This is a genomic window from Myxococcus sp. MISCRS1 (assembly GCF_026626605.1).
GTDB lineage: Bacteria > Myxococcota > Myxococcia > Myxococcales > Myxococcaceae > Myxococcus > Myxococcus fulvus.
The window spans coordinates 10,732,967-10,790,239 of the sequence record NZ_JAPNKB010000001.1; the positions used below are offsets into that span (position 1 = coordinate 10,732,967).

36 protein-coding genes are annotated in these 57,273 nt (G+C 70.4%); 20 read left to right on the forward strand and 16 right to left on the reverse strand.

Annotation, left to right across the window (positions count from 1 at the left end):
* Positions 1-54 precede the first annotated feature (54 nt).
* Together nhaA and OWM54_RS42655 are read left to right on the forward strand one after the other, a co-directional pair.
* Positions 55-1,410 carry a Na+/H+ antiporter NhaA gene (gene nhaA / locus OWM54_RS42650; RefSeq protein WP_267701222.1) on the forward strand — a complete coding sequence of 452 codons (1,356 nt, stop codon included), beginning with the start codon at positions 55-57 and terminating at the stop codon, positions 1,408-1,410.
* A gap of 26 nt (positions 1,411-1,436) precedes the next feature.
* Positions 1,437-3,128, forward strand: a complete 1,692-nt coding sequence (locus tag OWM54_RS42655) for an ABC1 kinase family protein (RefSeq protein WP_141324077.1) — start codon at positions 1,437-1,439, stop codon at positions 3,126-3,128.
* Here OWM54_RS42655 and OWM54_RS42660 read toward each other — a convergent pair.
* The 4 genes from OWM54_RS42660 to OWM54_RS42675 form a co-directional block, all read right to left on the reverse strand.
* Positions 3,009-8,201: an AAA domain-containing protein gene (locus OWM54_RS42660; RefSeq protein WP_267701049.1), complete on the reverse strand. Its 5,193-nt coding sequence runs from the start codon at positions 8,199-8,201 to the stop codon at positions 3,009-3,011. The two genes, OWM54_RS42655 and OWM54_RS42660, sit on opposite strands and share 120 nt — an antisense overlap.
* Positions 8,202-8,616: 415 nt before the next feature.
* The gene (locus OWM54_RS42665) at positions 8,617-9,159 is read right to left on the reverse strand and encodes a GNAT family N-acetyltransferase (protein WP_267701050.1); all 543 of its coding nucleotides are present in this window, start codon (positions 9,157-9,159) and stop codon (positions 8,617-8,619) included.
* A gap of 18 nt (positions 9,160-9,177) precedes the next feature.
* On the reverse strand, positions 9,178-10,557 hold the full coding sequence (locus OWM54_RS42670; RefSeq protein ID WP_267701051.1) for a metal-dependent hydrolase family protein: 1,380 nt from the start codon (positions 10,555-10,557) through the stop codon (positions 9,178-9,180).
* 351 nt (positions 10,558-10,908) lie between these two features.
* Positions 10,909-12,315 (reverse strand): PQQ-dependent sugar dehydrogenase, encoded by a 1,407-nt coding sequence (locus OWM54_RS42675; RefSeq protein ID WP_267701052.1) that lies wholly within the window; start codon positions 12,313-12,315, stop codon positions 10,909-10,911.
* A 337-nt stretch (positions 12,316-12,652) separates the two neighbouring features.
* On the opposite strand from OWM54_RS42675, the gene OWM54_RS42680 reads away from it, so the two are divergent.
* The 4 genes from OWM54_RS42680 (at position 12,653) to OWM54_RS42695 (ending at position 18,847) form a co-directional block, all read left to right on the forward strand.
* Positions 12,653-13,201 (forward strand): glutathione peroxidase, encoded by a 549-nt coding sequence (locus OWM54_RS42680; RefSeq protein ID WP_223748668.1) that lies wholly within the window; start codon positions 12,653-12,655, stop codon positions 13,199-13,201.
* A 165-nt stretch (positions 13,202-13,366) separates the two neighbouring features.
* Complete coding sequence (locus tag OWM54_RS42685) at positions 13,367-15,019, forward strand: LVIVD repeat-containing protein (protein ID WP_267701053.1); 1,653 nt, start codon at positions 13,367-13,369, stop codon at positions 15,017-15,019.
* Between the two features lie 151 nt (positions 15,020-15,170).
* Entirely contained in the window at positions 15,171-16,919 is a 1,749-nt protein-coding gene (locus OWM54_RS42690; protein WP_267701054.1) for an LVIVD repeat-containing protein, read from the forward strand.
* Between the two features lie 188 nt (positions 16,920-17,107).
* Positions 17,108-18,847, forward strand: a complete 1,740-nt coding sequence (locus OWM54_RS42695) for an LVIVD repeat-containing protein (protein ID WP_267701055.1) — start codon at positions 17,108-17,110, stop codon at positions 18,845-18,847.
* Between the two features lie 59 nt (positions 18,848-18,906).
* On the opposite strand, the gene OWM54_RS42700 is transcribed toward OWM54_RS42695, so the two are convergent.
* From OWM54_RS42700 to OWM54_RS42715, 4 genes are all read right to left on the reverse strand, one after another.
* Positions 18,907-19,431 (reverse strand): DUF2267 domain-containing protein, encoded by a 525-nt coding sequence (locus OWM54_RS42700; RefSeq protein WP_267701056.1) that lies wholly within the window; start codon positions 19,429-19,431, stop codon positions 18,907-18,909.
* A 600-nt stretch (positions 19,432-20,031) separates the two neighbouring features.
* Positions 20,032-23,160 carry an efflux RND transporter permease subunit gene (locus OWM54_RS42705; RefSeq protein ID WP_267701057.1) on the reverse strand — a complete coding sequence of 1,043 codons (3,129 nt, stop codon included), beginning with the start codon at positions 23,158-23,160 and terminating at the stop codon, positions 20,032-20,034.
* A complete protein-coding gene (locus OWM54_RS42710; RefSeq protein WP_267701058.1) occupies positions 23,157-24,356 on the reverse strand; it encodes an efflux RND transporter periplasmic adaptor subunit in 1,200 nt (399 codons plus the stop codon). The genes OWM54_RS42705 and OWM54_RS42710 overlap by 4 nt, the downstream gene beginning before the upstream one ends.
* Positions 24,357-24,361: 5 nt before the next feature.
* Positions 24,362-25,795, reverse strand: a complete 1,434-nt coding sequence (locus OWM54_RS42715; protein WP_223748675.1) for a TolC family protein — start codon at positions 25,793-25,795, stop codon at positions 24,362-24,364.
* 195 nt (positions 25,796-25,990) lie between these two features.
* Between OWM54_RS42715 and OWM54_RS42720 the strand changes: the two genes are divergently transcribed.
* From OWM54_RS42720 to OWM54_RS42765, 10 genes are all read left to right on the forward strand, one after another.
* Positions 25,991-27,961 (forward strand): putative metal-binding motif-containing protein, encoded by a 1,971-nt coding sequence (locus tag OWM54_RS42720; protein WP_267701059.1) that lies wholly within the window; start codon positions 25,991-25,993, stop codon positions 27,959-27,961.
* 22 nt (positions 27,962-27,983) lie between these two features.
* The gene (locus OWM54_RS42725; protein WP_267701060.1) at positions 27,984-28,682 is read left to right on the forward strand and encodes an ABC transporter ATP-binding protein; all 699 of its coding nucleotides are present in this window, start codon (positions 27,984-27,986) and stop codon (positions 28,680-28,682) included.
* Positions 28,679-29,485, forward strand: a complete 807-nt coding sequence (locus OWM54_RS42730) for an MlaE family ABC transporter permease (protein WP_223748678.1) — start codon at positions 28,679-28,681, stop codon at positions 29,483-29,485. The genes OWM54_RS42725 and OWM54_RS42730 overlap by 4 nt, the downstream gene beginning before the upstream one ends.
* Positions 29,482-30,228 (forward strand): MlaE family ABC transporter permease, encoded by a 747-nt coding sequence (locus OWM54_RS42735; RefSeq protein WP_141324091.1) that lies wholly within the window; start codon positions 29,482-29,484, stop codon positions 30,226-30,228. The genes OWM54_RS42730 and OWM54_RS42735 overlap by 4 nt, the downstream gene beginning before the upstream one ends.
* Positions 30,228-30,974, forward strand: coding sequence for an ABC transporter ATP-binding protein (locus tag OWM54_RS42740; protein ID WP_324289197.1), 747 nt, complete (start codon positions 30,228-30,230; stop codon positions 30,972-30,974). Before OWM54_RS42735 ends, OWM54_RS42740 begins: the two co-directional genes overlap by 1 nt.
* Positions 30,967-31,977 (forward strand): MlaD family protein, encoded by a 1,011-nt coding sequence (locus OWM54_RS42745; protein WP_267701062.1) that lies wholly within the window; start codon positions 30,967-30,969, stop codon positions 31,975-31,977. The genes OWM54_RS42740 and OWM54_RS42745 overlap by 8 nt, the downstream gene beginning before the upstream one ends.
* A gap of 51 nt (positions 31,978-32,028) precedes the next feature.
* A complete protein-coding gene (locus OWM54_RS42750) occupies positions 32,029-32,790 on the forward strand; it encodes a class I SAM-dependent methyltransferase (protein ID WP_223748682.1) in 762 nt (253 codons plus the stop codon).
* A 436-nt stretch (positions 32,791-33,226) separates the two neighbouring features.
* Entirely contained in the window at positions 33,227-35,983 is a 2,757-nt protein-coding gene (locus tag OWM54_RS42755) for a phospholipase D-like domain-containing protein (RefSeq protein ID WP_267701063.1), read from the forward strand.
* An 83-nt stretch (positions 35,984-36,066) separates the two neighbouring features.
* Positions 36,067-36,915, forward strand: a complete 849-nt coding sequence (locus OWM54_RS42760; protein WP_223783243.1) for a metallophosphoesterase — start codon at positions 36,067-36,069, stop codon at positions 36,913-36,915.
* A gap of 88 nt (positions 36,916-37,003) precedes the next feature.
* Complete coding sequence (locus tag OWM54_RS42765; protein WP_223748685.1) at positions 37,004-38,725, forward strand: DEAD/DEAH box helicase; 1,722 nt, start codon at positions 37,004-37,006, stop codon at positions 38,723-38,725.
* 9 nt (positions 38,726-38,734) lie between these two features.
* Here OWM54_RS42765 and OWM54_RS42770 read toward each other — a convergent pair whose 3' ends face one another.
* The 5 genes from OWM54_RS42770 to OWM54_RS42790 form a co-directional block, all read right to left on the reverse strand.
* Entirely contained in the window at positions 38,735-39,415 is a 681-nt protein-coding gene (locus OWM54_RS42770) for a Fe2+-dependent dioxygenase (protein ID WP_223783242.1), read from the reverse strand.
* A gap of 18 nt (positions 39,416-39,433) precedes the next feature.
* Positions 39,434-41,734: a TonB-dependent receptor gene (locus OWM54_RS42775; protein WP_267701064.1), complete on the reverse strand. Its 2,301-nt coding sequence runs from the start codon at positions 41,732-41,734 to the stop codon at positions 39,434-39,436.
* Positions 41,735-41,863: 129 nt separating this feature from the next.
* Positions 41,864-43,186, reverse strand: a complete 1,323-nt coding sequence (locus tag OWM54_RS42780) for a PepSY-associated TM helix domain-containing protein (protein WP_267701065.1) — start codon at positions 43,184-43,186, stop codon at positions 41,864-41,866.
* Positions 43,187-43,194: 8 nt separating this feature from the next.
* Positions 43,195-44,064, reverse strand: a complete 870-nt coding sequence (locus OWM54_RS42785; protein WP_267701066.1) for an energy transducer TonB — start codon at positions 44,062-44,064, stop codon at positions 43,195-43,197.
* Between the two features lie 133 nt (positions 44,065-44,197).
* Entirely contained in the window at positions 44,198-44,686 is a 489-nt protein-coding gene (locus OWM54_RS42790; protein WP_223748690.1) for an NUDIX hydrolase, read from the reverse strand.
* Positions 44,687-44,924: 238 nt separating this feature from the next.
* Here OWM54_RS42790 and gltB point away from each other — a divergent pair, with 238 nt between their 5' ends.
* On the forward strand, positions 44,925-49,481 hold the full coding sequence (gene gltB, locus OWM54_RS42795) for a glutamate synthase large subunit (protein ID WP_267701067.1): 4,557 nt from the start codon (positions 44,925-44,927) through the stop codon (positions 49,479-49,481).
* A gap of 3 nt (positions 49,482-49,484) precedes the next feature.
* Positions 49,485-50,942, forward strand: coding sequence for a glutamate synthase subunit beta (locus OWM54_RS42800; protein WP_267701068.1), 1,458 nt, complete (start codon positions 49,485-49,487; stop codon positions 50,940-50,942).
* A 30-nt stretch (positions 50,943-50,972) separates the two neighbouring features.
* On the opposite strand, the gene OWM54_RS42805 is transcribed toward OWM54_RS42800, so the two are convergent.
* Together OWM54_RS42805 and OWM54_RS42810 are read right to left on the reverse strand one after the other, a co-directional pair.
* Positions 50,973-51,584, reverse strand: a complete 612-nt coding sequence (locus tag OWM54_RS42805; RefSeq protein ID WP_248542739.1) for a hypothetical protein — start codon at positions 51,582-51,584, stop codon at positions 50,973-50,975.
* Between the two features lie 36 nt (positions 51,585-51,620).
* The gene (locus OWM54_RS42810) at positions 51,621-52,724 is read right to left on the reverse strand and encodes a carboxypeptidase-like regulatory domain-containing protein (protein WP_267701069.1); all 1,104 of its coding nucleotides are present in this window, start codon (positions 52,722-52,724) and stop codon (positions 51,621-51,623) included.
* A gap of 208 nt (positions 52,725-52,932) precedes the next feature.
* Between OWM54_RS42810 and OWM54_RS42815 the strand changes: the two genes are divergently transcribed.
* Positions 52,933-55,746, forward strand: a complete 2,814-nt coding sequence (locus tag OWM54_RS42815) for an ELWxxDGT repeat protein (RefSeq protein WP_267701070.1) — start codon at positions 52,933-52,935, stop codon at positions 55,744-55,746.
* 108 nt (positions 55,747-55,854) lie between these two features.
* Positions 55,855-56,271 carry a nucleoside diphosphate kinase regulator gene (rnk, locus tag OWM54_RS42820; protein ID WP_223748696.1) on the forward strand — a complete coding sequence of 139 codons (417 nt, stop codon included), beginning with the start codon at positions 55,855-55,857 and terminating at the stop codon, positions 56,269-56,271.
* Positions 56,272-56,326: 55 nt separating this feature from the next.
* Here rnk and OWM54_RS42825 read toward each other — a convergent pair whose 3' ends face one another.
* The gene (locus OWM54_RS42825; protein ID WP_223748697.1) at positions 56,327-57,091 is read right to left on the reverse strand and encodes a ParA family protein; all 765 of its coding nucleotides are present in this window, start codon (positions 57,089-57,091) and stop codon (positions 56,327-56,329) included.
* Between the last annotated feature and the right edge of the window lie 182 nt (positions 57,092-57,273).

The window sequence follows — 57,273 nt, forward strand, 5'->3', positions numbered from 1 at the left end:
CCGTCGCGAAAACGGATGCGGCCATCCAGGGGCGAGTGCATCTTCCGCGCCGCCATGGAGTCGCCTCCCCCCTCGACCGCCCCCAGGACACGCAGCCCGACGCCCGTGCCCGCGCTCTTCCGGGTGGCGATCGCTCCCCTCCGCGCCTTCTTCCAGCTCCAGACGAGCAGCGGAATCCTCCTGGCCCTCTCTGCCGTCCTCGCCATGGCCTGGGCCAACTCCCCATGGGCCACGTCCTATGAGCAGCTCTTCGACGCCCGGCTATCCTTCGGGGTGGCGAGCACCCACGCGACCTTCACCGTCCGCCAGCTCATCAACGACGGGCTGATGACGCTGTTCTTCTTCCTCGTCGGCATGGAGGTCAAGCGCGAGCTGAGCGCCGGAGAGCTGCGCACGCCGGCCAAAGCCGTGCTCCCGCTCATCGCGGCCCTGGGCGGCATGGTGGTGCCAGGCATGCTCTACGCCGTCATCAACGCGGGCTCGCCCGCGCAGGCGGGCTGGGCCATCCCCATGGCCACCGACATCGCGTTCTCCATCGGCTGTCTGTCGCTCGTCGGCTCACGCGTGAGCCACGGGCTGGTGGTGTTCCTCACGGCGCTCGCCATCTTCGATGACATCGGCGGCATCCTGGTCATCGCGCTGTTCTACGGCACGGGCGTGCACGGGGGCTGGCTCCTGGCCGCGGGCGCGGTGGTGGCGGTGCTGGTCGCGCTCAACCGCTTCTATGTCCGCAATGGCATCCCCTGGCTGCTGGCCGGCGCGGCGCTCTGGTTCACGATGCACCACGGCGGCATCCACGCGACGCTGGCGGGCGTGGTGATAGGGCTGTGCATCCCCTCGCGGCCCACGAGGCCCGGGCGCGAGGTGCTCGACGACCTGTCCGTCTACATCCGGGACTGCACCGGGCGCGCCGAGGACGAGTCCATGCGGGGCGCGCAGCTGCTCTACATCGAGGAGCGCCTGGAGGAGCTCGAGCCGCCGCTCAACCGCTTCGAGCACCTGTGGAAGGGCTGGGTGGCGTACGGAATCGTCCCCCTGTTCGCGCTGGCGAACTCGGGCATCCCGCTGGCGGGCCTGGGCTGGGGAGACCTGCTGTCGCCCGTGCCGCTGGGCATCATCGTCGGCCTCTTCGTGGGCAAGCAGGTGGGCATCCTCGCCTTCACGTGGGGGGCTGTGCGGCTGGGCGTGTCGTCGATGCCGGGCGGCGGGAGCCTCGCGCAGCTGCACGGGGTGGCGGTGGTGGCGGGCATCGGCTTCACGGTGGCGCTGTTCGTGGCGGGGCTGGCCTTCGGGGACCAGCCCGCGGTGCTGAACGAAGCGAAGCTGGGCATCGTGGTGGGCTCGCTGCTGTCGGCGCTGGTGGGGTATGTCCTCCTGCGCTTCGTGGCGAAGCCGGCGGTCGCGGTCTAACGTCGTCGCGAGGAGAAAGCGTTTCCGTGAACCTCCAGGACCTGAACCGTGTGCGGCAGATTACGGTCATCGCGGCCCGGCATGGCTTCGGCGAGGTGCTGGAGCGCGCGGGGCTGTGGCGCATCCTCGGGCGGCAGGAGAAGGTCGAGGTCTCGCCGGAGGCCCAGCGAGCCTCCACGGCCCGGCGCTTCCGGATGCTGCTCAACGACCTGGGCCCCACCTTCGTGAAGCTGGGCCAGGTGCTCTCCACGCGGGCGGACCTGTTGCCCGCGGAGTTCGTGGACGAGCTGGCGCTGCTGCAGGACAACGTGGAGCCGATTCCACTCGAGCAGGTGCACGCGCAGATTCGCGAGTCGCTGGGCAAGGATGCGCGCGAGCTGTTCAAGCACATCGACGAGGCGCCGCTGGCGGCGGCGTCGATCGCCCAGGTGCACCGGGCGGTGACGCTGGAGGGCGACGAGGTGGTGGTGAAGGTGCAGCGGCCGGGCATCGCCGCGAGCATCGACTCGGACCTGGTGGTGCTGCGCAACCTGGCGCGCCTCTTGGAGGCCGTGGTGGAGGAGACGGGCATCTACACGCCCACGGGCATCGTCGACGAGTTCGACCGGGCCATCCACGAGGAGCTCGACTTCATCAACGAGGCCGCCAACGTCCGCGCGTTCCTGGAGAACCACCGGGAGCGCGCGTACATGAAGATTCCGCGCGTCTACGCGGCGCTGTCGAGCCGGACGGTGCTGACGCTGGAGTTCATCCGGGGGGTGAAGATCAGCCAGGCGGAGCTGTCGGACGAGGACCGGAAGACCATCGCCAACCACATCCTGGAGGCGAGCTTCCGGCAGCTCTTCGACGACGGGCTCTTCCACGGCGACCCGCATCCGGGGAACGTGTTGCTGCTGGAGGGCAACAGGCTGGCGCTGCTGGACTTCGGCGTGGTGGGACGGCTGACGCGGCCGATGCAGGAGACGCTGGTGATGCTGTGCCTGGCGGTGGCGCTGAAGGACAGCGACTCGGTGGCGCGCATCCTCTACCGGGTGGGCGTGCCGGACGCGCGGGCGAACCTGGTGGGCTTCCGCAACGACATCGAGAGCATCCTGGGGCAGCACCTGCCCACGACGCTGGGTCAGGTGGACACGCGCTCGCTGCTGAGGGACTTGCTGGATCTGGCGGTGAAGTACCGCATCCGGATCCCGAAGGAGTACGCGCTGCTCAGCCGCGCGTCGGTGTCCACGGAGGGCATGCTGCGCAGCCTGTACCCGGAGATGAACATCGTCGAGGTGGTGCTGCCGTACGCGAAGGAGCTGCTCGCGGGGCGGTATGACCCGATGCAGCTGCAGGGCGGGCTGATGCGCACGCTGCTGCGCATCCAGTCGATGGCGGCGGACCTGCCCACGCAGCTGTCGCAGATCTTGTTGGACATGGAGTCGGGCAAGTTCACGGTGACGGTGCGGGCGGACCAGTTCGAGAAGCTGAACGAGAACCTGCGCAGCGCGTCGGTCATCATGTTCATGGGGTTGTGCGCCTGCGGCCTCATCGTGGGGGCGTTCATCTCCTTCGCGCCCAAGCCGTGGATGTACGGGAACATCCCGGTGCTCGGGGCCCTAGGCATCGCCCTGGCCGCGGCGCTCTTTGGCGCGGCCATCACCTGGTATCTGTTCGGTGGTCGTGGGCTCGGCAAGGTCCGGCTGAGCAAGTACTTGAAGGGGCCGAAGCGGAAGTAGCACTGGCGCGGGCTCATCCATCTTGCGGCCCCGAAGTTGATCGCGGAACTGCCGCCATGGCCAGCGCTTGGAGCACCCCGCCCCGGTGCATTCCAGTCGTGGTGCGCCTCCCACTCCTCGGGCGACGTGGAGGAACGCACCACACGAGCATCGCGCCCGCAGCTCCAGCGCGAGCACCAGGACTTCGAACCTCACGCTCTCCGTCTTCAAGCACTTCTGGGCCGCGCACTTGAGGAAGGGCCCCCGCTCTCCGATCCAGAGCCGTCGCTCTCCCCGACACGACTGGCACAGGAAGTCTTGAGGCGTCAGCAGGCGCCGTAAAGCGGCGGGGAGCGGATCCTTCTCGGCGAGGGGCTTGTCCTGTTCTCGCGGTACCGCCCTCAAGCTCCCCACCCTGGGCCGCCGGGGAGTGACGACTTGCGCCGCGGGGAGTGGTACCTCGAGCGGCAGGAGCGTCGGAATCTGGTCGGGCACCTCTTCTTCTGGAGTGGCCTCGCTCCTCTTCTTGATCGGCGCACCACCGCGAGGCGGGCGTCCGACACGGGAGGCGCGCGCCTCTTTCGGAGCCCGGAAGCGCTCGGGTGAGGCCTCCCACTCCCGTGCAATGGCCTCGGCGCGGCGCACGAGCTCCGCGCGCAGGGCGTCCTCGACCGGAGCGGCCTCCTCCGGTGGAGCTCCCTCTGGAGGAATCTCCAGTTCCTTCAGCCTCGCGAAGACCGGTCGCATCGCGGCCTCGGGGTCCCGGAAGAACGCGCTGCCTCGAATCCTCACGAACCGCCACCCGAGCCGCTCGAGCAGCGCCTGACGTGCCATGTCATCCGGGAGCTTCTCGAGGGGATGGTAGCGATCTCCATCACACTCCACCGCCAGCCGGCGCCCTCCCCCCTCGACCACCAGGTCGATGCGGTAGTGTCCCACGCGCCACTGCGGCGTCACCCGATAGCCCGCGCGGACCAGGAGCGCGAGCACCTCCTTCTCGAAGGGAGACTCCGTCTTGGGCTCGGCGCGGAGGAGCGCCCGCTCGACGCCCTGCGGCTGCGCGCAATGCTCCAACAGCCTGCGCCTCAAATCCCCGGGCTGCAGGTCGATGGAGGGATTGAGCGAGTGCACGACCCAGAGCTGGTCCCGGGCCCGGCTCACCGCGACGTTGAAGCGCTGCTTGAAGTCCTGCGTCTCCCGTCGACTCAGGGGGCCGTCCCCATCGGGGCTGTCCACCATGGACAGGAACATCACGTCCCGCTCGTCCCCCTGGAACTGGGCGGCGCTCCCGCACAATACGCGCCGTCGTTCGTACTCGGCCGGAGACAGGTGCGCCTGAAGCAACGAATCCACCTTCAACGCCTGTTCCTCTCCGACGAGCGAGATGACGCCGAAGGTGCGCCCCGCATAGGCGGGGTGCTCCACGGCGGCGGCGATGAGGGAGGCCACCGCGATGGCCTCCCGCTCGTTGACCTTCGCCTGGGCATGCCCCTCGACCCGATGGATGTTCAGGGGAGCAAGTCCCTTGGCGCTCGCCGCCTCCCGAAGCGGCTTGATGCGCCCCTCGTAGGACAGCTGATTGCTGAACTCGATGATGTCCGGGACGCAGCGGAAGTGCTCCAGCAGGCACACCATGCCGCTGAAGGATTGCCGGGCGAGGTCGTAGACCGACATCTTCCCGTCATAGAGCACGGCGTTGGGGATTCCGGCGAGGTGCTCGGCGATGAGCTGCTCGACCATGCCCACGTTCTGCCCCACCGCAGAGGGGCTCACCTGCTCGTGGTCTCCCACGACCACCGCGCGGTCCGCCAGGTACAGGGAGATGAGCCCCATCGCATCGCACTGGCTCGCCTCGTCGATGATGACGACATCGAACCGGGTCGCCGCCGTGAAGTTCTCCACCACCTGCGTGAGCGGCATGATCCACACCGGCACGGCTCGCTGACACTCGCTCATCAACTGCGCCGCCTGCGCACGCAAGCGAGGCGCCCGGACTCCCGTCCCCTTCCCGATGCGCCGCTGGATGTCCAACCAGCCCACCAGCGCCTGCTGTTGCCCCAACGTCGTCCGATGGGCCTGGGAGGCCCAGGCACGACGCTCGATGAGCTTCGCGGTGCACTTGCGCAGCTCCTCCGACAGCACCTCGATGCGCGACTGGAGGCTGGCCAGTTGCACGCCGCCGCGGCGCTCGAGCTCGTCGTGAAGCTGCCGCCAGCACCACGCGGCCTGGGGGGCTCCCGGGGGCCGCTCCCGCGCGTGGACGCCCCGACGCTCGCGAATGGCGGAGGCCCAACCCGGGGCGGCCGCCTTCAGCCTCGTGAGCAGTTCCTGTCGTCGCGTGAGTGCCCGCCGCTTCTCCAGGATCTCCGTGAGCCCCACGAACGCGCGGGCGTAGAGTTCGCCATCCCGCGCTTCCAGCGCCTTCGCGAGGCTCCGGACGATGACGGAACCCGCGGAGATTCCTCCCCACGCCTCGAGCCGGGCCCGAGCCTGTCGCAGCTTCTCGCGGACCCGTTCCCGTTCGATTTCACGTGCCCGCGCACGCAGGGCAGGCGCGATGCCTCGTACCAATGCGTCGCGCCGCCGCTGGAACATCCCATGGGGCGCTGGATTGATGGGCTCCGCGTCCAACCGCTCCTTCCAGCGCATCCCGCTCGTGCTCAGCGCCTTGTCCAACGGACGCCAGACGGACTCCGCCCAGTCCAGGCACCGGCCGAGTTCATCGCGAAACTCGAGCAGCCGCTCCTCCAGCGCTTCTCCCAGCTCGGACGAAAGCGGCGCGCCCAACGCGGCCATCTGACCATCCCAGCGCCGCGCCAGCACCTGCCGCTGCTTGCGGAGCGAGAGGCACGCGGAGAGCGCCGCGAAGTGGGCCAGCTCCCGAGGCGCTCCCGCCTCGACCCGGCAGCCCCGAATCACTCGCTTCCACGAGGAGCGCGTGAGCAGCGTGAACGCCCCCAGCGTCCCTCCCGCCTCGAGGTGCCGCTGGAGCTCCGCGAGCACGGAGAGCTGCTCGTCCATGGACAGATCCTGTGCTGGAACAGGGGCATGCTGGAACAAGGACTCCCGGGTCGCCAGCTCCATGGCACGCACGTCGGAGATGGCGTCGATGAGGGACCGCCAGGGAGCCGCCTCCCGGTCCCCCGCCAGACCCGCTGACACCGCCGCGAGCTTCCAGGGCAGACCGTCCTCGAATGGGTCGAAGGCGCGAAGGCAGCGTCTGGCCAGCTCCGTCAGGTCCACGGTGTCCTCCGCCCGGGCAGGCCCCTGCCAGAGATTGGGAAGAGCGCCCTCCGCCTCCACCCGGAGCGACTTCCGCTTCTCCAGCAATCCCCCAAGCTCCCCAGGGGACATGACCTCGTCGAGCCTCGGGAGTGGACACGCCAGCTCTGTCTCGTGTTGAGGCGTCAGAACGGCGTTGCCGCGATACAGCTCCCGGACCTCGTCCTCCGATAGGGGAAGCGCGGCACCGAGCATCACCGGCCCCGGCAGCCAGAGGTGCTGCGTCGGCTCGGCCGCGACCCGTCGGGCCGCCTCCGAGGGAGACCAGCTCTGCCCCGCCACCACCACGTCTCGATACTCGTCGGAGAGTGCCTGGAGCAGCTCCTGTCGGGCCTGCTGAAGCTCATCCTTCAGCCGCTCGCGATGCTCCGCGATGGAGGACGCCTCCCTGTCCAGCCGCGTGCCATTGCTCACGGACAATCGCTCCGCCATCGCGGAGACAGCGCCTTCGAGCTGGGCTCGGCTGTCGAGGTCGTTGTCGAGGACGCTCACACACAGCGGCTGGAGCTCCGGCACCACCTGGCCTCGAAGCACCCGCAGCGCCTTGGTGGTATGGCTGGTCACCAGGACGCTCTTGCCCTCGGCGAGCAGATGACCAATCAGGTTCGCGATGGTGTGGGTCTTCCCTGTCCCCGGAGGCCCCTGGACGAGGACACAGCCGTTCCGAGCAAGCCGGCTGGCAATCTCCTCCTGCTCCGCGTTGGCTTGTTTGCTCAGCAGGACATCCACGACCTCGCCAGCGTGGCCTCGGGTTCCCTTGGAGCCCGCCTCCTCGCGCGGGCTCGGCACGTCACAGCCCACCACCCGGGCCAGCGCGGACGGCAGGTCCGGGCGCTTCTCGAGGGATTCCAGGATGCCCTCGAGGGCTCTGGCGAAACCGAGGCTGCGGCTGCGGAGCAACAGCACGGGCTCTCGCCCCATGCGCGGCGGGTCGGCGTCTTCGCTCGGCCGGCCATGCTCGAGTAGCTCCCCGCGCGCGGACAGTTGGATGAGCAGACGTCGCAAGAAGCTCGAGGTCTGCTCACCGCCCAGGGGCTTCACCCCGCCGGCCTGGAGCTCCTCGCGACACCTCGCCAGAATCCTCCCGTCGAGTTCCTCCAGGTGGCTGAACAGCTCCGAGTAGAGGTCGACGCCACGCCCGCTGTCGGAGACCGTGAACTCGGGGACCCGGGAGTTGAACCGCAACTGGACGCGCTGGAGCAGCACGGGATGGAACAATCCACCCGTCGTCTGGCGCCAGCTCAGGATGCCATCGGCGACCAGCAACTCGAGCCGCTCTCCCTCTCGTTCGAGTCGGCCATGAAGCTCATAGAGCTGCTCGAAGATCCTCAGCGCCGCGCGCGCCTGCCGCTCCTCACTCGCCCAGGCCGCGTGACGGGGCATCCAGCTCGCAAGGGCCTCGACGCGCTCGGGACGCTCGTCGAACGACACCCTGCGCGTGGCGCCCTGGTCATCCACTTCGTCGCGAGACGCCGCCGTCCCGGGCTCCACAAGTGGGTCATCCCAGGGCGTGGTCAGCCACTCGGCGAGAGGAGGAGGCGGAGCTGGGGGAGGCACCAGCCGCGGGCGGCGCACCCGGAGGATGAGGTCCGCGTCGGAGCCCTCCGTCCCTTCAGCCCCCTCACTCGCGGCGCTCGCATCGCGCACGAACAGGATGGAGGGATGCGCGGGCAGCGTCGCGAGGCTCAGGCTCCACGGTTGATCCCGAAGCTGGCGCGGAGCGGGGTTTCGATGACGGTTCAGCGCCTGGAGATACCGAAAGACTCTCGTGGTCCGCTCATGCGCGACACGAAGAGATTCTGGATCCAGCATGTGCCCCCCTCGGTGAACCCATGGCCAACGCCGCATGGGCAGGCATGGACACCTCATTCATCCTGTCCCGCCGCGACCGACATGACAACGCCGGGCCCCCCGCGACACGATACCGAGTCTCTCGCGCCACCATGGGTGGACATCGACTGCCATTCACGGTCAGGCGCCAATACACAGGCGCCAGTCGGAGCGCTTCCCGCGCTTCCTTGATTTGCTGAAAGTAGTCGGTGGCGGGAGGGGCCGGAATACCACTCCAGAGGTATGGATGACCCGCGGCCGTTCGGCAGGGACCGGCAGCAAACGCCGTCGTCGGCCCCTCGCTTGACGCGCCGCGAGATCCTCAGCCACCTGCACGAGGGCGACCGCCTGCATCGCTCGCTGAGGCGAGTCGTGCGAGAGGTCCTGCGGACGCGGCTCAAAGCGAGAGGGCGAGCACCAGGTCGCGCTGCGGGTCTGTCCCGAGCACGAAGCGCATCTCCCCCACTTCGATGAAACCCCAGCGCGCGTAGAAGGCCCGCGCGCGCGTATTGCGTTCCCACACACCGAGCCACAACACGTCGTGCCCCCGCCTCCTCGCATCATCCAGGCAGCGGCGCATGAGCGCGGCGCCCACCTTCGCACCGAGGAAGGCGCGGTCGACATAGAGGCGCGACAGGTTCACCGGGCGCTCGGCCCGCACACTCGGCTCACGGGCGCCGTCGCAAAGGAGCGCGAAGCCCGCGGGGACTCCGTCGACCTCCGCGAGCAGGTACAGGTTGCGAGGCTCCCGCAGCTCCTCCTCCTGGAGCGCACGGCTGTAGTGCGAGGCCAGGAACGCCTCCACGTTCTCCGGCGTGTTCTCGGCGGCGAAGGTGTCCCTGAAGGTCCTCTCCCCGAGCTCCGTCAGCGTCGCGGCATCCGCCAGCGTCGCGGGACGGATGCTCACTCGCGGCGAGCGTGGTGCATCGGACGTCGTCATGGTCGCCCTCTATACAGCTCATGGGCCGAGCAAATCCTTGTAGATCTTCCCGTCCTTCATGATGACCAGGAAGTTCTTCTCGGGGTTGGCGATCAACTCGAAGTTCGCCACCGGGTCGCCGTCCACCAGCAACAGGTCCGCGAGCGCCCCCTCCTCCACGACACCGAGTCGACCCTTGTAGGGGCTGCGCTTGCCCGACAGCGCCAGCAGCTCCGCGTTGGTGCCCGTGGCCATCCGCAGGGCCTCCGCCGGCGTGTACCACCGCGTCATCTTCACCAGCTGCGCGCCCTGCCTCGCCGCCACCTTCGGGTCGAACAACGAGTCCGTCCCCCACGCCGTCTTCAGCTTGTACTTCTTCGCCAACGCATAGGCCTTGTCCGTGCCTTGCGTCATCTCCAGCTGCTTCTCCCGATTGTCCGAGCCCTCCGGAAAGGGCGTCGCGTCCTCGTCGTCGAGGAACGGCTGCAGGCTCAGCCAGACCCCCTTCTCCGCCATGAGCTTCGCGGTGGCGTCATCCATCAACTGCCCGTGGTCGATGACCTTCACCCCCGCCCGGATGGCCGTCTGGATGGCGCGCGGCGTGTACGCATGCACGGCCACGTACGTCCCCCAGTTCTCCGCGGCCTCCACGGCGGACCGGAGCTCGGCTTCCGTGTATTGCGACACATCCAGCGGATCGTGGTCCGAGGACACACCGCCCCCCGCCGCCAGCTTGATCTGCGAGGCCCCCAGCATCAGCTGCTCACGGACCCGGAGCAGGACCTCGTCCTGCCCGTCCGCGATGGCCGCCCCACCCACGCGCTCCGCGAACGTCAGCGAGGACATCGCCGTCCGCGGGAGCGCCTCCGCCCGGCGGTAGTCCCCATGGCCGCTGGTCTGCGAGATCATCGCGCCCGAGGGCCAGATGCGCGGGCCCTCGATGAGCCCGTCATCGATGCCCCGCTTGATGCTGAAGACCGGCCCGGCCATGTCGCGCACGCTGGTGAAGCCTCGCAGCAGCGTCGCCTTCGCCTCACGCGCGGCCACCAACGTGAGGTACCCCTCCGGCCCCGCCAGCGCCACGGTCAGCGGCACCGAGGCCATCATCATGTGGTAGTGCGCGTCGATGAGTCCAGGCATGAGCGTGCGCCCCTTGCCCTCGATGACTCGCACCTCGCCCGTGCGCGCGATGGGGCTGCTCGAGATGCGCGCGATCTTGTTGCCCTGAACCAGGACGTTGACGGGCCCGGACAGCCCCTTCGACTTGCCGTCGAACACGCGCACGCCCTGGAAGAGGACCGCGCGGGGAGGAGGCTCGCTCACGGGAGGCTGCGCCGACGCGAGGCTGGACAGGAGCAACAGCACCGCGCTCGACCCGGCGCGGATGCAGCGGACGACATGACCCAACCTCGAACGCATGGCGAGTCCTCGATGTGACGGGTGGAGGTGCATCGTGGAACGCCGAGCACGCGGAGGACTTCTCCTCGCCCGTCGACGCCTCACGGGAATCGCGCGGCACACTGACTTCGGGGGCCACCCCCGACAAGCGAGTGCTCCGCGCGGCGACGCCTCCTGAACGCACTCCTGTGCGCCGATGAACGACTCGGCGCGCCTCTGCGGGCTCGTGAGCATCGAGGGCGCCACCTGCGTCACGTCCGTGACGCACGGCCCCGCGAGACGCTCGACACGTCCACTCGCCATCAAAACGACCGCGCTCCCCGAGGCTTGCTTCGCCTGGGGAGCGCGGGGACTGCCGTGGATGATGAAGACTCAGCGCGGCGTGAGCTTGAGCACCTTGCCGTTGGTCGCATCGGTGAGCAGGTAGAGCGCGCCCTCGGGGCCCTGCACCACCTCGCGGATGCGCTCGTTGCGGTTCTTGAGCAGGTGCTCCTCGCCGATGACGCGGTCATTGCGAACCATCAGCCGCACCAGCGCCTGGGCCGCCAGCCCTCCCACGAAGATGTTGTCGCGCCACTCCGGGAACAGCGTCCCCGAGTAGATGGTCATCCCCGAGGGGGCAATCACCGGGTCCCAGTAGTACACCGGCTGCTCCATGCCTTCACCCACGGGGCTGTCGTGGATGGGCGCGCCCGAGTACTCCTCGCCGTACCCGATGGTGGGCCAGCCGTAGTCCTTGCCCGCCTCGGGCCGGTTCAGCTCGTCGCCCCCCTGCGGTCCCATCTCAACGATCCACAGGCGGTTCTGCCCATCGAGCGCCGCCGACAGGATGTTGCGGTGACCCACCGACCAGATCTCCGGCTTCGCCTCCGGCGTGTTCACGTAGGGGTTGTCCTGCGGCACGGAGCCATCCGGGTTGATGCGGACCACCTTGCCGAAGTGGCTCTTCACGTCCCGCGCCTGCTTGCGGCCGTCGAGGATGGAGCGCTCGCCGAGCGTGACGAACAGCTTGCCGTCGGGCGTGAACACCAGCCGTCCACCCGAGTGCAGCGTCGACTCGAGCGTGGGCATCATGCGGAAGATGACCTGGACGTTCTCCACCGCGGGCTGCGCGCCGTCCACCAGCTTCGCGCGCGCCACCGCCAGCCCGTTGCCGCCCTGCCGCGGCTCGGAATAGGTCCAGTAGATGAGCCGGCTCTCCGCGTAGTCGGGACCGACCTCCACGTCGAGCAGGCCTCCCTGGTTCCGGCCATCCACCGCGGGCAGGCCCGTGACGGCGGCCGACTTCTCGCCCTGCTGGGTGACGATGAAGAGCCGCCCCGTGGGCTTCTCCGTCACCAGCATGCGCTGGTCGGGCAGGAAGGCGAGGCCCCAGGGATTCCGGATGCCGGAGGCCACCTCGGTGACCTGGAACTGCGTCTGCGACTGGACCGCCGGAGCGCGCGTCTGGCCGGGGAAGGCCGGAGGGAACTCGGGCACGTTGGGCGGCCCCTGCGGAACGGGAGGCCCGCTGGGCAGGGGCCCCGCGTCGGGCTCCTGCGTGCCCCCGTCTTCCGGCGGATTGCCCGCGTCGGGCTCCTGCGTGCCCCCGTCTTCCGGCGGATTGCCCGCGTCAGGCTCCTGCGTGCCCGCGTCTTCCGGCGGATTGCCCGCGTCAGGCTGTGGCGTGCCCGAGTCCTGCTGTGGTGTGCCCGAGTCAGGTGTCGGCGTGGGATCTGGATCGTCACTGCAACCAACGAGGAGGGCGGCGACGATGAGGGGCATCGACAGGAAACGCATGCGTCTCTCTCCTGAGGGGGGATGGTGCGGAGGGGGAAGTTGCCGCCGTGCGCATGGAGGCGCAACCCTCGTTGCCGCCAGGACGCGATTCAATTCGCGGCCCATGCCCGCCCGGTCATCCCACGGTGGAAAGTCACCGTGTCACGGCTCCACTTCGACGGCACGAGCCTCGCCAGGGGTGAGCAGGAAGGCCGCGTCCACTGGTGGACCGGGCGTCTGAAAGCCACGTCCGGCTCCCGGGATGTTGCTTGCCGAGACCGGCGATTTCGTCCTGTATACCTCGCGGGTCGACCCACCCGGGAACCCCTCCCCACTTTCCTCCGGAAGCGAGCCGAACATGAGCAACCTCTTCGACATCCCCTTGAAGTCCATCGATGGCGCTCCCAGCACGCTGGGACAGTTCAAGGGCAAGGTCCTCTTGGTGGTGAACGTGGCCTCCAAGTGCGGCCTGACGCCGCAGTACGCGGGCCTGGAGAAGCTGTACGAGGAGAAGCGCGCGAAGGGGCTCGAGGTGCTGGGCTTCCCCGCGAACAACTTCATGGGCCAGGAGCCGGGCTCCGAGGAGGAGATCAAGCAGTTCTGCGACCTCAACTACGCGGTGAAGTTCCCGCTGTTCTCCAAGATCTCCGTCGTCGGCGAGGACAAGCACCCGCTCTACCAGGAGCTGACCCGCGCGTTCCCGGACGCCACCGGTGAGGGCCCGATGCGCGCGCGTCTCAAGGGCTACGGCATCGAGGCGAACCCCATCCCGGAGGTCCAGTGGAACTTCGAGAAGTTCGTCATCGGCCGTGATGGTCGTGTCGCCGCGCGCTTCGCTCCGGACGTCACCGCGGAGGACCCGCGCCTGGTGCAGGCCATCGACGCGGAGCTGGCCAAGGGCGCCTGACGCGGAGGACCGACGACGGGGAGGTTTGCAAGGGCAAGCCCCCGCGTCCTCGCGTTCTGCATCATCCGGCAAGCATCGGCGGAGCGCCGGGGAACATGGGGCCCCCGTGGCGTATCCAGGATGACCGCCCGCACCTGCGCGGGCGGATTCATCACCGAGGCTCCCATGACGACTCCCTCGCGCGGAGCACGGCGCTCTCTGTGCGCCCTGCTCCCCCTCCTCCTGATCGCCTGCGGTGACTCCCCCGCGGGCACTCCCGATGCGGGGCCGCCATGGGACGGCACCTACACGGAGCTGGAGGACCTGGGGTACTGGGTGGACACCGGCCGATATGACGCGTGCCAGTTCATCGACGCCGACAACCTGGACCCGCAGCTCTGCCAGCGCCCCACGAGCTTCGACCTGTCGAGCTGCTCCTCCGCGCAGCTCTCCACCGTGGAGAACCAGGGCATCTACCAGGTCGTGCTCCGCGCGGAGCGGCGCGTGCGCCCGGACAGACCCACCAGCACGTTCGTCTCCGGTGGGTCGATCAGCTTCCGCCTCAGCGCCGACGGCTCCAAGGATGCGCTGAGCTCCGGGCCCCTGCTCACGCGGGACACCGGGAACGGGTCCTTCTTCTTCTCAGGCCGTCGCACGCTCGCGCTCACCACCGGCAACCTCGTCACCACCGCCGCGTTCGCCGGCTGCCACGTCCCCTCACCCGGCGTCATCACCGGCTGCTACGTGTCCTGCGTCGAAAACCCCGTGACGGGTTACTCGAAGACGCTCGGCACCTTCGAGGCCACCCGGATGACGTGGGCCCCCGGTGAGGGCGAGTCCTCCGGCGGCCTCGCTCGCGTGGGCGAAGCCGCCACCACGATGATCCGCCCCGCGGACCTCTACATCGCCAAGGAGCACGCCTACGTCGTCTCGCTGGACCGCCCGCCCCTCTTGGGCGGCCTCTCCGTCTTCGACGTGAGGGACCGCACGGCCCCCAAGCTCGTCAAGCCGCTCAGCTTCCCGGGTGACACCTCGTGGAACGGCGTCTGGGCGAAGGACGACACGCTCTATGTCGCCAGCAACTCCTCGGGGCTCGTCATCCTCGACATCAGCGACCCGGCCAACCCCACGTTCGTGCGCCGCGCCGAGGGCCCAACCACCGTCCACACCGTGCTCGTCGACGGCGACCGGCTCTACGCCAACGCCCCCGGCACCGGAACCTACGTCTACGACGTCACGAACGCCGTGGACCCCACGCTGCTGCAGATCGTCCGGCCGACCGTGGAGGGCGGCTACGGCGATGGTCCCCACGATGTCTTCGTGTACGAGGACCGGCTCTATGTCAGCAACGGAAGCGATGGATTCCAGATCATGGACGTCGCCGACTTGAACGACGTCCGCCAGTTGGGCAGCTACTTCCTGCCTCGGCTCGCCACCTATGCGCACCACAGCGCGGTGGGCACCTTCGCGGGGAAGACCATCGCCTTCGAGGGCGGAGAGTTCCCGGGCTCCCACGTGCGCGTGCTCGACGTGACGAACCCGGCGGCCCACATCCCACTCATCGGCGCGTTCCGCATGCGCGCCGCCACGTCCATGCACAACCTGCTGCTCCGCGGGAACCTGCTCTACGTCGCCTGGTACCACGAGGGCCTGCGCGTGCTCGACGTCTCCAACCCCACGCAGCCCAGGCAGGTCGCGCACTACAACACCTTCCGGGAGGACGACCCGGGGCGCGAGCACTCCGTCTTCGAGGGCAACTACGGCGTGCGCATCCCCGGGGACGGCTACGTGTACCTGGTCGACGCGTCCCGCGGACTCATCATCCTCAACGAGCTGTAGGCGCCGCGCGCGACAGGTCCTCCAGGACCCGAGTCACGGTGGCCGCTGTCCGCTGTCCGAAAACAGCGGCAACCCACGATGGAACCAGGAGCCCGCACTCGCCTATCCGGGAAGGCCGCCCGCACTGTCGCGGGGGCTCCCGAGGCGCTCCATGAAGCCATCGCCGCATCCGTTGGGACCCTGGCGCTGCATCCCCCTCCTGCTCCTGCTGCTGTCCGCCTGTGACGACTCCCCTTCGGGAGACGATGCGGGCTCCCTCCCGGACTCGGGCTCCGACGCGGGCACCGCGGACAGCGGCCCGCCTCCCGAGGACGCGGGGACGCCCGACGCGGGGGTGCCCGATGCAGGCCGTCCTCCCTGGGACGGGACGTACACCGCGCTCGAGGACCGGGGTGATTGGATCGACACCGGTCGCCATGACACGTGCCAGTTCGTCACGCCCGAGGACCTGGACCCGCAGCGGTGTGAGCGCATCGCGGCCTTCGACCTGTCGAGCTGCTCCACCGATCAGCTCTCCGGCGTGGAGAACCAGGGCATCTTCCAGCTCAACCTCCGCGAGGAAGCGTCCTACTCTTCCACCCGGCCTCCATCGGACTCCGTCTACAACTCCTTCGCCGGCCTGCGGCTCAGCGCGGATGGCACCCAGGACGCGTACGGCCCCGCGCCGCTCATCGCCCGCGTCACGGAAGGCGGCACGTTCTTCCTCGCGGCGAGGAGGACCGCCCGAAGCCCCTGGGGAGACAGCGTCACCACCACCGCGTTCGCCGGCTGCCACGTCTTCTCTCCTGGCGTCATCACCGGCTGCTACGTGTCCTGCAACAGCCATCCGATGTACGGCTTCACCAAGTCGGTCGGCACCTTCAGGACCGAGCGGATGGCCTGGGCTCCCGGCGAGAACGAGGCCTCCGGCGGGCTGGCGCTCGTGGCAGAGGCCTCCACGACCGTCGGCATGCCCGTGGACGTCTACGTCGCCAAGGAGCACGCCTACGTCGTGTCGGTGAGCACTGGGCCCCTGCTCGGTGGCCTCTCCGTGTTCGACGTGAAGGACCGGACGAGCCCCACGCTCGTCAAGACGGTCACCATCGCCGGAGATGGCGCGTGGAACGGCGTCTGGGCGAAGGGTGGCGCGCTCTACGTCGCCAGCGACAGCTCGGGGCTCATCGTCTTCGACATCACGGACCCGGCCAATCCCGTCTTCGTCCGCCACGGCGAGGGCCCTGACACCGTGCACACCGTGCTCGTCGAGGGGGATCGGCTCTTCGCCAACTCACCCGGCACGGGCACCTTCGTCTACGACATCACCTCGCCTCTCGCTCCGACGCTGCTCCAGCTCATCACGTGGGCACCCGAGGGCTACACCGGCGGTCCGCATGACGTCTTCGTGCACGGCGACCGGCTCTACATCAGCAACGACACGACCGGCTTCCACGTCATGGACATCTCCGACCTGGACGACGTCCGGCACCTCGGTGACTACCTGCAGCCGGGATTCTTCGGCATCTTCTCCCACCACAACGCGGTGGGCACCTTCGCGGGGCGCACCCTCGCCTTCGTGGGCGGCGAGTTCTCGGCCAGCCACGTGCGCGTGCTCGACGTGACGGACCCGACGAACATCCCGCTCATCGGCACGTTCCGCATGCGCCCCCTCACGTCCATGCACAACCTGCTGCTCCGCGGGAACCTGCTCTATGTCGCGTGGTACCAGGAGGGCCTGCGCGTGCTGGACGTCTCCCACCCCACGCAGCCCCGGCAGATCGCCCACTTCAACACCTACCGGGAGACCGACCCGCGGCGAGGCAACGGCATCTTCGAGGGCGCCTTCGGTGTGCGCATCCCTGGGGACGGTTTCGTGTACCTCGTCGACTCGTCACGTGGCCTCATCATCGTCAACGAGCTGTAGCGCTGGCCCCGGGCCGTGTCGTTGCAAGGACACGGCCCGGCGGGTCCCGCGGGCGGCGTTCACGGCACGTGGCCGCGATTCCGTCGTCATCCGGCAAGCATCGGGAGCGCGCATTGGCGCAAGGAGCGCGCCTCGCCATTCCTGGAGGCACCATTCACTCCTTCCGGGTGGTCTTCCCGAGGCCTTTCATGACGACATCCCCGTGGCGCTTCCTCTGTGTCCTCCTCCCACTCCTCATCGCCTGCGGAGACTCTGACTCCGGCAAGGACGCGGGCACGCTTCCAGACTCGGGGTCACAGGACAGCGGCCCACCTCCCGAGGACGCGGGCACACCTGATGCCGGTCCTCCTCCCGAGGACGCGGGCACGCCCGACAGCGGACCGCCGCCGTGGGACGGCACGTACACCGTGCTGCAGGACCGGGGCGATTGGATCGACAAGGGCCGCTATGACACGTGCCAGTTCCTCGACGCCGAGAACCTGGACCCGCAGCTCTGCCAGAGCCTGTCGACCTTCGACGTGTCGAGCTGCTCCACCGAACAGCTCTCCGGAATCGAAGGCAAGGGCATCTATCAGCTCACCACCCGCTCGGAGCTGCGCGTCCGCCCGGGCCGCCCCAACTCCACCGCCGTCGGCAACGGGAGCAGCGCCTTCCAGCTCAGCCTGGATGGTTCCGCGGACTCGATGAGCAACGCGCCCCTGCTGGCCCGCGTGACGGAGGGCGGCACGTTCTTCGTCGCGGGCCGCCGCACCCTCCGGACCCCGTCGGGCGACAATGTCACCACCACGGCGTTCGCCGGCTGCCATGTCCCCGCGCCGGGCATCATCACCGGCTGCTACGTGTCGTGCACCGACAGCCCCATCTCCGGCTACACCAAGACGCTCGGCACCTTCGAGGCCCACCGGATGACCTGGGCCCCCGGCGAGGGCGAGTCCTCCGGCGGGCTCGCGCGCGTGGGCGAGGCCTCCACGCCCCTCGGGCTGCCCGTGGACGTCTACGTCACCAAGGAGCACGCCTACGTCGTCTCGCTGGAGCGGGCCCCTCGGCTGGGTGGGCTCTCCGTGTTCGACGTGAGGGACCGGACGAACCCCACGCTCGTCAAGACCGTCAACATCCCCGGGGATGGCGCGTGGAACGGCGTCTGGGCGAAGGGCGACGCGCTCTACATCGCCAGCGACTCGTCGGGGCTCGTCGTCTTCGACATCACGGACCCGGCCAATCCCGTCTTCGTCCGCCGCGCCGAGGGCCCGGCCCACGTCCACACCGTGCTCGTCGACGGCGACCGCCTCTACGCCAACAGCGCGGGCGTGGCCACCTACGTCTACGACGTCACCACGCCGCTCGCGCCCACCCTGCTCCAACTCGTCACGCCGACACCGGGAGGCTTCAGCGGCGGCCCGCATGATGTCTTCGTGTACGAGAACCGGCTCTACGTGAGCAACGCGGACTCGGGCTACTCCATCATGGACATCACGGACCTGGACAACGTCGCGCACCTCGGCAACTACACGCCGCCCGGGAGCTTCGTGTATGCGCACCACAGCGCGGTGGGGACGTTCGCGGGCAAGACCATCGCCTTCGAGGGCGGCGAGGGCCCTGGCACCCACGTGCGCGTGCTCGACGTGACGGACCCGACGAACATCCCGCTCATCGGCACGTTCCGGATGCGGCCGCCCACGTCCATCCACAACATGCTCCTGCGTGGCAACCGGCTCTATGTCGCCTGGTACCAGGAGGGCCTGCGCGTGCTGGATGTCTCCCACCCCACCCAACCCCGTCAGGTCGCCCACTTCAATACGTTCCGCGAGGACGACCCGGGTCGAAGGGCCGGCAGCCTCGAGGGCGCCTTCGGCGTGCGCATCCCCGGCGACGGCTACGTGTACGTCGTGGACGGGACGCGCGGGCTCATCATCCTCAACGAGCCGTAGCAACGGAGGGATGGCACCCGGCCCCGGGGAGGCTCTCCGGGGTCGGGTCCACGGCGGGGCTACACCGGCCGGCGGAAGCTGTCGGCCAGGTCCGCGGGGAGCTGCGAGGCCACCGCGGCCACCTCGTCCTCGGGGATGCGGTCCCTCACGGCGGTGAACACCACCGTCATCACGCGGAACGCCTGGTCCACCTGGATGCCCAGGTGGTCCGCCACGTCGGAGATGAACTCCTCGCGCTTCATGCGCTTCGCGTGCGAGGGGCCGCGCAGGATGGTGCACTCGCCGATGAGCTCGCCGATGTCGTCGCCGAGCGCGCGCATCAGCTTGACGTCCTCACCGTCCGACAGCCTGCGCGCCAGCGTGCACAGCACGGCGTGAGCGGCGGTCCGGCCGTCCAGCTTGTTGACGCGGACCTCCTGGCTGTTGCCGATTTCGTCCAGGAACGCCTGGAGGTCCAGCGACTCGTCGCGCTCCTTCACCGGGATGATGTTGGGAGGAAGCTCCGTCTCCTGCGCCATGGGGTCGTCTCCTTGCTCGCCGTGGACACACGCGCGCTTCACGGGCGTGCCAGTCACGGTGTCCACGGCGCCGGCGGCCTTCAGCGAGGGGCCACGGGCCTCCTCCTCGACCCGCCGGGCATCGCGACGGCGCGACGTCCGGCCTCTCGTCTGCCCGGGAAGGCTCAGTGTGCCGACGGCGACTCGGGCCGAAGGGGCATGCCCCCACAACTGGGGGAACCCTGGAGCCGTTCGCACACACAGAAGCTGTCGTACGACCACTCATGGCAGCAGGGCGTGATCCCAGGCTCGGGGCAGCCCATCTGTCGGACGTCCTCACAGCTGGGCAGCCCGGGGCTGCACTCCAGGACATTGGCCATCGCTCGCTCGTCGGCCACGTCGGTGGCTCCGCCTCCACAACCCAGGCTCAGACTGACAGCGAGCGCCATCAACCACGGCATCAAGCACTTCATGGTGGATCTCCATTCGTGTGGGTGTCCGAGCAAAGGATGACCGGGCTCCACACATCCTCCAGGAGTCGATGACCCAGCACAAATCAGACACCCTGGGTCAGGTGCACCCCTTGCGTCTTCGACGGAGGAGATGCTCGCGCCCCCTCCGCCTGAAAAGCGGAGGGCCGGCACCGGTGAGCTCCGGAGCCGGCCCGCGTCGTCATCTCAGCCGAGCTCAGCCGTGCGCCGCGGGGCGAGGCTCATCGCCGCTCGGACGACCGTGGGCGGCGGGGCTGCCCTCCTCGTCGTCCGGACGCTTGCCGCGCCAGTGGGCCAGCCGCGTCTTCATTCGGTCGGCGACCACGTAGAAGGCGGGCACCACCACCAGGCTCAGCACCGTGGAGACCGACAGCCCCCCCAGCACCGCGATGGACATGGGCGCGCGCGTCTCGCTGCCCGCGCCCAACGCCAGCGCCGCCGGCACCGCCGCCATCATCGTCGCCGTGGACGTCATCAGGATGGGACGCAGGCGCACCGGCCCCGCGCGCTGCATCGCCTCCACCGCGCCCAGCCCCAGCTCCCGCTGCTGGAGCGCGTAGTCCACCAGGATGATGGAGTTCTTCTTCACGATGCCCATCAACAGCAACAGACCGATCATGCTGAAGATGTTCAGCGTGCTGCCCGTGCCCAGCAACGCGAAGGCCGCGCCCGCCACCGACAGCGGGAGGATGGTCAGCACGGTGACCGGATGCAGGAACGAGTTGAACTGCGCCCCCAGCACCATGTACGCGACGCCAATCCCCAGGAAGAGCGCGAAGAACAGGCTGCCCATCGAGTCGCGGAACGCCACGCTCGCGCCGCCCGGCACCACGCGCACGCCGCCCGGCAGGTCCTTCGCCAGCTTCTCCACCGTGGCCAGCGCCTCCTCCTGATTGGAGCCCGGCGCCACGTTGGCGAAGATGCTGATGGCGCGCTCGCGGTCCCGGCGGGTGATGGCCTGCAGCGCCGGGCGCTCCTCCTGCGTCACCAGCGCCGACAGCGGCACCAGCGCGCCGCTGGCCGTGCGCACCTTGAGCAGCGCCAGGTCCTCCGGACGCGAGCGCTGCCCCGCGAGCAGGCGCAGGCGCACGTCGATGCGGCGCCCGCCCGTGCTGTACTTGCCCACGCGCACGCCGCCCACCAGCGCGTTGATGGTCGTCGCCACCGTCTGCATCGGCACACCCAGGTCCGCCGCGCGCGCCCGGTCCGGGGTGATGCGCAGCTCCGGCATGCCGAGCTGGTAGTCGGTGTCCACGTCCACCACCTTGCCGCTGGCCTGGATCTTCTCGCGCATCTCCTGGCTGGCCTTGACCAGCTCGTCCCAGTCCGAGCCGCGCACGCTGAACTCCACCGGGAAGCCACGCTGCGCGGAGAAGCCCTGCTGCGACAGGTCCTGCACCACCGCGCGCAGGCCCGGGTAGCCGTTGAGCTCCTTGCGCAGCACCTGCTGGAACTCTGACTGCGTCATGCGCTGGTCGGGCGGCTTGAGCGTGAGCATCATGAACCCCGAGTTCACCCCGCCACCACCACCGCCCACCAACGCGAAGACGCTCGTCACCTCCGGCCGCGAGGCGGCGAACGCCTCCGCCTTCTGGAAGAGCTGGTTGGTCTCCTCGATGCTGCTGCCCACCGCCGTCTGCATGCGGACCATCAGCCGGCTCTGGTCCTGCGACGGCACGAACTCACCGGGCAGCGCGCGGAAGGCGAACACGCTCGCCGCCAGGATGACCAGCGCCCCGGCCAGCACCCGCCACGGCCGCACCAGCGCCCACCCGAGCGCCCGGCCATAGGCGTGCTCCAGCTTCGTGAAGGCCTTGTCCACCCACACGCCGACCTTGCTGCGCCCCTCACGGGAGGTCTTCAGGAGCTGCGCGCAGCGGGCCGGCGCCAGCGTGATGGCCTCCACGTACGACAGCATCACCGCCACGCACAGCGTGACGCCGAACTGGAGGAAGAACTTGCCGATGACGCCCTTCATGAAGACGACGGGCAGGAAGATGGCGATGACGGCCGCGGTGGCCGCGAGCGCCGCGAAGGTGATCTCCGCGGTGCCCTCGCGCGCCGCGCTCACCCGGTCCTTCCCCTCCTCCGAGTGCCGGAAGATGTTCTCCAGCACCATGATGGCGTCGTCCACCACGATGCCCACCGCCAGCGCCAGGCCCAAGAGCGTGAAGGTGTTGAGCGTGAAGCCCAGGAAGTAGATGACCGCCACCGTCCCCAACAGCGACATGGGGATGGCCAGCACCACGTTCATCGTGCTCGACAGCGAGCCCAGGAAGAGCCAGCAGACGAAGGCCGTGAGGATGCAGGCCAGCATCAGCTCGAACTCGATCTCGTGGACGCTCTCCTCGATGTACTGCGTGGTGTCGAAGCGGATGGCCACGTCCATCCCCTCCGGGGCGTCCTTCTGGATGCGCGCCAGCTCCTCGCGCACGCCCTGCGCCACGGACACCGCGTTCGCGCCGCGCTGCTTGCGGATGCCCAGGCCCTGCGCGGGCGTGCCGTTGACGCGCGCCATGCGCCGCACGTCCTCGAAGCCGTCCTCCACCAGCGCCACGTCGCGCAGGTACACCGGCTGGCCGCCCTGCTCGCGCACGACGATGTCGCGCAGCGTCTCCAGGTCCAGCGCCTCGCCGAGCACGCGCACGTTGACCTCGCGCCCCTCGGCCTCGATGCGCCCCGCGGGCAGCTCCACGTGCTCACGCTGGAGCGCGGAGGTGAGGTCCGTCACCGTCAGCCCGAGCGCGTCCAGCTTCGCGGAGTCCACCCAGATGCGGACGTTGCGGTCCAGCGAGCCACCGACGGAGACCTCGCCCACGCCCGGCACCGTCTGCAGCTTCTCCTTCACGCGGTAGCGGGCGAAGTCGCTCACCACCTGCTGGGAGAAGGGCCCGGACACCCCCACCTGGATGATGGGCTGGTCCTCCGGGTTCGTCTTGGTGACGATGGGCGGGTCGATGTCCTCGGGCAGCTGGCGCTGCGCCTGGCTGATCTTCGTCTGGACCTCCTGCAGCGCCATGTCCACGTTGCGCGACAGGTCCAGCTCCACCGTGATGTTGGCGCCGCCCTGGCGCGCGCTGGAGGTGATGCTGGTGACGCCCTCCACCTGCGTCACCGCCTCCTCGATGGGCTCGATGACGTCCGTCTCGACGGCCTCGGGGTTGGCGCCCTCCCACGTCACGCTGATGTTGATGGTGGGGAAGTCGACGTCCGGGAACTGGCTGATGCCGATGCGCTGCGCCGCCACCAGTCCGAAGACGATGGTGGCCGCCATGATCATCCACGCCAGGACGGGCTTCTTGATGCACGCTTCCGTCAGGTTCATCGCCGCGCTCCCTGGCCGCCGTCCTCCGCGCGCGGCTCCGCCGTGAGGGTGGGCTTCTTCTGCTGCACCACCCTCACCGTCACGCCGTCACGCAGCGCCTCGCCGCCGCGGATGACCAGCGTCTCTCCCGCCTTGAGCCCCTCGCGGACCTCCACCCGTCCGTCCGCCGTGCGCATGCCCAGCTCCAGCACCCGCTCGCGCGCCTTCTCGCCGTCCACCACGAAGGCCAGGAAGCCCCGCTCGCTGGCGCGCACCGCCGTCTGCGGCACCACCGGGCTGCCGCCGCGCGTCTCCACCGGCACCGCCACCGACGCGAACGCGCCGGGCCTGAGCTTCACCGCGTCCTCGGCGGACACCTCGGCCGTCACCGGCACCAGGCGGTTGGCCTCGTCCGCGGCCTGCGCCACGTGGGTGATCTTCGCGGTGAACGAGCCGCTCTCCGAGCGCACCGTGAAGCGCGCCGGGAGCCCCGGCTTGATGCGCGCCACGTCCGCCTCCGGCACCGTGAAGCGCAACAGCAGCGGGTCCCGGCGCAGGAGCGTCGCCAGCACCAGGCCGGGCTGGACGTACTGCCCCGTCTGCACCGTGCGCGTCTGGAGCACGCCGTCCATGGGCGCGCGGACATAGGCGTCGCGCTGGTTGAGCTGCGCCTGGTCCAGCAGGGCCCGCGCGGAGGCCACGTCCGCCTCCGCGGTGCGCGCGCGCGCCGTGAAGGTCTCCAGCTGCTCGGCGGGCAACAGGCCGGGGCTGGCTTCATTGACGGCGGTGCGACGCTCGGCGCCGGCCTGGGCCTCCACCAGCGAGGCGCGGGCCTTGGCGAGCGACGCCTCGGCCGCGCGCACGGCGATGGCGTAGCGGGCGGGCTCGATTTCCGCGAGCACGTCCCCCTTCTTCACCGCCTGCCCCTCCATGAAGAGCACGCGCTCCACGGCGCCCGCCACGCGGGCGGTGATCTGCACCCGCTCGAAGGCCTCCACGGAGCCCACCGCGTTCACCACGTACTCGACGTCGCGGGCCTCCACGGGGGCGACCTCGACGGGGAACTGGATGGGGCCCCGGCCGCCACCAGCGCCGGGGCGACCGCCCGCCTTTCCGCCCACCGCGGGCGCTTCGCCCTTCGACGCCTCCGCGTCCTTCTTGCATGCCCCCATGGCGAGCATCGCCACGGCCAAGGTCAGCGTTCCTGCGCGTCGCATCACCTTCACGGTTCCTTCCCCAAAGGATCGAGTCCGACTGCCGCCCTCAAGCCCAGCAGGGCGACGCCCAGCGAGTACCGGCTCCGGGCCAGGGCCACCTCCGCCTCGAACAGCCGCAGCGAGGCGTCCGCCAGCGTCAACGCCGTGGACAACCCCTGGCGGTAGAGGATGCCCTGCTCCTCCGCGTTCTGCTTCGCCGCGCGCGTCGCCAGCTCGCTCTGCGTGAGCGCCGCCCGCGCGTTCTCCAGCGCCACCCGCGCCCGCTGGATGTCCACGTCCACGCGGCGCGTGCCCTGCTCCAGCTCCAGCCTGGCGGCGCGCGCCAGGGCCACCCGCTCGTGGCGCTCCGCGTACCGCTCGCCGCCGTCGAACAGGTTCCACGTGAGGTCCGCGGCCAGGAAGCCATCTCCCGTGCGGCCCGCGAGGCCCTGCTCGTTGGTGAGCCGGTACGTCGCGGACACGCCGAGCGCGGGCAACAGCCGCGCGAGCGGCTCCCACGCGTTGGCCTCCAGCGACTCCACGCGCAGCTGGCCGGCGAGGATGTCCGGGCGCCGCTCCACCGCGCCGGGGATGATGCCGTCGTGCGTGTCCAGCGGGCGGGCCGCGTCGTCGAGCAGCTGCTGGGGCGCCGCGAGCGCGCCCTCCACCGGGTCCACCAGCAGGAAGCCGAGCTCCAGGCGGCTCGTCTGCGCCAGGTTCCGGGCGCTGATGAGCTCCACCTCCGCGGTGGCCACCTCCACCTCGGCGCGGGTGACGTCGTTGGTGCTGGCGAGCCCTCCCTTGGCGCGGGCCTGCGCGTCCGCGAGCGACTGGCGGGCGAAGGCGATGCGCTGCTCGGCGGCCTGGAAGACCTGCTGCTCCTGCAGCGTGATGAGGAACGCGTTGGCGGCCTCGAACGAGACCTGCCGCCGGGCCTCCACCGACTCCATGCCCGCGGCCTCGCTCTCGCGCTTCGCGGCGCGGTACAGCGGGAAGCCGCGCGCGTCGAAGAGCGTCATCCGCGCGACGATGTTCGCGCCGAAGGCGTTGTAGCGCTGGATGACGACCTGCTGTCCGCCCACCTCGCGCGTCGTCTGGTTGGGGCGGCGCGTGTACGTGCCCGTGGCCGTCAGCTCCGGGAAGAAGAACGCGCGGGCCCGCGACACCCGGGCCTGGGCGGCATTGGCGCGCTGCTGGGCGGCGAGCGCGGACTCGTTGCGCTCGGCCGCCATCGCCACCGCCTGCTCGAACGTCAGCGCCGCGCCCGCGGGGGTGGCGTCCGCGGGTGCGGAATCCGCAGCGGCCGGTGCGGTTTTCGCAGCCCCGGGTGCGGAATCCGCAGCCTCGCGCGAGGGAGTGGGAGCCACGGGAGCGTCGCTCTGGAGCGCCTGGGACTGGGAGGGGGCGAGCACCATCCAGGCACACAGGGGCGCGACGAGGGCGGTTCGGACAGTGGACATGAGCGGGAAGTCGAGGCTCGGGCCGACGGAGTGCGGGGTGTGCGTGCTGGGGCCCGACGAGCGAAACGGCGAACCCGGCGGAGTGGGCTGCTGGACGATGCCAGCACGGCGGTCTAAGGGGGAGTTCCGGATGTCCTGGGGTTTACGACGGGGCGTCACGACAGTGGGCGCCTCGGCGCGCCGGAGAATGCATTGATGATGCGTTTATTCCTGGTGGGTGTAGGGCTGCTGACACTTTCGATGACGGGCTGCAAGAGCAAGACCTCGACCAACGAAGGGGGGCTCCGGGTCTTCATCACGTATGCGACCTTCCGGCCACAGTGCCTGACGCTCGCCGTGGAAGATCGCCGGGAGCCGACGCGCCGGGAGTCGGGCGTGGTGACGGTGAACGCGGAGGCCCGGAGCGACACGCGCGTCGGCGTCATCCTGAAGCAGGCGGGCTGGAGTCCGGACCTCCGGGTGATCGCCGAGGCACACGAGGGCTCGTGCGAGGGTCCCGTCATCGCCCGGCAGTCCGCGGAGGTGCAGTTTCCCGAGGAGAACCTGACGGACCTGAAGCTGGATCTGCGCGCCGAGGACCTGGACGACGACGGCTTCTTCGCCATGAAGGGCGACTACCCGGGCACCGACTGCGACGACGCGCGCCCGGACGTGCACCCCGGCGCCACCGAGGTGTGCGACGGCGTGGACAACAACTGTGTCGCGGGCGAGAGCGATGCGCCCGGAAGTGTCCAGTACTGGGTGGACGTGGATGGGGATGGCTACGGGGATGCGAGCGCCGCGCCCCAGACCGGCTGCGCGGCGCCGGTGGGCTTCGCGACGCGCGCGGGCGACTGCGACGACGAGGACATCCTCGTGCATCCGGGCCAGTCGGAGTTCCGCTGCGACGGCAAGGACGACAACTGCGATGGCACCCCGGACAACGACGCGTTCAACGTGGGCGCGAGCTGCGTCACGGCCCAGCGCTGCGCGGGAACACGGCAGTGTCAGTCCGCGGAGGTGGCGGACTGCGTCAGCGCGCTGGTGCCCGAGGAGTACTTCGCGGATGACGATGGCGACGGCCAGGGTGGCCCCACGCTGGGGTTGAGCTGCACTCCACCCGAGCCGGGCGCGGTGACGGAGTCCGGTGACTGCGACGAGGGCTCGGAGCAGGTGTCCGAGAGCGGCACCGAGGTCTGCGACCGCCTGGACAATGACTGCGCCGGTGGGGTGGACAACGGGCTGCCGAGCTGCGGCGCGGTGTCCTGGAACGAGGGGACGGTGCTCAACGACACGAGCGCGCGGTTCGACGCGGTGGCCAACTATCAAGCGGAACGGGGCTGGCTGGCCGGCAGGAGCGGTCGCGTCGTCCATGTGGCCGGCAACACCTTCACGGCCGCGACGAACTGCGCGGGCGACTGGCGGTCCGCATGGGCCGCGCCGAACGGACGCGTGTTCCTGGGCTCGAGCGACGGACGGTTCGCCACGTCGATGCCCGGCGAGCTCAACACCGCCTGCGAGACCCGCCCCAGTGGCCAGCCGGGCTCCATCAACGGGCTGGTGGGCTTCCCGGACCCGGAGACCAACGTCTTCACCGTCTATGGCGTCTCCAGCGCGGGGCACGTCGTGTCCTGGAGCTACGACCATGGCGCCTCGGGGAACCAGCCGGACCCGACGATCATCACCCGATTCGCGGCGAACCTGCGGGACATCCACGGCCTGAGCGCCGAGGCGTTGGTGGTGGTCGGCGCGGAGACGGTGAACGGCGAACAGCATCCGGTGGCCTGGAGCTCGCCCCAGACGGGGACGACCTGGACCCGCGAGGCGCTGGGCCTCCCCGAGACCACCACGGGCTACCTCAACGCGGTCCAGGTGCTCACCCCCCACATGCTCTACGTGGCGGGTGATCACGGCCTGCTCCTGGAGAAGGCGCGAGGCACGTGGACCCAGAAGCCGGCGCTGACGGTGAACGGGGGCACGGTGCCGAACCTGCGGGACATCCTCGCGTTCGGCCGCACGGGCATCTACGCGGCGTCGTCGGAGGTGAACGACCTCCACTTCTTCGACGGCACCGCGTGGAGCACCGTCGCCACCCCGTCCGCGACGGTGAACGCGCTGGGCGGCTTCGGCCCGGGCGAGGTCTGGGCCGCCGGCCACGACGGCCTGCTCACGCGCTGGAAGCCCTGAGCGGCGGGAGCCGGGTTCCACCATGGACCTGCGTGCGGAAGGCCTGACGGTGAGGCATGGCGCGCGCACCGTGCTCGCGGAGGTGGCGTGCGCGCTGCCTCCGGGCACGCAGGCGGTGGTGCTGGGCCGCTCGGGCGCGGGCAAGACGACGCTGCTGAAGGCCTTCGCGGGGCTGTCCCCCGCGTTCAGCGGACGCGTCCTGTGGGATGGCCAGGACGTGGCGGGCCTGTCCGCCGCCGAGCGCCGCGCGCGGCAGGCTTCGTTCGGCATGGTGTTCCAGACGGACGCGCTGTTCGACTCGCTGACGGTGCGCCAGAACGTCCTCTTCCCGCTCACGCGTCGGCGCGTGCCCCAGGACGAGGCACAGGCGCGCGCGGACGAGGTGCTCGGCGCCGTGGGCCTGACGGACGCGGCGGACTCGCTGCCGGAGCGGCTGTCCGGAGGCATGAAGAAGCGCGCGGGGCTGGCGCGGGCCTTGGCGGCGCGTCCGTCGGTGCTGCTGGCGGATGACCCCTTCGCGGGCCTGGACCCGGGCACGGCGCGGCAGGTGGCGCGGGTGCTGCTGGAGGTCTCGCGCGGAGGCACGCTGCTGGTCGCCGCGCCCGAGGCCCCGGTGGACCTTCCCCTGCCCCGCTGGCTCTACCTGCGAGGCGGGCGGTTGATATACGACGGGGCACCCGCGCCGGAGCTGGAGCGCGAACAGGACGAGGTGCTCCCGTGAGCCCATCGCCGCGCGTCGAGAGCCCCGGGCTGAGGACCGTGCGTGGCGCGGGCGCGGTGGGGCTGGAGGCGGTGCGCGGCGCGGGCGCGCTGGCCCTCGTCGCGGCGCGCACGGTGTTGGGACTGCCGCGGCTGGAGCGACGCGAGCTGGCGCGGGCGCTGGTGCAGTTCGGCTACGACTCGCTGCCCCTGGCCCTGGCCACCGCGGCGCTGGCGGGCGTCATCGTCGTGCTGCAGTCGGGGCTGTACATCCAGCGCTTCGGGGCGCGGGCGTTCCTCGGGTGGGCCGCGGGCTACGGGGTGCTGTGGGAGTTCGGTCCGCTGCTCTTGGGGCTCATCATGTCCGCGCGCATCGGCGCGAGGAACGCGGCGGAGCTGGCCACCATGCAGGTGGGCGGGCAGATTGAAGGGCTGCGCGGCATCGGCCTGGACCCCTTCGCCATCCTCGTGGCGCCGCGCGTGGTGGCGATGGAGCTGAGCATGCTCGCGATGAGCACCTTCACGTTCCTGGTGGCCATCCTGTTCGAGGCCCTGGCCGCGCTGCTCACCCTGGACCTGCCGCTGCGGACGTTCTTCGGGACCTTCGCGCACATGCTGAGCCCGCTGGACATCCTGGGCGGCGTGCTGAAGACGGGGGCCTTCGGCCTGGCCATCTCGCTGGTGTCCACGGCGGTGGGGCTGTCCGCGCGGGGAGGCGCCCAGGCGGTGGGACGCGCGGCGGCGAGCGCGGTGGTGCGCGGGTGCGCGGCCATCTTCCTGCTCGACTTCGTGCTCACGCTCGTGCTCGCCGGGTGGATGACATGAACCGGGTGCTGCGCTTCTTCGGCGCGCCGGTGGTGCTGTTCGCGCGCACGACGCGGGCGGGGCTGCGCGAGGGCGTGTCCTGGCGCGAGTCGCTGGTGCAGCTCCACGAGCTGGGAGGGCGCAGCGTGTGGCTGGTGATGACCGGCATGGCGTTCTTCGGGGCGGTGCTGGTGACCATCGCCAACAGCCAGGCGCGGCGCTTCGTGGGCAACGTGGCCGTGCTGGGGCCCGCGTACTTCGAGCTGCTGATTCGCGAGCTGGGGCCGGTGGTGTCCGCGCTCTTGACGGCGTCCCGCGCCGGGGCGAGCCACGCGGCGGAGCTGTCCACCATGAGCGTCAACGAGCAGGTGGAGGCGCTGGAGATGTCGGCGGGGGACCCCTACTCGGACCTGGTGGCGCCGCGCGTGGTGGCGGGCGTCCTGGGTGTGCCGCTGCTCAGCCTGTTGGGGACGGTGGCCGCGACCCTGTCCGCCGCGGCGGTGGCGGGGCTCGTCTTCGGCGTGGATGGCCGGGCCTTCATGGACCCGCGCTACGTGGATGGCTGGGACCTGCTCGCCGCGGGGCTGAAGGCCGTGGCGTGCGGGCTGTACATCCCGCTGGCGGCGGCCGTCGCGGGCCTGGGCGCGCGAGGAGGCGCGGAGGCCGTGGGCGAGGCGACCACCGACGGCGTCGTCGCCGCGAGCCTGGGGTGTCTGTTGATCGACCTGGCCGTGTCCCTCGCCTTCCACCTCGTGCGCCTGTGATCGCGGACGACGCCCCTCCGGACACGCTGCGCTTCACGGACGTGCGCGTCGCGTTCGAGGGTGGGCGGCGCGTGCTGGACGGCGTGACGGCGGAGGTGTCCACGCGGGAGCTGACCTTCATCGCGGGCGCGAGCGGCTCAGGCAAGAGCGTGCTGTGTCGGATGGCGGTGGGCCTGCTGCGGCCGGACTCGGGCAGCGTGGAGCTGTGGGGCGAGCGCGTGGACACGCGGCCGGAGCGTGAACTGGTGAAGCTGCGGCGCCGGGCGCCGTACCTGGTCCAGGGCCCCGCCCTGCTCGACTGGCGCACGCTCCGGGAGAACGTGTGGCTGGCGGACCCGACGGCCCCGGTCGAGGCCGTGGAGTCCGCGCTGGAGCAGGTGGGGCTGCTCGAGTGGGCGGACCGGATGCCGCCCGAGCTGGGGCCCGGGGCGAAGAAGCGGACCGCCATCGCGCGGGCGCTGGTGCTCTCGCCGCGCTACCTGCTGCTCGACGAGCCCACCACGGGGTTGGACCGGCGGGCGGCGACGCAGGTGGAAGAGGTCATGGCCTCGCTGAAGGCGCGAGGGCTGGGAGGTCTGGTGGTGACGCATGACTATCGCCAGCTGCGGGGGCTGGCGGACCGGGTGTTGGTGGTGGCCCAGGGGAAGTGCGCGTACCTGGGGCCGCCCGAGGGTTTCCTGGAGTCCTCCGCGCCGGAGCTTCGCGTGCTGACGGCGCCGTTCATGGAGGGTGCGACGGATGGATGAGCGACGGTTGGAATTGAAGGTGGGCGCCCTGGTGCTGGCGGCGGTGATGGGCGTGCTGGTGTTGCTGTGGTTGATGGGCGAGCTGTCGCTCGGCTCCAGCACGGTGCTGCCGGTGGACTTCGGCCACACGGGCAACGTGGTGGAGGGGGCGCCGGTGAAGCTGGGCGGCGTGCAGGTGGGGCGCGTGCAGGCCATCCGGCTGATGCCGGAGCGTCGGGATGCCCAGGGCCGTCCCCTGCCCGTCCGGATGGAGCTGGCGGTGTCGCCGGAGTCGCTCGGCGCGCTGCGCTCGGATGCGCGGGTGACGGTGGCGACGGTGGGCCTGCTGGGCGAGCCCTACCTGGAGCTGAACCCGGGCACGCAGTCGAGCGCGCTGCCCGCGGGCCAGGCCGTGCGCGGCACGGATGCGCCCCGGCTGGACCTGCTGGCGGAGAAGCTCTCGCGCTTCATCGAGATGTTCTCCGAGATGCTGGAGAAGGACCCGGAGGCGGTGACGGGGCTGGTGGCGAACATCTCGCGGCTGACGCGGACGCTGGACGAGGTGCTGACGGAGAACCGGGGTGACGTGAAGGTGCTGGCCTCCGAGCTGGCGGCGGCGTCGAAGGACCTGCGCCAGCTCTCACGGCTCGCGCGCGAGGCGCTCCAGCCGGGAGGCAAGGCGGCGCGACTGCTCGACGACGCGGCGGCGACGGCGGCGGTGCTGAGGGGCGAGCTGCCCGGGCTGACGAAGTCCGCGGGCACGACGCTGGATGGGCTCGCGGCCCTCACCGGCTCCCTGGGGCCCGAGGACGGGCAGCGCGTGAAGCTGGCGCTGGAGAAGCTCACGGCCGCGGCGGGACAGCTCGACAGCATCGCGGCCCGCGCGGACCGGGTGCTGGCCCGGATCGAGGCCGGAGAAGGCACGGCGGGCGCGGTCCTGCAGGATCCCACGCTGTATGACGAGCTCAGAACGCTCGTCACGGATCTGCGCAAGCACCCGTGGAAGATCCTCTGGAAGGACTGACGTGACGCCTTGCCGTGACACGGCGAGAGGGCCCCGGTAGGAACCCAGACCATGTCTCGAAGCTATGAGGACCTGGAGGCGGAAGCCGCGAGCGTTTCGGTGGAGGGCTGGGACTTCTCCTGGCTCGACGGACGCGCGACCGAGCAGCGTCCCTCCTGGGGCTACCAGAAGCAGCTGGGCGCGAGGATGGCCCGAGCCTCGGCGGCGCTCGACATCCAGACCGGCGGCGGTGAGGTGCTCGCGGGCGTGGCGCCCCTGCCCCGCCTCATCGTGGCCACCGAGTCCTGGCCTCCCAATGTCGCCAAGGCCACCCGACTGCTCCATCCCCGGGGTGTCGTGGTGGTGGCGGACCCGGACGAGCCTCCCCTGCCCTTCGCGGATGAGGCCTTCGACCTGGTCGTCAGCCGCCATCCCGTGACGACGTGGTGGCGGGAGATCTCCCGTGTCCTGCAACCGGGCGGGACCTACTTCTCGCAGCAGGTCGGCCCCGCGAGTGTCTTCGAGCTGGTGGAGTACTTCCTCGGGCCGCTCCCGGCGGAGGTCCACCGCAAGCGGCACCCCGACGATGCTCGCGCGGAGGCCGAGGCCGCGGGGCTCGAGGTCATCGACCTGCGCCTGGAGCACCTTCGCACCGAGTTCTTCGACATCGGCGCGGTCATCTACTTCCTGCGCAAGGTCATCTGGATGGTCCCGGGCTTCACCGTGGACCAGTACCGCCCCCAACTGCGAGCCCTGCACGAGCGCCTCCAACGAGGTGGCCCCTTCGTCGCGACCACGACGCGCTTCCTCGTCGAGGCGAGGAAGCCGTCATAGCCTTCGATGTCACGAGGCCAGCGCGCCTCGGCGTCAGGGCGAGTAGGTCGACATCCACGCATCGATGTCGTGCCCCGCCGTAGCACGTCCCAGCTCGAATCCCCTCCCGGTGCTCCGACACGTCACGCCCACAGCCCAGGATGATGCTCGCGACGACGAGCGCCACCCACTGCCTCCCGCAACGCATTGAATGGGCCATGCCCTGAGTCTTGGCACGCGACAAACCAGACTCCTTGACCGAGGCAATCACTTTCGTCCGGCGCACGACTTCGCGAGGTGGCAGTCTTCCCCTGTCCGACGTGGCCTCCGGAGTTCCTGCTCCCTCGTTCCAGTGACGCCAACCGGGCCGGTTCCCGGCATGATGGCTCCAGGGTCGTCCCGGAGCCGAGCGTCGGTGAAGGCGCGGCCCAGGTCCGTCCCGGGAATCGCGCACCCCATGTTCCGACGTCTGGTGGTCGTCTTCGATGCAGGCTCCGAGTCCGAGCACGTCCTTCACGCGTTGCGGCGACTGACGTCCGAGCCCGAGGCCGTCTATCTGTACGGACTGGTCCCCGAGCGCAGCGAGCTGGAGGCACCTCCGCCCACCAGCCTCACCGTGCTGGACCGGCTCCGGCACACGCTCCAGGACTGGAGCCCCGCCATCCAGGTCACCGGCGCACTGGAGACCCATCTCGACATCAGCGACCTGGTCCAGGTCTCGCGCCGACATGACGCCGGGCTCGTCGTGCTCGGCCCCCTGCTGGACACGTCTCCCAGGGCCCGGGTGGGCGCGATGCTGCGGCTCGTCCTCCGGGAGCACCTGCCCGTGCTCTCCCTGGGGCGCGCGCCGGACACGGCCAGCACCGAGCCCTCACGCATGGCCCTGGCCATCGCGCCCGATGGCCGGGGACTCGGAGCCGCGGCCAGCTTCCTGTCCCACTGCGCCCAGCCCTCGGAGCTCATCGCGCTCACCACGGGCCTGGCGCCGGAGCAGACCGGAGAGCTCCAGGCGCTCTCGAAGGCGCTGGGCATCACCCAGACGCTGCTCGTCGAGTCCCTCACCGCGAACGCCGCCAGCAGCCGTGCGGAGGCCTTCGACGACGTCGCCCTGCGCTCGGGCGCGGGACTGCTCGTCGTCCCCACCGACTCCCTCGCGGACCTGGAGGCCCTGTACGTCGGGATGACGGGCGCCCGCGCGCTCCAGGAGGCCCGCGTCCCCACCCTCCTCCTGCCGCGAACCCAGACGGGGCTGACGCTCTTCGAGGACCACCCCGCCGTCTCCGATTCGCTGGTGGCTCCCGGCCTGGCCCCGCGCTTCGCCGTCGAGCGCGTCGGCCTCCTGTCGAGCGTCAGCCTCCTGGAGCCGGGCCTCGTGACGGTGTTCGCGAATGGCGCCGCGCTCGGCGAGGTCCGTCACCAGGGAGGCACCGCCATCCTCGACGCCGCGTGGCTCGGGCACCTGCGCGGGCTGCATCCCCTGGCGTTCTCCTTCTCGGACACCGCAGCCTCGCGGGAGCTGGTGCCCGGCTACGTGCTCGCCCCGGACAAGCCGCTGCTGCTGGTCGACAGCCTCGTCGAGGAGGACACGCTGCTCGCCGTCCGCGAGCTCGCCGAGGACCGGTGCCACCTGGTCTTCGTGCGGATGCGGGACAGCGACTCGCTCGACGAACAGCGCGCGCGGCTGCGTGAGCACCTGCCCGACCTGGCGTGGCCCCTGCTGCTCGACGCCAGCGCGTGGCTCGACGATGCGCGGGCGGACGACGTGCCCCGACAGGTCGATGGACAGCGACTCCTGCGCGTCGCCACCCGACTCGCCGCCGCGCACGTCCCCATCGCCGCGGTCATCACCCGCGACACCTACAAGCCCGTCCACCCCGCCATCCGCACGCTCAGCCCCGAGGAGTGCGAGGCCCTGCCCCGGAACACGCCCCTGGAGCCGCTCCCCCTGCCTTCCGAGCAGGATGCCTGGGCCTGGGACCTGACGCTCGCCGGATGCAGCCCGCGCATGGCAGGCCATCACATCGACTTCGAGCTCGACAACGCCCAGGCCCGCGAATCGGTCCTGGCCGCCATCGACGGGGCGCGGACCACCGTCCATTGGCAGTGCTACATCGTCGAGGACGACCCCATCACCGCCCGCATCACCGAGGCGCTGAAGCGGGCCGCCACCCGAGGTGTCCGCGTGCGCTTCCTCGCCGACGCGCTCTACAGCGGGCACGACTCCTTCGGCGCGCTCAACCCCGCCCTCGTCGGTCTCTCCGGGACACCCAACGTCGAGGTGCGCGCGATTGCTCCGCTCGTCGGAGGCCCCAACCTCTACGAGCTCAAGCAGCGCAACCATCGCAAGCTCACGCTCGTCGACTCCACGCATGCGTTCGTCTCGGGTCGGAACCTCGGCGCGCCGTACTACACGGGCTTCGACGAGGTGCCGCTGCGCCGGGATACACACTACCGCGACATCCCCTGGCTCGACTGCGGCGCGAGACTGGAAGGCCCGCTGGTCACCGACCTGGAGCGCGCGTTCCTCGCGGAGTGGACCCGCGCGGGCGGCGAGCCGTTTCCCCTGACGCCCTCCGCGCCGGCGGGGACGATGGCGGCCCGAATCGCCCTGCACGAGGGACTCAAGGACACGCACACCCTGGACACGCAGCTCGCGCTCATCCGCCATGCGCGCTCACGGCTGGTCCTGGTGAACACCTTCCCCCTGCTGCTCGAAATCCAGAACGCGCTCATCGCCGCCCTGAAGCGCGGTGTCCGCGTGGAGGTCCTCTTCGGCAGCGTGCGGCCCCATCACGGCGACGCGCGGACCTACTTCCCCGGGGGCGCGATTCGAGAGGTGGCGGACCGCTACGTCCGCAGCCGCCTGGACGCGGTCATCGCCGAGGGCGGCATCGCCCACGAGCTGGCGCTGCGCTCGCGCCCCGGTTGGGAGCCGGAGCTGGAGCGCCTCTTCCCCCACGTCCACGCCAAGCTCCTCGTGTGCGACACCCGGGCCGTCGCGGTGGGCAGCGCCAACCTGGACGTCACCGCCGCCTACTGGGAGAGCGAGGCCCTGCTCGTCGTCGAGGACACCCCCTTCACCGAGCGGATGCTGGCGGCGCTCGAGGCCCTCTTCGCCACCTCGCGCCGCATCGACCGGGAAGACCCGCGGTGGCGCGAAGAGGTCGAACAGCGCGCCTGGGTCGGCCGCAACTGGCCCTCGCTCGTCGGCTGAAGGCTCAACGCCCGGTCAGCCGTCGGCTGCCCACCGCGTCGCTGCGCCGTCCGGCGCGCGGATGCGCCATGCTGGAGTCCCCCATGGCCCCGCCTCCCGACACCTTCTGCTTCGCCGCCGTGGGCGACGTGCACGGCCGGATGGACCGGATGGTGTCCACCCTCCAGTCCTGGGCGAAGAGCGCGAACCGGGAGCTGGCCTTCGTCCTCCAGGTCGGCGACTTCGAGCCGCACCGCGACGAGGCGGACCTGGCGACGATGGCCGCCCCCGCCCGCTACAAGCACCTGGGCGACTTCGCGCACTACCACCAGAAGCGTCGGCGCTTCCCCTGGCCCGTGTACTTCATCGGCGGCAACCACGAGCCCCACGGCTACCTGGACACAGCCCCCGAGGGCTTCCTGCTCACCTCCAACTGCCGCTACCTGGGCCGCGTCGGCGTCGTGGAGACCCGCGGCCTGCGCATCGCCGGCCTCTCCGGCATCCACGACGCCCCCGGCTTCCAGAAGCCCCACCCCGCCCTGTCCCTGCTCGGCACCGTCTCCAACAAGGACTATGCGTGTTTCAACGAGCAGGACATCGAGCAGGCCCTGGGGCTGGAGCGGGCGGACATCCTGCTCGTCCACGACTGGCCCTCCGGCCTCGTCGCCGCCGAGGACCGCCAGGACTTCGAGCACCAGCGCCGCAGCCCCCATGCGGACGCGGTGGGCAATGAGTACGCCCGACTGGTGGCCGAGGCGCTCCAGCCCCGGCTCGTCCTCTGCGGCCACCTGCACAAACGCTATCGGGCCACCTTGAAGTGGGCCTCCGGCGCGGAGTCCCCGGTCTGCTGTCTGGCGAGCGTGGAGCAGGGCGCGGAGGCCTTCGCCCTCTTCCAGGTCTCCCGGGGCGCCATCCAGGAGGTCACCCACCTGGGCACACTGCCTGTCCGCTGAGGCCGACACGCACGCCTGGGCGATAGATGTGGGACAGAACGGCGATTCTTCGAGGCACGAGGGCGGAGGCCGGTGGTACAAGCCCCGCGTGACTTCCGCACCGCCGTCCTCGCCCCCCGACGCCACCTTCGAATCCCTGGGCCTCAAGCCCCAGCTCGTGGAGGCGCTCACCGCCCTCGGATACGAGGAGCCCACGCCCATCCAGAACGCCTCCCTGCCGCCGCTGCTCGCCGGCAAGGACCTGCTGGGCATCGCCGCCACCGGCACCGGCAAGACGGCGGCCTTCGCCCTCCCGCTGCTGCACCACCTGGTTCCAGGAGAGGCCGGCCCCCACGCCACCTCCGCGCTGGTGCTCGTGCCCACGCGCGAATTGGCCATGCAGGTCTCCGAGGCCATCCACCGCTACGGCCAGAAGCTCGGCGCCACCGTGCTGCCCCTCTATGGTGGACAGGTCATCGGCCAGCAGCTGCGCGTGCTCAAGCGGGGCGTGGACGTCGTCGTCGCCACCCCGGGCCGCGCACTGGACCACCTGCGCCGGGGCACGCTGCAGCTCGACAACGTGCGCACCGTGGTGCTCGACGAGGCCGACGAGATGCTCGACATGGGCTTCGCCGATGACCTCGAGGCCATCCTGTCCGGCACGCCCGAGGACCGCCAGACGGCCCTCTTCTCCGCCACCCTGCCGCCGCGCATCGCCAGCATCGCCGAGCGCCACCTGCGCCAGCCGGTGCGCGTGCGCATCGCCAAGGAGAAGGTGGAGCCGGGCGAGCTGCCGCGCATCCGCCAGACGGCGTACATCGTCCCGCGCGCGTTCAAGATCGCCGCGCTCGGGCGCCTGCTCGACGTGGAGTCCCCCACCGCCGCCATCATCTTCTGCCGCACGCGCACGGAGGTGGATGACCTCACCGTGTCGCTCAACGGCCGGGGCTGGCGCGCGCACGCGCTCCACGGCGGCATGACGCAGGAGCAGCGGGACAGGGTCATCAAGCAGCTCAAGTCCCACGGCACGGACCTGCTCGTGGCCACGGACGTGGCGGCGCGCGGCCTGGACATCCCGCGCCTGTCCCACGTGGTGAACTTCGACGTGCCCAACGCCCCGGAGGCGTACGTGCACCGCATCGGCCGCACGGGCCGCGCCGGCCGCGAGGGCGTGGCCATCACCCTGGTGGAGCCGCGCGAGGCCCGGCTCGTGCGCAACATCGAGAAGGTCACCGGCCAGCGCATCCAGGTGTCCACCGTCCCCACCGTGGCGGACCTGCGCGCCAAGCGGCAGGAGCTCCTGCGCGCCACCCTGCGCGAGACGCTGGTGGCAGGCGGACAGGACTCGTTCCGGGGGCTGGTGGAGGACCTGGCCAGCGAGTACGAGCCGCTCGACATCGCCGCCGCCGCGGTGAAGCTGCTCCAGGACGCCCAGGACGAGGGCCGCGCGAAGGAGGAGGAGGACATCCCCGCCGTCGCGCCGAAGGAGGACCGCAAGGAGCGCCCCGGCCGTCCCGGTGCTCCCGCGGGCCGCTCCGGTCCTGGCCGTCCCGAGCGCGGGGGACCGCGCCGTGGAGGCCCGGCCCCGACGTGGGACGTCACCCGCCTGTGGATCGGCGCGGGTCGTCAGGCCGGCATGCGCCCCGCGGACCTGGTGGGCGCCATCGCGGGTGAGGCGGGCCTGGACTCGTCGCAGATCGGCGCCATCCAGATTGGCGACGGCTTCTCGCTGGTGGAGGTGCCGGAGCCGGACGCCAACCGCGTCATCGCCGCGCTGAAGGCGGCGACGATTCGCGGCCGCAAGGTCATCGTCCGCAAGGACCGGGGCTGAGCGGACGACTCAGGGCTCCGCCCATTGGCGGAGCAGGTTGTGGTACACGCCCGTCAGCATGACCAGCGAGGGGCTTGAGGGCACCTCCTGGTGGAGCTGGGTGATGGACGCATCCAGGTCGAACAGCAGCGCGCGCTGGGACACGTCGCGCACCATCGACTGAATCCAGAAGAACGACGCCAGCCGCGCGCCCCGCGTCACGGGTGTGACGTGGTGCAGGCTGGTCGCCGGGTAGAGGATGAGGTCCCCCGCCGGCAGCTTCACGGCGTGGTGGCCGTAGGTGTCCTCCACCACCAGCTCGCCCCCGTCATAGCTGTCCGGCTCCGACAGGAAGAGCGTGGCGGACACATCCGTGCGCACGCGCTGACCGGTGCCCGGGATGCGCCGGATGGCGTTGTCCACGTGCGAGCCGAAAGACATGCTCGCGTCATAGCGGTTGAACAGCGGCGGGAAGATGCGCTGGGGCAGCGCGGCGGAGAGGAACAGCGCGCTCTTCTCCAGCCCCGCCAGCACCAGCTCCCCCAGCTCGCGCGCGGCGGCGCCGCCCTCGGGGAGCTGGAGGTTCTTCTTCACCTGGCCGGACTGGTGGCCGGCCGTGATCCGGCCGTCCGCCCAGTCCGCCTGCTCCATCACCTGACGGCAATGGGCCACCTCGGAGGCGGTCAGGACCTTCGGGATGTGCAACATCATGACCGCGCTCCTGGGAGACTAGAACCGGTACCGCGCCGTCAGCAGGGCCGACATGCCGTCCGCGGGCACGGCGTGACCGCCGTAGTACTGGTCGTAGTACAGCACGTTGGTGAGGTTGTAGACGTTGAGCTGGAGCTGCGCCTTGCCCAGGGCGTAGCTCGCGAACGCGTCGAAGCGCCAGAAGTTCGGCACGAAGCTGGTGGCCGTGTTGGCGTTCGCCGGGTTGTTGACGCTCGTCACGTCCTGGAAGACGGCGCCGCCGCCGAGCGTGAAGTCCTTGAGCGGCGAGTACGTGGTCCACAGCGAGATGCTGTGGCGCGGCGTGTTCGGGAGCCGCTGACCGATGAGGTACTCGTTGGTGTGCTCCAGGATGGCGGAGTCCATCAGGGTGTAGTTGGCGAGCACCTTCCAGCGCTCGACGATGGTGCCGGCGATACCGACGTTGAAGCCCTGCACGCGCTGCTCCCCCTGGAGCACCTGCGGCGGTCCCTCCGGGTCCGTGTTGGGCACGCGCGCGTCCGTCTTGCGCACGCGGAACACGGCGGCCGTCAGGCCCAGGCGGTCCTCGAACAGCTCCGCCTTGGCGCCCGCCTCCAGGATGGCGTTCTTCTCCGGGTCCAGGCTCATCGTGTCGGCGGACACCGAGCCCAGCTCCGCGGACGGGCTGGAGGACGTGCCGTACATGCCGTACACGCTGACCTTGTCCACCGGGTGCAGCACCACGCCCGCGCGCCAGTTGAGCGTGTGGTCGCTGTCGCGCAGGCGCGTCTTCGCGCCCGAGGCGGCCACCTGCGAGTAGTCCGTGTTGAACACGTCCCAGCGCAGCGAGCCCAGCACCTCCACGTACTCGCCCAGCTGGAGCTGGTCCGCAGCGTACAGGCCGAGGGTGCGCTGGATACTCACGCTGGAGCTGGCGAACACCGGGGACACGGCGGACAGGTCCGGCTCCGCGTCGGGGTTGAACAGGTCCGCCGGGAGGTTGGGGCCGGTGGGCAGGCCGGTGGCGTTGAGGTTGTCACGCGCCTGGCCGCGCTTCTCCCAGGACAGGTCGAGCCCCACGTTGGCGGTGTGCTTGATGAACCCCGTCTGGAGTTCACCGCCCACGGTGGCCTGGTTGGAGAGGTAGGAGTTGTCCGTCTCCGTCTGGAAGCGCTGACGGCCGATGGTCGTCGGGTCCGCGGCGGGCGTGAGGCCGCGCGGCGCGGTGGGGCTGGCGAAGCGGTCCACGCGGCCGAAGCGCAGCGTGTTGGTGAACTGGAGCGAGTCCCCCAGGCCCTGGATGACGCGGGCCGTGGCGACGTGCGCGTCCACGCGCTCCTTGTCGGCCTTCACGCCGTAGAAGTTCTCGCGCGGCACGTCCAGCGTCTCGGGCACGGGGCGGCCGTTGAAGTACGGCACGCCGTAGTCAGGGATGCCGTCCTCGCGCTGGAAGAGGTAGTCGAGCTCCAGCGTGGTGGACTCCGCCATCTTCAGGCGCAGCGACGGGGCGAGGCCCAGGCGGTTGTCGCGCACGACGTCGCGGCCCGCGGTGGAGGCGAGCTGGCCCATGGCGTTGACTCGGACCTGGAGGTCGTCGGACAGCACCTGGTTGACGTCCGCCTCCAGGCGGCCCGAGGGCGCGGTGCCTCCGCTGAGGGCGACCTCCTGGAAGTTGGTGCGCTGGGGCTTCTTCGTCGCCAGGTTGATGGCGCCGCCCGCGGAGCCCCGGCCGAAGAGGACGGCGGACGGGCCGAAGTAGGCCTCCACGCCCTCCAGGTTGAACGTGTCGCGCGTGAACCAGCCCAGGTCGCGCGCGCCGTCGCGGGAGATGTCGTTCTGCGCGGAGAAACCCCGCAGGATGAACGCGTCACCCTGACGGCCCCCCTCGCCGGCGCTCATGGTGATGCCGGAGACGTTGCGCAGCGCGTCCCGCACGGACGTGGCCTGCTGCTCCTCGAGCACGGCCTCCGAGACCACCGTCACCGACTGCGGCGTGTTGACCAGCGCGCGCTGGGCGCGGGGCAGCGAGCTCTCGCGGACCTGGTAGCCCTCCGCCTCCGCCTGCACCTCGACGGTGGGCAGCGTGAAGTGGCCCTCGGTGCCCTGCGTCCCGGGCGCCTCGCCCTGCGCGGGCTGCGCGTCCTGGGGCTGCGCGACGACGGACTCCTCCGCGGCCACCGGCTCCGGAGCGACGGCCGGCTCCTGGGCCACCGCGCCACCCGCGGCCAGCGCGGAGGCGAGCCCCACCGCCGGCCCCCACGGCTTCAGCGCCGCGCGGACGCCTCCGACATGGCCGACGCTCGTTCGAATCCCCGGGCTGCGTGACTTGCTGAAAGACATGGCGCTCCCCACTCCCCGACCCTCACGGGTCGTCTCGGATGTATCTTGAGAATGACTGCGATTTTCAAAGTCGGAATTGATGACGCCCGAGGGCATCGCGGGAACCTCGCCCGCCCGGTGCGATGGGACCTAGACGGGGGTCTCCGACGCGCCCGTGGCCACGGGCTCGGTGTGGCGCGGCTGGCGCTTCGGGAAGAAGCGGCGCCACGACAGGGCGAAGCCGGTCCACACGAGGAAGACGCCACCGAGCGAGGCGATGGCGGCGATGAGCTGGCCGGGCCAGCCGAGCGCCTCGCCGGTGTGGAGGAAGCGCAGCCAGGTGCGGACCTTGCGGCCGCTGTTGAAGTCGGCGTAGCCCTCGCGCTTGGCGACCTCGCCCGAGAAGGGATTCAGCGCGTACTGCGTGGCGGCGAAGTACGGCCAGCCGTCCTCCACCTTCACGTTGAAGTTGACGGTGTCCACCTTGCCGTCGGACTTGCCTTCACCGTCAGGACCGCGACGCTGGGACTCCGCCCCCTCGCGCGACGCCCCCTCGGCGCCCTTGCCGCCGCGTCGGCCCCCCTCACCTCTCGGTGCACCCGGCGCATTGCCACCCGCCCCGCGCGGAGGCGACGGCAGCCGGTACGTGATGCTCTCCCACGTCGGGGCCTGCCCCTGCACCACGGCCAGCAGCGAACCAAGGTCCTTGCGCACGGCGTCCTCGGACGGAGGCGCCACCTTCACGCCCGCCGAGCCCGGTCCCTGCTGCGCCGGAGGGGCGTTGCCCGTCAGCGTGTACACGAAGTCGGAAGCCCACTTGTACGAGATGACCATGCCCGACGCCGTGAGGACGATGAGCACGGGCAGCGTCCAGAAGCCGATGACGTTGTGCCAGTTGAAGTCGCGCGGCTTGCCCTTCAGCCCCCGCCGGAACCACAGCACCGGACGCACCGTCTTCAGCGTCCACTTGCGAGGCCACCACAGGTACAGGCCGGAGATCGCCAGGAACAGGAAGCCCGCGTTGCACGCGCCGGTGATGGCCTTGCCCACCGCGCGGTTGTCGCCGCCCAGCGCGAGCCACCGGTGCCACTCCACCATCACCTGGAAGAACGAGCGCCAGCCCTTCGCCGAGCTCTCGCGCACCTCGCCCGTGTACGGGTTCACGAACACCACGCCCGCGCGTCCCAGCGCCACCTGCGTCGCCGAGGTCTCCGACGGGAACACCGTCACACCCGACACCTGCGCGTCCGGCTTCGCGTCGCGAACCTTGGCGATCATCTCCTCGAGCGACAGCCGCGTCGTCCCCGGCCCGGGAGCGGACACGGTGCGCGCCTCGGAGTCCGCCCAGTCGAGCACCTGGTGCTCGAAGGCGATGGCCACCCCCGTCACCGACATGATGGCGACGACGATGCCCACCACGACTCCAACGACGAGATGAATCCAGAACAGCGTCTTGCGAAACGGGAGGGCCATGGGCTGCTTCACTTCAACGAGAACTGAACGGGGAGCTCGAGGATGACACGCACGGGACGCCCCAGTCGGCCGATGGCCGGCGTGAAGCGCCACCGGTTGACGGCGGAGATGGCCGCCGCGTCGAGCGACGGAATCGAGCGGATGACGCGCGTGTGCTCCGTCTCCACCTCGCCATCCGTGCCGACGATGATTCGCACCAGCACCAGCCCCTGGATGCCGTCGCTCCGCGCACGTCGCGGATATTCGGGACGGGGCTGCTTCAACACCGCCGGAGCCCGCAGGACCTGCCCAAGCTCCACCGCGTCCCCCGCGCCGCCGGACGCGCCGACGATGCCGCCCTGCACGCCACCCTCCACCCCACCCGCGACACCGCCCGCCACCACTGGCCCGGGCCCCGACTCCGTCCGGGCGCCCGAGTCCGACTCCGGCAACGACTCATCCTGGGCGACGGCCGGCGACTCCTCGGGCTTGGGCGGCTCGACGACCTCCGGCTTCGGCTCCGGCAGGGGCTGGGGCACCACCGCCTGAGGCTCCACCACCGGGCGCGCCACCCGGGCTCGCGCGGGCCGCGAGGCGCGCTCCTTCGCCGCCTGCCGCGGCTGTCCACCCGAGGCCGGCGGCGGCGGCCTGAAGGTCAGCAGCACCAGCTCCGGCTCGGGCTCCACCACCCGCTCCACCGGGTGCGCCGCGAACGCCAGCCCGGCGGCCAGCCCACCCGCGTGGACCGCCACCGCCACCGCCAGCGCACGTCCCCACCGGGACCCGACGCCCACGCCCTCCGACGACTCGCCCATCCGGAAGAGGGTTCCGGACGGAGTCGCGACACCCGAGGTGGCGGCCTCGGCGGAGACAGCGTGAGTGTCGATATTGAGAATCATTCTCATTATCTGAAGTTCCCCAGAAGTACGCCTCTCGGGGAGCGTCGTCAACGCACCGCGCGCGAAGTCGCGAAATTTTCCACACAGGCTGATAGCGCCCGTACCGCGAGCGGAAAGACCCCCCGGACACGCCTCAAAGGCGCGTGTAGCTCCAGCTCACCGCGCGGCCGCCGGAGTACGGCATCACGCCATGAAACACGCGGGGGTCCTCGTCGAAGACGAGCGGCAGGAAGTGCCTGTCACCGTCCCACATGGGCAGCCGAGGCAGCTCGGTGAGGGGAACCCAGGACAGCGTGCCCTCGGCGTTGCGCTCCAGCGGGGTGCCCTCGAAGGCGTCGATGCGGAAGACGAAGCCGAGCCAGTCCTCGCCCTGCTTGCCGAAGCCGGGCCAGGAGAGCGTGCCGCGCAGGACCATGCGGGTGCACTCGATGCCGGCCTCCTCGCGAATCTCGCGGCGCATGCAGGCGGCCACGTCCTCGTCGCGCTCCATCTTCCCACCCAGGCCGTTGTACTTGCCCAGGTGCGCGTCCTCCGGCCTCGCGTTGCGGTGGATGAGCAGCACGCGGCGCTGATCCGGCGACATCACGTAGCCCAGGGTGCCGATGATGGGTGAATAGGGCATGGCGCGCTCCTCATGACGCCGCGCGAGGAGAGCTCGCCCGGGCGGAGCGCTTCATAGCGGATCCGCCGACGGGCCACGGCCCGAGCCTGCGTCCGAGAGGGGCCCCCTGTTGGCACCCTGCCCCACCGCCCCTCTGACGGCCCCCTGCTCCTGCCCGTCTTTACGAGAGTCGACGCGACGCGTTAGCGTAGAGCCACACAGCGATGACCTCCCGCGTCAGGCGGGAAAGGGGAAGTTGATGACCGCGATCCTCCCCGGCCGGTACGGCCTCTATGAGCCCGAGACCGAACACGACGCCTGCGGGGTGGGCTTCGTGGCCCACCTGCGAGGTGAGCGCTCTCGAGGAATCGTCGAGGACGCGCTGGAGCTGCTCAACCGGCTGAGTCACCGGGCGGCGGCGGGGAAGGATCCACGGACGGGCGACGGCGCCGGCATCCTGGTGCAGTTGCCGCACCGCTTCTTCGAGCACGAGGCGCCGGACCTGGGCTTCGAGCTGCCCCCGCGTCGGCAGTACGGCGTGGCGCAGGTGTTCCTGCCCAAGGAGGTGGACGCGAGGGCCGCGTGCGAGGCGGCGCTCGAGGAGGTGGTGGCCGAAGAGGGCCAGCGCGTGCTGGGCTGGCGCGACGTGCCGGTGGCGCCCGAGCACCTGGGGCCGGTGGCGCTGGAGGCCGCGCCGGTCATCCGGCAGCTCTTCATCGCGCGGCGGCGCGTGGTGCCCAGCGCCTTCGAGCGCAAGCTCTACCGCATCCGCAAGCTGACGGAGAACCGCGTGCAGGCGCGCGGCGTGGACCCCAAGGGCCGCTTCCACATCGCCAGCCTCTCGTCGGAGACGCTCATCTACAAGGGCCTGCTCCTGCCCGCGGACCTGCCGCGCTTCTACCTGGACCTGCAGCACACGGAGTTCGTCAGCGCGCTGGGGCTGGTGCACTCGCGCTTCTCCACGAACACGTTCCCCACGTGGGAGCTGGCGCAGCCGTTCCGCTTCATCGCGCACAACGGCGAAATCAATACGCTGCGTGGCAACCGCAACTGGATGACGGCGCGGCGCGGGCTGCTCCAGACGGCGCGGCTGGGCGGGAGCCTGGAGCCGCTGTGGCCCATCATCGTCCCGGGCAAGAGCGACTCGGCGCAGTTCGACAACATGGTGGAGCTGCTCTACCTGGGGGGGCGCACCCTGCCCCACGCGATGATGATGATGATTCCGGAGGCGTGGGAGGGCGACGCGCTGATGTCGGACGAGAAGCGCGCGTTCTACGAGTACTCCTCCGCGCTGCTGGAGCCGTGGGACGGGCCCGCGGCCATCGCCTTCACGGACGGGCAGCTCATCGGCGCGACGTTGGATCGCAACGGCCTGCGGCCCGCGCGCTACCTCGTCACCGAGGATGACCGCATCATCCTGTCCTCGGAGACGGGGGTCATCGACGTGCCGCCCGCGCAGGTGCGCCGCAAGGGGCGCCTGACGCCGGGCCGCATGCTGCTGGTGGACACCACCGAGGGCCGCATCCTCGAGGACGAGGAGGTGAAACGGGACATCAGCACGCGCTGGCCGTACCGCAAGTGGCTGGAGCGCAACGTCTTCACCTTCGACGACCTGCCCACCGTGGCCGCGCCGGAGCGGCTGCGCGGCGACGAGCTGACGCGGCTGCAGGGGGCGTTCGGCTACACGGTGGAGGACATCCGCACGGTGCTGACGCCCATGGCGGAGACGGGCAAGGAGCCCGTGGGCTCCATGGGCACGGACACGCCGCTCGCGGTGCTCAGCGACCAGGCCCCGAGCCTCTTCTCGTACTTCCACCAGCTCTTCGCGCAGGTGACCAACCCGCCCATCGATCCGCTGCGCGAGAAGCTGGTGATGACGCTGGCCACGGCGCTGGGCCCGGAGAGCAACACCTTCGAGGAGACGCCGGAGCAGTGCCACCGGCTGTCGCTGCCCGGCCCCATCCTCACCAACGGGCAGCTCGCGAGGCTCGCGAGCATCCGGGGCGAGGGCCTGTTCGAGACGCGGCGCCTGTCGCTGCTCTACCCGCTGGAGGGTGGCGAGGGCGCGCTGGAGGACGCGGTGGAGAAGCTGTGCGCCGCGGCGGTGGACGCCGTGGACGCGGGCGCGAGCATCCTGCTCTTGAGCGACCGGGGCGTGGACGTCACGCACGCGGCGATTCCCGCGCTCTTGGCCATGTCGGCGGTGCACCAGCGCCTGGTGCGTGACGGCATCCGGATGTACACGGGCCTGTTGCTGGAGACGGCGGAGGCGCGTGAGGTGCATCACTTCGCCTGCCTCTTCAGCTACGGCGCGGCGGCGGTGAATCCGTACCTCGCGCTGGACACGGTGCGCGCGCTGGCGGACGCGGGCGAGCTGGGCGTGGACGCGGAGAAGGCGCAGGACCTCTACGTCCACGCGGTAGAGGAAGGACTGATGAAGGTGATGTCCAAGATGGGCATCTCCACGCTCCAGTCCTACCGGGGTTCGCAGCTCTTCGAGGCGGTGGGGCTCGAGCGCGGGCTCATCGAGCGGCACTTCACCGGCACGTCCTCGCGGGTGGAGGGCGTGGGTCTGCCAGAGCTGGGACGCGAGGTGGCGGAGCGGCACGCCCGGGGCTTCGAGCAGCCCGAGGGCGAGCTTCCCCTCGGCGGCCAGTACCGGTGGCGGCGCCAGGGTGAGCGGCACAAGTGGAACCCGGCCACCATCGCGAAGCTCCAGGCGGCGGTGCGCGGCAACGACGCGGCGCTGTTCGCCGAGTACTCGCGACTCGCGGACGACGAGACGCGCGAGCACTGTAACCTGCGTGGGCTGTTGGAGGTGTCAACGGAGCGTTGTCGCCCTGTACCGTTGGACGAGGTCGAGTCGGCGCTGTCGCTCGCGCGTCGGTTCGTCACGGGCGCCATGTCGTTCGGCTCCATCAGCGCGGAGGCCCACGAGACCTTGGCCATCGCGATGAACCGGCTGGGTGGGCGCTCGAACAGTGGCGAGGGTGGCGAGGAGTCGCGTCGCTACTCGCCGGACGACGACGGCAACCTGCGCCGCAGCGCCATCAAGCAGGTGGCGAGCGCGCGCTTCGGCGTCACCACCGAGTACCTGGTGAACGCCGACGAGCTGCAGATCAAGGTCGCCCAGGGCGCGAAGCCCGGCGAGGGCGGCCAGCTCCCGGGACACAAGGTGGACGAGCGCATCGCGCGGGTGCGTTGGTCCACGCCGGGCGTGACGCTCATCTCTCCTCCCCCGCACCACGACATCTACTCCATCGAGGACCTGGCGCAGCTCATCTACGACCTCCAGTCCACGAACCCGTCGGCGCGGGTGAGCGTGAAGCTGGTGAGCGAGGTGGGCGTGGGCACCATCGCCGCGGGCGTGGCCAAGGCGGGCGCGGGCTGCGTCGTCGTCTCGGGCTACGAGGGCGGCACGGGCGCGTCCCCCATCTCGAGCATCCACCACGCGGGGCTGCCGTGGGAGCTGGGGTTGGCGGAGACGCAGCAGGTGCTGGTGCACAACGGCCTGCGCTCGCGCATCCGCGTCCAGGTGGATGGAGGCCTGCGCACCGCGCGCGACGTGCTGGTGGCCGCGCTCCTGGGCGCCGAGGAGTTCGGCATGGCCACCGCGAGCCTCGTGGCCGTGGGCTGCGTGATGCTGCGCAAGTGCCATCTCAATACGTGCTCGGCGGGCATCGCCACGCAGGATGGCGCGCTGCGCGAGCGCTTCCAGGGCAAGCCCGAGGACGTGGTGAACTTCTTCCTGCTCATCGCGGAGGACCTGCGCCGGAAGATGGCGGAGCTCGGGGCGCGGAGCCTGGAGGAGCTGGTGGGCCGGGTGGACCTCTTGCGCCAGCGCGCGTCGGTGGACCACTGGAAGGCGCGGCGGGTGGACCTGTCCGCGCTGCTGGCGGCTCCGGCCGCTCCGGAGAGCGAGCCTCGGCACTGCGTCGAGGCCCGGTCCAAGGACGTGTCGGACCACCTGGACCACGAGCTGCTGCGGGACGCGAAGGCCGTGCTGGAGGGCGGCCCGGCGATGCTGCTGACGCGGCCGGTGAGCAACACGCACCGCGCGGTGGGGACGATGCTCTCCGGCGAGATTGCGCGGAGGCATGGCGCGCGAGGGTTGCCGGATGGGCGGCTGCACGTGCGGCTGAAGGGCTCGGCGGGACAGAGCTTCGGTGCGTTCCTGGTGTCCGGCGTCACGTTGGAGCTGGAGGGCGACGCGAACGACTACGTGGGCAAGGGGCTGTCGGGTGGGCGCATCATCGTCTACCCGCACGCGTCGAGCCGGTTCGTAGCCGAGGAGAACGTGCTGGTGGGCAACACGGCGCTCTACGGCGCGACGGCGGGCGAGGTGTACCTGCGCGGGCTCGCGGGTGAGCGCTTCGCGGTGCGCAACAGCGGCGCGCAGGCGGTGGTGGAGGGCGTGGGAGACCACGGCTGCGAGTACATGACGGGCGGCGTGGTGGTGGTGCTGGGGCCCACGGGCCGCAACTTCGCTGCGGGCATGAGCGGCGGCACGGCGTACGTGTTGGACCGGGAGATGGCCTTCCGGCAGCGGTGCAATCTGGAGATGGTGGAGCTGGAGTCGTTGGTGGACGAGTCGGAGATCTGGCTCGTGCACGGGATGATCGAGCGGCACCTGCGGCATACACACAGCTCGCTGGCGCGGCGGGTGCTCGACAACTGGGAGCTGATGGTGCCCCGGTTCGTGAAGGTGATGCCGACGGACTACAAGCGTGTGCTGCAGGCGCGGCGCGCGGCGAAGAAGCCCCCGGAGACCTCGGTGGGTGCACAGCTCCAACACGTCGTGGGCGGGAGGGGCTGAGCGATGGGCAAGCCGACCGGATTCACTGAGTGGGGCCGCGTCCACGCGCCGAAGCGGGACAAGCAGGAGCGGCTCGGGGACTACCGCGAGTTCACGCTGCCGCTCGCGGCCGAGGAGGCGAAGCGACAGGCCGGACGCTGCATGGACTGTGGTGTCCCCTTCTGTCACCAGGGTTGTCCCCTGGGGAACCTCATCCCGGACTTCAACGAGGCCGTGTACCGGGGCCGCTGGCGCGAGGCGTATGAGCTGCTGAGCCGCACCAACGGGTTCCCGGAGATGACGGGGCGGCTGTGTCCCGCGCCGTGCGAGGCGGCGTGCGTGCTCGCCATCGACCGGGACCCGGTGACAATCGAGCAGATGGAGAAGGAGATCTCCGAGCGGGCGTTCGCGGAGGGCTGGGTGAAGCCTCGGCCTCCGCAGCGGAGGACGGGGCGCACGGTGGGCGTGGTGGGCTCGGGGCCCGCGGGCCTGGCGGCGGCGGCGCAGCTCAACGCGGCCGGGCACACCGTCACGGTGTACGAGCGGGATGCGCACGTCGGCGGGCTGCTGCGCTACGGCATCCCGGACTTCAAGCTGGAGAAGTCCGTGGTGGAGCGTCGGATTGCATTGATGGAGGCGGAGGGCGTGGTGTTCCGCACGGGGGTGGACGTGGGGGGCTCGGTGAGCTTCCGCGAGTTGCGCGGGCGGCATGACGCGCTGCTGCTGGCGATGGGGGCGCGAAGGGCGCGAGAGCTGGAGGTGGAGGGGCGCGAGCTGTCCGGGGTGGTACAGGCGATGGAGTACCTGGAGCACCAGAACCGGCTCGTGGGTGGGCACGGCGAGGCGCAGGCGCGGCTGGATGCGTCGGGGAGGAACGTGGTGATCCTGGGCGGTGGTGACACGGGCTCGGATTGTCTGGGCACGGCGCTGCGCCAGGGCGCGAAGAGCGTGCGGCAGGTGGAGCTGTTCCCGGCGCCACCTGTGATTCGCTCGGCGGAGAACCCGTGGCCCCGGTGGCCGGTGGTGTTCCGGACGTCGTCGAGTCAGGAGGAAGGCGGCGAGCGCGCGTTCGCGATGATGACGAAGCGGCTGGAGGGAACGGAGGGGAAGCTGGAGAGACTGCACGCGGTGAAGGTGGAGGTGCAGCGCTCCGTGGGTGGAGGGGCGAGGCTCGTGGAGGTGCCGGGCTCGGAGACGACGCTCGAGGTGGACCTGTTGATCCTCGCGATGGGCTTCACGGGGCCGGAGACCACGGGGCTCGGGGAGCTGGGCGTGGCGATCTCGCCCAGGGGCACGGTGCAGGTGGACTCACGCTTCGCCACGTCGGCGGAGGGCGTCTACAGCGCGGGTGATGCGAGCCGAGGGGCCAGCCTCATCGTCTGGGCGTTGTCAGACGGACGGGAGGCCGCGAAGTCCATCGACGCGTACCTGTCCGGCGGTGTCTCCGTGTTGCCGACACGCGGCGCGGACAGTCCGTTCTGAGCAGGTTGGGCACCTAGGTGACCGAGGTCATCACGGCTCGAAGGTCTGTAGCTCCAGTCCACCCGTGACGAGCTCGGCCACCGTGACGCGTTGGTCCAGCCTTTCCACCGGACAGCCCCACAGCGCGACGATGGCGCGGTCCAACTTGCGAGCCAGCGCGTTCGCGGACCGCGCATGCGCGGACAACTCCTCTGCCACCACGGAGGCCAGAGGATGAAGCTCCACCGGCATCCGCGAGCGGTCGAGGGTCAACTGATACGGGTCCCCGGCCAGCGCTCCCGAGCCGACCTCTGGCAAACCCAACATCCGACTGCGCATCCACCAGGAGCGACCCAAGGCATCATCCCAATCGGGCTCGCCGACGACGCCGAGCGCCCGAAGCAGCTCGGGCCCCGAGGTCAGTTCCTGAATCGCTCGCCGCTGCGGCAGCGCCCCGAGGCCAAACCGCTCGAACAACACGTCTCCCAGCGAGCGATACCACCCCGCGAGTTCCTCGTGCTGGCCCGCATGCATCCAGGCCAGCGCCGAGCCGATTGTGACGAGGTCCGCGGGCTCCAGTACCTCCGACTCGAAGAGGTACCGGTAGTCCCGGGGAACGAAGGGCGTCAGCGAGGCCGTGAGCGAATCAGGGATGAGAGACATGTCCGGCCCCGCCCTGCGAAGGGCAACAGGTGTCTGCTACTCCAGCACCCGCTCCAACCTCATGTCGTCGACCCACAAGACCCAGTCGGGTCCCGGACCGCTGCGTGAACGCTCGATACACACCATCGCCGTGGCGTCACCACTCTTCTCCACGACGAAGGTCCGGGTCATGACCTGCCAGGAGGTATCGACGCCCTCACCCACTGAGGAGAAGTACAGATCAGCCCAGCCCAAATCTGGCATCTTCGACTCCAACCGAATGAAGTTGCCGTTCGAATAATCCTCTGGGAGCGAGGGGTCCGGTCGGCCGAACGCCTCTCGCATGTAGCGGAACGAGAGGCGGTAGCGAGCTCCCTGCACGAGGAGCTTCCCCGGAATGCGCTGCTTGATCCCATCGAAAATGTTCGAGAAGTTGCCCGTGCCGCGCACGGAGCGCGTTCCCGAATAGGCCCGCTCATCACTCACGACCCATTGCTGGTCCGGGCCCAGCGTGAACCCCGTGGGCGTCGAGCCGACAGCGAACTCCTCGAAGTCGCCACCCTGCACCAGGTTCACATTGGGCATCGGCAGACGCTTGATGTTGCTGCCCGCCAGTCGCCCGAAGTCATTCATCACGAAGAGCCGGTAGAAGAAGACGTCACCGGGACGTACGTCCTCGTCCACGAACTCCGTCTCTCCCGGCACCATGCCCACGTACACCAGCGTGCCCGTGGACTCATCGAGCGCGGCGCTCTTCGCCCGGTACAACTTGTACTCACGGAAGTCCGCGCCCGAGTACGGGTTCCACGACAGCCGGACGGTGCCGGCATCGACGACCACGGGCTCCTGGAGGCGCGTGGGCCGCGGCAACCGCAGCTCCGCCGTGACGTCCACCTCCGCCATGAAGCGCTGCTCGTTGAGCGCCCCATCCTCCGCCTGATAACGCGCGGTGATCTCGTGTCGCCCCGAGGGAGCGCTCAGCTTGAAGCGCCCATCCGCGTCCGTCTCCGTGCTCGCGCTCGGCGATTCGGTCAGGTACACGAGCGCGCCCTGCACGGGCTGCCCTTCCTGCGTCACCCGGCCCACGAGCCCATCACTCGTCCCACCGCAGGCCAGTACCACCACGGCACACGCCACCATCCCGACTAGCTTCAATCGCATTGTGTCCTCGACTCCGGCCCTGGCTGGATTGTCTAGCACCAGTCCCCGCACCAAGACCACTGGACGCGAATGGGACTGACAGTCTTTGCGCGCCAACACTCCCCACCCCTGCTCTCTCGTCAAACAGACACTTCCCCTCCCCAGGGGGTGGCTTCACGCGCGCCTGGAACAAGCCACCTTTGTGCGCCCCATCGCATCGGTGCCCACCATGGACCCGCGGCTCCTCCGCTCCTCGCTGTACTTGCTGCTGCTGCTCACGGGCCTGTGCTGCGGGGACCAGGATGCACCATCCCAGTCGACCCAAGGCCTCGCCGGGGCGCCAGAAGTCCAGGACGCACCCTACCCCGTGGATGACCTGGCCGGAGGTCGCCTCAGCTCCAACCCGCACGCGCTGACCGACGTCGGCGGCCTGCTCTTCTTCGTCGCCACGGATCGCTCCCGAGGCACCGAGCTCTTCAAGAGCGACGGCACCGACCAGGGCACCCTGCTCGTCAAGGACCTCCGCCCCGGCCGCCTCGGCTCACACCCCCGCGAGCTCACCGCCCTGGGCAACACCCTCTTCTTCGTCGCCGATGACGGCACCCACGGCGAGGAGCTGTGGCGCAGCGACGGCAAGGCCTCCACCACGCGCCTCGTCACGGACCTCATGCCCGGCCCCGAGGGCTCCAGCCCCCAGGCGCTCACCGTGCTCGAGGACTCGCTCTACTTTCTCGCCACGCAGACCCCGTCCCGCACCGAGTTCTGGCGAACCGATGGCACCCTCTCCGGCACGCAGCTCATCAAGGCCCTCGACAAGCACGCCGAGGACGCCATCCCCACGCACCTCACCCCGTCGAACGGCCACCTCTTCTTCTTCATGGACAACACCCTGTGGCGCAGCGATGGCTCGCCCCGAGGCACCCACGCTGTCCGAAGCCTCGAAGCCCCGCCCGGCATCATCCTCCACCCCAGCGCGCTCACCGACGTGGCCGGACAGCTCTTCTTCTTCGTGCGCCACGAACGCGAGGACGACCTCCCTTCGCAGCCTCCGCGCCTCTCGCTCTGGACCAGCGACGGCACCACGAACGGCACGAAGCACGTCGCGGACCTCTCACTCCCCATCGTCAATGCCTCACCACGAGCCATCGCCGTGGGCACCCTCTTCTACTTCGTCGCCCATACGCCCACGCACGGCGACGAGCTGTGGCGCAGCGACGGCACACCGCAGGGCACGCTCCTCGTGCGCGACATCGCCCCCGGTCCCGGCAGCGCCAACCCTCGCGAGCTCACCGCCCTGGAGGGACGTCTCTACTTCTCCGCGTGGACTCCCGAGCACGGCGACGAGCTGTGGCGCAGCGACGGCACCACCGAAGGCACCGTCCTCATCAAGGACATCACCCCTGGCCCCGAGGGCTCGGCGCTCGCGTTCCTCCGCGCGACCCACGGCCGGCTGTACTTCTCCGCCCGTGAGCCAGGGAAGGGCCACGAGCCGTGGACCAGCAATGGCTCCGGACGCGGCACCTCGCGCCTGGAGGACCTCGCCCCCGGCGCGTACTCCTCCTCCGCCCGCGACTTCACCGTCAGCGGCCGACGCGTCTTCTTCACCGCCAACACCCGGGCCACCGGCGCGGAGCTGTGGGCAAGAGACCTCGGCTACGACTTCCGCGTCCTCTCCCGACGCCTCTCCCGCGCCAGCGACGACGAGGACTCGCGCCTGAGCACCTCCGCGCCCGCGCGCCTCATCCAGGACATCCACCCCGGCACGGGCGGCCCGGAACCCCACGCCTGGGTGACCCGCGCGGGCAACCTCTACTTCGACGCCAACGACGGCAGCGTGGGCCAGGAACCCTGGCGCACCGACGGCACCGCCGAGGGCACCACGCTCATCAAGGACCTCCGCCCCGGCCCGCTCTCCTCCGAGCCCTCCGGCTTCGTCGTCCTCGGCCCCTGGGTCCTCTTCTTCGCCGATGACGGCGTGCACGGCCGCGAGCTGTGGCGCACCGACGGCACCGCCGAGGGCACCACGCTCATCAAGGACATCCGCCCCGGCCTCGGAAGCAGTCAGGGCGGGGGCACTCCCGTGGTGATGAACGGCGTCGCGTACTTCAACGCCCGCGACGCGCTCCATGGCGAGGAGCTCTGGCGCACCGATGGAACCCCGCAGGGCACCGTGCTCGTGAGGGACCTCGCCCCGGGTGTCGACAACAGCTCCCCGCGTCACCTCACGCCGTTGGGCTCGCGCCTCTTCTTCACCGCCGACATCCCCGACCTGGGCTGGGAGCTGTGCGTCAGCGATGGCACCGAGACAGGCACCCGGCTCGTCAAGGACATCCGCCCCGGGCCCGCGGGCTCGTTCCCCTCATCGCTCACCGTGCGCGGCCAGCGCATCGTTTTCGCCGCGAACGACGGACGCCAGGGAGAGGAGCCCTGGGTCAGCGACGGCACCGCGCCCGGCACCTATATCCTCCGAGACCTCTGGCCCGGCCCCGAGGGCTCGTCCCCCGCCTCCTTCACCGCGACGGGAGATCGCGTCTACTTCGCCGCCACCGAGCCCAGCGTCGGCCGCGAGCCCTGGTCCACCGACGCCACCCGTCCCGGCACCGCGCTCGTGTTCGACGTGCACCCCGGTCCCTCCGGCTCCTACCCCCAGGACTTCACGCTCCTGGGCCCCAGCGTCCTCTTCAGCGCGGAGGACGGGGTCCACGGACGAGAGCCCTGGCGCGCCGACAAGGGGGTTCCGCGCGCCGCCCTCGTGAAGGACCTGAACCCGGGCCCCCAGGGCTCCGAGCCACGCTGGATGACCTCGGTCGGCGCGCTCGCCCTCTTCCACGCCGACGACGGCCGCACCGGCCCCGAGCTCTGGGAGTCCAACGGCACCACGGCGGGCACCCTCCTGCGTCAGGAGCTGGCCCCGGGCCCGACAGGCTCGCTCCCCTACGTGTTCACGCCCACGAACACGCAGACCTTCTTCCTCGCGGACGACGGCGCCCAGGGCATCGAGTGGTGGGTCCTGCGGCTCCCCGCCTCGCGCGAGCGGGAGTGACCCCCCACCCCGCAAGCCCTCTCCGGGCTCGCCGGGAATAGATATTTCTCCCAACCGTTGCCCCAGTGTTCACCCTATCCTCATTTCTTTTTCCCCGGAGTCATCGCCATGAGCAGCGAGCAGTCCCTCATCGTGACTGAGACCGACCTGGACCGTCTGCGCCAGGTCATCGACCACCATGGAGGGGGCCGCACGGCCGAGCTCGTGGAGATGCTCGAGTCGGAGCTGGGCCGGGCCCACGTCGTCAGCTCGGAGACGGTGCCCCCCAGCGTGGTGACGATGAACAGCACCGTGCTCTTCGAGGACGAGCAGACCGGCGAGCAGCGCCAGGTGACGCTCGTCTACCCGAAGGACGCGCGCAGCGACGAGGGCCGCATCTCCGTGCTGGCGCCCATCGGCAGCGCGCTCATCGGCCTGTCCGTGGGCCAGTCCATCGTCTGGCCGCTGCCGAACGGCCGCACCAAGCGGCTGCGCATCGTCGCCGTGCCGTACCAGCCCGAGGCCTCGGGCCACTACCACCTCTGAGGGCCCTTGAGGCGCCCGTCCCGTCCGTCGAGAGGGACGGGCGTCGACGATTCCCTCAGCGCAGCCCCACCCGCTTCGCCAGCTCCTGCGCCAGCGAGCGCAGCTCCTCGACCCCCGGCGCCGCGGGGCTCGTGTCGAACACCACCTCGTAGCCCAACCCCGCCTGATTGATGGACTCCGAGCGCGGAATGCGCGCCCGCAGCACCGGCACCGTCGAGTCCCTCAGCGCCTCCTCCATCGCCCCGTTCGTCGCCGGAGTGCGCCGATCCCACAGGTTCACCACCGCCACCAGCTCGCCGCCCTGCGCCTCGCGCACGTCGCGCCACGCCGCCTCAATCTCGCCCAGCCCCTGCAGCGCGAACGCGCCCGTGGGCACCGGCGCCACCACCAGGTCCGCGAACGCCAGCACCGCCTCCGTGTACGCGCCGATGCTCGGCGGCGTGTCGACCAGGATGATGTCCGGCGTCCAGCTCAGCGTCTTGAGCGCCCGTGGAATCGCCTGCAGCCGGTGACCCCACTGGAACAGCTCGCGCTCCAGGGCCGCCATGCGCGGCGCCGCCGGCGCGATGAAGAGCGTGGGACGCTTCGGTGACGCCACCACCACGTCGTCCAGCCGGTACTTCGGCCGCGGCCCCAGCGCCTCCGCGAGGCACGGCCCCTCACGACTCTCCAACCCCAGCACCAGCGACGCGTGCGCCTGCGGGTCCAGGTCCAGCACGAGCACCCGCCGGCCCGCGTCCGCCAGCGCCGAGGCCACGTGCGCGCAGAGCGTGGTCTTCCCCACGCCGCCCTTGATGGTGCAGAACGCAATCAACGCCATGGGCCCGTCCTATACCGGATCTCCCACGCCGCCACCGGCCTCCCGGCGAGCCCCTCCGACGCCCCGGCACCTCCCAGAACCCCCATGAATTCCGGACGCTCCGGAATGGTACGGCCGCACCATCCGGGGGCGCTCCAGAATGGTGCAGCGTCCCGGAATGTCAGACCTCTCGCCAATAATTC

Bases quoted from the DNA above. Each gene is read 5' to 3' on its own strand.
- nhaA (WP_267701222.1), top strand. From the start codon at position 55: ATGGAGTCGCCTCCCCCCTCGACCGCCCCCAGGACACGCAGCCCGACG.
- OWM54_RS42660 (WP_267701049.1), bottom strand. From the start codon at position 8,201: ATGCTGGATCCAGAATCTCTTCGTGTCGCGCATGAGCGGACCACGAGA.
- OWM54_RS42665 (WP_267701050.1), bottom strand. From the start codon at position 9,159: ATGACGACGTCCGATGCACCACGCTCGCCGCGAGTGAGCATCCGTCCC.
- OWM54_RS42670 (WP_267701051.1), bottom strand. From the start codon at position 10,557: ATGCGTTCGAGGTTGGGTCATGTCGTCCGCTGCATCCGCGCCGGGTCG.
- OWM54_RS42675 (WP_267701052.1), bottom strand. From the start codon at position 12,315: ATGCGTTTCCTGTCGATGCCCCTCATCGTCGCCGCCCTCCTCGTTGGT.
- OWM54_RS42680 (WP_223748668.1), top strand. From the start codon at position 12,653: ATGAGCAACCTCTTCGACATCCCCTTGAAGTCCATCGATGGCGCTCCC.
- OWM54_RS42685 (WP_267701053.1), top strand. From the start codon at position 13,367: ATGACGACTCCCTCGCGCGGAGCACGGCGCTCTCTGTGCGCCCTGCTC.
- OWM54_RS42690 (WP_267701054.1), top strand. From the start codon at position 15,171: ATGAAGCCATCGCCGCATCCGTTGGGACCCTGGCGCTGCATCCCCCTC.
- OWM54_RS42695 (WP_267701055.1), top strand. From the start codon at position 17,108: ATGACGACATCCCCGTGGCGCTTCCTCTGTGTCCTCCTCCCACTCCTC.
- OWM54_RS42705 (WP_267701057.1), bottom strand. From the start codon at position 23,160: ATGAACCTGACGGAAGCGTGCATCAAGAAGCCCGTCCTGGCGTGGATG.
- OWM54_RS42710 (WP_267701058.1), bottom strand. From the start codon at position 24,356: ATGCGACGCGCAGGAACGCTGACCTTGGCCGTGGCGATGCTCGCCATG.
- OWM54_RS42715 (WP_223748675.1), bottom strand. From the start codon at position 25,795: ATGTCCACTGTCCGAACCGCCCTCGTCGCGCCCCTGTGTGCCTGGATG.
- OWM54_RS42720 (WP_267701059.1), top strand. From the start codon at position 25,991: ATGATGCGTTTATTCCTGGTGGGTGTAGGGCTGCTGACACTTTCGATG.
- OWM54_RS42725 (WP_267701060.1), top strand. From the start codon at position 27,984: ATGGACCTGCGTGCGGAAGGCCTGACGGTGAGGCATGGCGCGCGCACC.
- OWM54_RS42735 (WP_141324091.1), top strand. From the start codon at position 29,482: ATGAACCGGGTGCTGCGCTTCTTCGGCGCGCCGGTGGTGCTGTTCGCG.
- OWM54_RS42745 (WP_267701062.1), top strand. From the start codon at position 30,967: ATGGATGAGCGACGGTTGGAATTGAAGGTGGGCGCCCTGGTGCTGGCG.
- OWM54_RS42750 (WP_223748682.1), top strand. From the start codon at position 32,029: ATGTCTCGAAGCTATGAGGACCTGGAGGCGGAAGCCGCGAGCGTTTCG.
- OWM54_RS42755 (WP_267701063.1), top strand. From the start codon at position 33,227: ATGTTCCGACGTCTGGTGGTCGTCTTCGATGCAGGCTCCGAGTCCGAG.
- OWM54_RS42760 (WP_223783243.1), top strand. From the start codon at position 36,067: ATGGCCCCGCCTCCCGACACCTTCTGCTTCGCCGCCGTGGGCGACGTG.
- OWM54_RS42770 (WP_223783242.1), bottom strand. From the start codon at position 39,415: ATGATGTTGCACATCCCGAAGGTCCTGACCGCCTCCGAGGTGGCCCAT.
- OWM54_RS42775 (WP_267701064.1), bottom strand. From the start codon at position 41,734: ATGTCTTTCAGCAAGTCACGCAGCCCGGGGATTCGAACGAGCGTCGGC.
- OWM54_RS42780 (WP_267701065.1), bottom strand. From the start codon at position 43,186: ATGGCCCTCCCGTTTCGCAAGACGCTGTTCTGGATTCATCTCGTCGTT.
- OWM54_RS42785 (WP_267701066.1), bottom strand. From the start codon at position 44,064: ATGATTCTCAATATCGACACTCACGCTGTCTCCGCCGAGGCCGCCACC.
- OWM54_RS42790 (WP_223748690.1), bottom strand. From the start codon at position 44,686: ATGCCCTATTCACCCATCATCGGCACCCTGGGCTACGTGATGTCGCCG.
- gltB (WP_267701067.1), top strand. From the start codon at position 44,925: ATGACCGCGATCCTCCCCGGCCGGTACGGCCTCTATGAGCCCGAGACC.
- OWM54_RS42800 (WP_267701068.1), top strand. From the start codon at position 49,485: ATGGGCAAGCCGACCGGATTCACTGAGTGGGGCCGCGTCCACGCGCCG.
- OWM54_RS42805 (WP_248542739.1), bottom strand. From the start codon at position 51,584: ATGTCTCTCATCCCTGATTCGCTCACGGCCTCGCTGACGCCCTTCGTT.
- OWM54_RS42810 (WP_267701069.1), bottom strand. From the start codon at position 52,724: ATGCGATTGAAGCTAGTCGGGATGGTGGCGTGTGCCGTGGTGGTACTG.
- OWM54_RS42815 (WP_267701070.1), top strand. From the start codon at position 52,933: ATGGACCCGCGGCTCCTCCGCTCCTCGCTGTACTTGCTGCTGCTGCTC.
- rnk (WP_223748696.1), top strand. From the start codon at position 55,855: ATGAGCAGCGAGCAGTCCCTCATCGTGACTGAGACCGACCTGGACCGT.
- OWM54_RS42825 (WP_223748697.1), bottom strand. From the start codon at position 57,091: ATGGCGTTGATTGCGTTCTGCACCATCAAGGGCGGCGTGGGGAAGACC.